Source organism: Pseudomonas sp. BN102, assembly GCF_029871245.1.
Lineage (GTDB): Bacteria > Pseudomonadota > Gammaproteobacteria > Pseudomonadales > Pseudomonadaceae > Metapseudomonas.
Genome location: NZ_SSON01000059.1, coordinates 55,958 through 111,130, shown reverse-complemented (window position 1 = coordinate 111,130; position 55,173 = coordinate 55,958). Strand labels below are relative to the sequence as shown.

Sequence of the window (55,173 nt, the reverse complement as noted above, 5' to 3'; positions counted from 1 at the left end):
ACTACCAGCGCAAGCTCCTGCTCAATCACCTGCCGCAGGAGGAGGAGCCGCTCGGTTATGGCACGCCGCTACGGGCGCTAAGAAAAGGTTGAAGGCAACCAGCCGCGCTGGACGCATTCGCGAAAACACCAGGCTGGCGTGGTTTCGGTCTTGTAGCTCCAGAAGAACCAGCCCAGGTACTTTTCGAAGGTCAGCAACTGGGCAGCGGCATAGCCGCGATAGGCGATGTCCTTCTGGAAGCTGTCCATGCTTTCCAGGGCATGGTTGAACGGCCCTTCGGCCCAGAGCGAGACCACTTTCAGGTCGAGGCCAAGGCTCCATTCGCCGCAATAGGTCGGCAACCCCAGTTGCTCGATGATCCCGTCGGCTTCGGTTTTCCATAGGCCGCTGGCCTTGTGAACGTGGGAATAGATGTCGCTGTCGATGTCGCAGCGCTCGAAGCACTGGTAGCGATGGATATCGAAGACCACGTTGGAGAATTCCGGCGACTGCATGAAACCTAGGTACTGCTCGAACGGGCGGAAGCCGTCATGGAAGACCACGCTGACCTGCTCGGCCTTGCAGTACCGGCGAATGCGCTGGTAGGCATCAAGGTTGTAACTTTTCAGGTAATCGGTCGGCACATCCCAGCGTGGTTCGTTGAGCACCTCGATCGCATGCAGGCTGGGCTCGCCGTTATAACGCTCGGCCAGGCGTTCCAGCACATTCAGCGAGTGCTCGCGATATTGCGCCTGGGTGTGCCATTCGCAGACATCCTTGATCCCGCCGTTATCGAAACCGTTCTGGCAGCCGGGGGCGGCGTGCAGGTCCAGGACTATCCTCAGCTGGAATTCGTCCGCCCAGGCAAACGCCCTGTCGAGTACCTCGATTCCACCCTCGACGAAAGGGTGGGGGTTATCGCCGTAGCTGCGGTGGTAGGGGTAATCCGGGCCGAAGATCCAGTGGCCGAGCGGAATGCGCACGGCATTGATGCCGTGCTCGTGCAGCCAGGCGAAGTCTTCGCGGGTGATGAAGCTGTTCCAGTGCTGCTTGAGCCTTTCCGGGGCACGTGCGCCCATCTCGGCGCACCAGGTCGTTTCATCGGTGGCCTGCAAGCCTTCGAACAGGCTGGGGGTCATCCATTTCTCCAGAACCAGCCAGCCGCCCAGGTTCACCCCGCGCAGTTTCTGGCCGGGGTTGGTGTGTAGGGGAATCTGTTGCTCCATGACTGCACTCCTGTGGTCTGCATGAACTGCATGAACAACGAGGACAGAATCACTCCGGGCTCTGGGAAATGCCGGCACTGTTTCGGCCAATCCCTTGTTGCGCTGCTCCTTTCCCGAGTCTCTGGAACTCTTCCGGATTGCCTGTGCAAGCCTAGGTCATGGGCGGACGGCTGCCAGAGTCGACCGCGACAAACTCACGGTTGGTCAGAGCACGAGGCGCCGGGCTATCTACCCGGAGGGGAGTTGTTTCGTTGGGCTTCGCTGCGCTCAGCCCAACCTACCGTGGTACCCGAGTCCGTTACCCACACTGCAACTCGAGGGACGCAACTTCCCGCGCCAAGGGACGGCCGTAGGTTGCGGCTGAGAGAAACGAAGCCCAACGATCGATGCCGCTGCCCCTGGTCCCGGTTTCCCTGACGGGCTATCGGGAGTGGGGAGCGAGGCCCATGGTGGCCTTCAACCAATCGCCTCATAGGGCAAGCCGACATAGTTCTCCGCAATGGTCTTGCGACCCGCCTCGGAGCCCACGTAGTAGTCCAGTTCGGTCTGCTGCATGCGGCGGCCGAAGGCGTCGGTTTGCGGGAAGCGGTGCAGCAGCGAGGTCATCCACCAGGAGAAGCGCTCGGCCTTCCAGATGCGTCGCAGGCAGATGGCGGAGTACTGCTCGAGCAGCTCGGTGCGGCCCTCGGCGTAGACCTTCAGCAGGATGCGGTACAGGGTGTTGACGTCGCTGGCCGCCAGGTTCAGGCCCTTGGCGCCGGTGGGCGGGACTATGTGGGCGGCGTCGCCCAGCAGGAACAGGCGACCGTACTGCATGGGCTCCACCACGAAGCTGCGCAGCGGGGCGATGCTCTTCTCGATCGAGGGGCCGGTGACCAGCTTCGCCGCGGTCTGCTCCGGCAGGCGGCTTTTCAATTCATTCCAGAAGCGCTCGTCGGACCAGTCCTCGACCTTTTCCTCAGCCGAGACCTGTACGTAATAGCGGGTGCGAGTGGGCGAACGCATGCTGCACAGGGCGAAGCCGCGCTCGTGGTTGGCGTAGATCAGTTCGTCGCTCACCGGCGGGGTGTCGGCCAGCACGCCGAGCCAGCCAAAGGGGTAGACCCGTTCGAACTCCTTGAGCACCCCGACGGGGATGGATTTGCGCGACACGCCATGGAAGCCGTCGCAGCCGGCGATGTAGTCGCAATCCAGGCGGAACTGCTCGCCGTCCTGCTCGAATGTGACGTAGGGCGCATCGCCCTTCAGGTCGTGGGGCTGGACTTGGGCGGCGTTGTAGAAGCTGCGCGCGCCCGAGGCGGCGCGAGCCTCCATCAGGTCGCGGGTGACTTCGGTCTGGCCGTAGATCATTACCGTCTTGCCGCCGGTCAGGCCCTTGAGGTCGATGTGTTCGCGGCGGCCGTCGAAAGCCAGTTCGAAGCCGTCGTGCACCAGGCCTTCATGGTCCATGCGCTCGCTGACGCCGGCTTCGCGCAGCAGGTCGACCATGCCCTGTTCCAGCACTCCGGCGCGAATGCGGCCAAGGACGTAGTCCGGGCTCTGGCGTTCGATGACGACGTTGTCGATTCCAGCCTTGTGCAGCAGCTGGCCGAGGAGAAGGCCGGACGGGCCGGCGCCGATGATGGCGACCTGGGTCCTCATTGTTGTTGTCCTCTCGAAGAGTTCCGGTGGCGGGCTGTAGGCAGTCCCGACTCACCTGGTTTTGTTTTGTCTCCTGTATTTTTGATGGATGCATGAAGGGTTTGAAGGCAATATCCAACGGCATTCATGGACTTTTCGCGGATTAGCATTTTCGGAGGCTTCCATGTCCAAACAGGCCCACACTCCCGTCCCCGTGTTCAAGCTCTATGGCGAGACCGCGGCCTGGCCGACGCCGGACCTGATCCACTGGGAATCTATCGAAGCGCGCAGCCGCTTGCACGAGTGGGAGATCAAGCCCCATCGCCACGGTGACCTGGTACAGCTGCTCTATGTGCGTTCCGGCAGCGCCGAGTTGGAGGTGGAAGGGCGGGTGAACCGCATCGACTCTGCGTCCTTGCAGGTGGTGCCGGCCCTCTGTGTACACGGTTTCCGCTTCTCCGATGATGTCGACGGCCATGTCCTGACGCTGGCCCTGCCGTTGGTGGAGCAGGTGGCCGGCCTGCTGGATAGCCAGGCGCTGTTCACCCCGGCCTGCTTTGCCGCCGGCGACAGCCAGCCCTACCTGGACCCTCTGTTCGAGGCCATCAGCCGCGAGTACGCCCAGCAGGCGCCGGGCCGCGAGCTGATGTTGCAATCGCTGATCAGCGTGTTGCTGGTCTGGATCGGCCGGCGCTCCCTGGCGCTGTCCCAGTCGGATGCGCAGCAGCACGACCGTGGCCGCCTGCACCTGCAGGAGTTCACCCGGCTGCTGGAGCAGCACTTCCGCGAACACCTGCCCATTGAGCAATACGCCCAGCGCCTAGCGATAAGCGCCGCCCATCTCAATGCCCTGTGCCGACGCCTGGCCGGGCAGTCGGCGCTGCAGATGATCAACCAGCGCCTGCTGCTGGAGGCCAAGCGCTGCCTGGTCTACACGGCGATGACGGTGAACCAGGTGTCGGACAGCCTGGGCTTTTCCGAGCCTGCGTATTTCTCGCGCTTCTTCAAGCGCGGGACGGGGCAGTCGCCGAAGGAATTCCGCATTGCGCGCTGAGGTGGTGAAGGGATGTGGAACCTGTAGGGGTGAATTCATTCGCCAAGCAGTCCGAAGGACTGCCCATAGGTCCGTCAAGGGGGCAGCTGCGCCGCCCTTGGCGAATGAATTCGCCCCCACAAGGAGAAATCACGCCTGGTACCGCCGCGCAATCAGGTGATCCAGCGAGAGCACCCCCGGCCCCTGGCTGATCAGCAGCAACAGGCTGGCGGCCCAGATGCCGTGGGTGGGGTAGGCATCGGGGTAGACGAGAGTCTGGATCACCAGGGTCATGCCAAGGAGGGCGAGGGCGGAGAAGCGCGTGGCCAGACCTAACAGGATCAGCAGCGGGAAGAAGTGCTCGCTGAAGGCGGCGGCGTGGGCGGCCAGTTCGGGGGAGAGGAAAGGCAGCTTGTATTCCTCGGCGAACAGCGGAATGGCCGAGGCCGAGAGGTGCGGCATGCCCAGCTGGAAGGTGCCATCCACCAGGTCGATGGCCAGGCCTTCTACCTTGGTCTGTCCGGACTTCCAGAAGATCGCGGCGATGGAAAAGCGGGCGACGAAGGCCACCAGGCTGTAGGGAATACGCTTGCACAACTCGATGGCCTGGAGCAGCAGTTTCACCGGCAGGTGACTGTGCTGGATGCGGATGGTGGCGTTCATTGCGACTGACTCCCGCTATCGAGGGTGAACTGGATGATGGCGCCGCCCGCAAGGAGCTGCGCGAGTGTGGTGCCGAGGTCGAAGCCAGGCTCGATGGCCAGCGCCGCGCCCACGGCCTGGCCGAGGGGGACGCCGGCGCCCAGGCCGCGAATGAAGGCCGTGGCGCCCGCACCTGTCCGGCTGACTTCCACCTCCAGGCCGCGGCGCAGGACCAGTGCGCACTCGGCCTGCGTGGGGTCGACGCTGGCGATGTCCAGCAGTCCCTGGTGGGCGGCCCAGAGCGAGGCGATGGCGTAGCTCGAACTGATGGTCGCCACCGACGGATGCAGTCTCAGGCGCATGCCCGGCAGACTCTCGGGGTCGCCAAGGGCGGCGGCCAGTTCCGCAGTATCCAGGGGTGGCAGGTCGGCGGCGTGGTAGGCACGTACCCGCAGTAGTTCCAGCCGGGCCACGTCGGCCAGGTACGGCAGGGCGGCGGCCGGTGGGAACGCAGCGATGAAGTCGGGGAAGCTTTCTCCATAGACCGCCAGCCGGGGCGAACGTGGTGGCTCGACCTGGGCATAGTGACGGGCCATGGCCTGAAAGAACTCCTCGCCCACGAGTTGCTGCACCACCGGGAAGCTATCGGCCAGCGCGCCGACCAGCGAGGCCAGTACATTGTTGCGGTAGACCGCGAAGCGCCGCGCCGGGTCGGAGCCATTCCAGGCGCGCAGGCCGGGCGGGCAGGGCAGTTGCGGGTCGAGCAGGGCGTCGGCAAAGGCGTGCTGGTTCATGCCGCCGCCTCCCGCCGCAACAACCGTTCGGCGCAAGCGGCTTCCTGCGCGAGCAGGGCGAGGGAGGGGATGTCGTTGTCCCGCTCGATCAGGGTGGGCAGCGGGCCGAGGCGCTCCAGGGTTTCGGCGTAGAGGGCCCAGACGGCGGCGTCCACCGGCGAGCCGTGATGGTCGACAAGCAGACGGTCGCCGGCGGCGTCGCAGTCCTCGGCGAAGCCCGCCAAGTGGATTTCGCCCGCCGCGTGCAGGGGCAGGGCGGCCAGGTAGGCGCGGATGTCGCGACCGTGGTTGATGCAGGACACATAGGCGTTGTTCAGGTCCAGCAACAGGCCGCAGCCGGTGCGCTGGACGACTTCGGCGATGAACTCGGCTTCGTCCAGGCTGGAGCTTGCGAATTCCAGGTAGGTGGCCGGGTTCTCCAGCAGCATCGGCCGCTTCAGGCGCGTATGCACCTCGTCGATATGGCGACAGACCCGCGCCAGGCTGGGTTCGTCGTAGGCGAGCGGCAGCAGGTCATTGAGGAATATCTCGCCGTGGGTGGACCAGGCCAGGTGTTCGGAAAAGGACGCCGGCTGGTAGCGCTCGATCAGCGCGGCCAGGCGGTCCAGGTGGGCCTCATCCAGCGGCTGGTCGGCGCCTATGGAGAGGCCGACGCCGTGGATGGACAGCGGGTAGTCCTGGCGTATCAGGCCCAGGTAATGGTGGAAGGGACCGCCCTCCACCATGTAGTTCTCGGCGTGGATCTCGAAGAAGCCGAGGGCCGGGCGGGTGTCGAGGATGTCCCGGTAGTGCTGGGACTTGAGCCCGATGCCCGCCCGCGCCGGCAGGCGGCCGGCAGGAGCGCGGGGGGTGGGGGAAAGTGTCATGGTCAGCGCTCCTGCCGGGGGCGGTCAGCCTTTCTTCTCTTCCTTGAAGGCCTGGAGCTGGCCGAAGCCGGTGGGCGAGCTGGGGGAGGTGGTCTTCTCGCAGGTGCCGGCGGGCACGTACTTCCAGGAGTTGCCCTGGTAATCCTTCTTCGCAGTGCCCGCGCAGGAGGTGCCGGCACCTGCGGCGCAGTCGTTCTTGCCTTTCATGGCGACGCCGAAACACTTCTCGTTGTCGGCGGCCTGGGCGCTCATCGGCGCCATGACGAGGCCGAGGGCAGTGCTCAGGGCAAGGGCGAGGCCGGTTGCAGAGACGACACTGGCAGTCGGGGTTTTCATGGTTGTTCTCTCCGTTTCTGGTGGGTCGGTGAGGGCTGGTCGCCCCTGGGTGGCGTGGCATACCCAGTCTAGTCAGGGGAGCGGGAATGCCGCCTTCGGAACAGGAGACTGGGCAGGTGGCGGGGTGTTACAGCGCGGCGAAATTTTTCTTCGCACTGCGCTTCGTCGCGTCTCTCGCCCTCCTGTCAATGCTGCCGCCGCATGGTCTTGACTCCTGCCGGACGCCCACGAAACTCAGGCAGCGGCAAACAGAAATAGCACATCCAGCAACCATCAGCCCTGCATCAGCAGTACTGGCAACAATGACAATTGCTTCGGCTAGGGGAGGCAGTCATGTGTCATTCCGTGGAGGTCAGCGGGCTCTATACCGTCGAAGGGAGTCGGCAACTCATCAACTATCCCGATGCCGATGCGGCATTGCCCATCCATGATCCGCTGCGCGGCGTGGTGTGGATTCCCTGGGGGCGCCGCAACGAAGAGCAGGGCGAGCTTCCCGTCACCGGTTGGCTGCTGGATGACGGTGTGCTGCCGGAAGACTGGAGCCGCTACAGCCCAGCCACCGTACTGGCGCGGGTGGTGCGTTTCATGGAGATGACCCTGGAAGGCGAGCCGCGCTGGTTCGAGTTGGAGGACGGCAAGTCGCTGCAGTGCGTGCTGCTTCGTCATGGCTACGAGCAACGGGTCTATGTGGTCATTACCCAGTCACCAAGCGACCAGCACCGCAGCTGGCCAATGACCCGGGGACATTCTTGCCGTCGGCTGGCCTGACCCCGACGCCACCCGCTTTCGTGGCGGCGACTTCAATCGCAAAGCAGGCCTCAGACCTGCCAGTCTCGACATACCATTCTGTTTTCGTGAAGACTTTCTTCTCGATTATTCGTTTTACGTGAATCGGTCGCTGCCTTACTTTCGCCGCAAGACTGATCGCGAGCCCCGACCGGCTCCCACGTACAACGAGGACAGCATGAACCTGCCTGCCGCCATTTCCCGGAACCCCGCCACCGGCGAAGAAATCGCCCGTTATCCCTACCAGGACGCCGCTGCCCTCGACGCCAGTCTGGCGTCTGCCCAGCGTGGGTTCCAGGCCTGGAGTCAGTTCAGCGTCGAGGCCCGTGCCGAGGGCCTGCTGCGCATGGCCAAGGCCCTGCGCGCCAACGCCGAGACCATGGCGCGGATGACCACCAGCGAGATGGGCATGCCCATCAGCCAGTCCCGTGGCGAGATCGAGAAGTGCGCCAAGCTCTGCGAGTGGTACGCAGAGCACGGCCCGGCCATGCTGGCCGACGAGCCGACCCTGGTCGAAGACGACAAGGCCGTGGTGGCTTACCTGCCGCTGGGCCCGGTTCTCGCGGTGATGCCCTGGAACTTCCCCATGTGGCAGGTGATGCGCGGCGCGGTGCCGATCATCTTCGGCGGCAACAGCTACGTGCTCAAGCATGCGCCCAACGTGATGGGCTGCGCCCGCCTGCTGGCCGCCGCCTGGGCCGAGGCCGGCCTGCCGGAAGGTGTGTTCGAACTGATCAACGTCGAGCCCGCGCTGGTCTCGGTGGCCATCGCCGACCCGCGCATCGCCGTGGTCGCGGTGACGGGCAGCGTCGGTGCGGGTGCCGCCATCGCGTCCCAGGCCGGCGCGGCGCTGAAGAAGTGCGTACTGGAGCTGGGTGGCTCCGACCCCTTCATCGTGCTGGCCGACGCGGACCTGGACCAGGCCGTCAAGGCCGCGGTCACCAGCCGCTTCAACAACGCTGGCCAGGTCTGCATCGCCGCCAAGCGCATCATCCTCGAGGCGTCCATTGCCGATGCCTTCACCGAGCGCTTCGTGGCGGCGGTCAAGGCGCTGCAGATCGGCGATCCGCAAGCCGATTCCACCTTTGTCGGCCCCATGGCCCGTTTCGACCTGCGTGACGAACTGGATGGCCAGGTCCAGGCCACTCTGGCCGAGGGCGCGACCCTGCTGCTGGGCGGCCACAAGCTGATCGGTACGGGCAACTACTACGTACCCACCGTGCTGGCGGACGTGACCCCGGAGATGACCTCCTTCCGCAAGGAGATCTTCGGCCCGGTGGCCTCGCTCATCGTCGCCCGCGACGCCGAGCACGCCATCGAACTGGCCAACGACAGCGAGTTCGGCCTGGGGGGAGCGCTCTGGACCGCAGACCAGGCCCAGGCGCAGCAACTCGCCCGGCGCATCGTCAGCGGCGCGGTGTTCATCAACGGCTTCACCGCCTCCGACCCGCGTGTGCCGATTGGCGGTGTGAAGAAGAGCGGCTATGGCCGTGAACTGTCCCACTTCGGCCTGCGCGAATTCCTCAATGTGCAGACCATTTGGCGGGACCGTCGCTGATCCGGTGACTTGAGCGAAGGAAGGGGCTGCGATGCGGCCCTTTTCTTTTCTGTGGGGGCGAATTCATTCGCTAAGGGCAGCGAAGCTGCCCCCCCTGGAACAATCAGGGCAGACCTTCGGCCTGCTTAGCGATTGAAATCGCCCCCACAATGTCTTGTGCCTGCGAGCCTCACCCAATCTGCCCCAGGATATCCCGCACCCGGTCCAGCGCCGGGTCGAGGTCCAGGGTTTCGATGGCGCCATAGCCGAGGAACAGGCCATTGCGCGGAGGGGCCTGGTAGGAAAAGCCGGCGAGGCCATAGAGCCCCACGTCCACCTTGCGCGCCAGGTCCACCAGCAGTGGAATGTCCATCGGCACTTTGGCCAGGGCGGCGATGTGGAAGCCGGCCACCGAGGGCACTAGTTCGAACCAGGGCGCCAGGTCGTCCCGGAAACGCTCGAGGATGCGTTCCCGGCGGCTCGCATAGATGCCGTGGCAGCGGCGTATGTGCTTGAGCAGGAAACCTTCGTCGATGAACTTGGCCAGGGCCCACTGGGTGAGGGTGGAGCAGTGCCAGTCGGAGAGCCGCTTGGCGGCAGTGACGGCCTCGATCAGTGCCGGCGGCAGGATGCAGTAGCCCAGGCGCAATTCCGGCTGCAGGGTCTTGGAAAAAGTACCGACGTAGGCCACTGCGCCCTGGCTGTCGAGGCTCTGCAGGGTGTCGGTGGGGCGGCCTTCGTAGCGGAACTCGCAGTCGTAGTCGTCTTCGATGACCACCGCGCCGATGCGCAGGGCCTTGTCCAGCAAGGCTTCACGCCGCGCCTGGCTCATGGCCATGCCGAGGGGGAACTGGTGCGAGGGAGTCACGTAGATCAGCCGCACATGGTCGGGAATGGCGTCGACGCAGATGCCCTCGGCGTCTACCGGCACGCCAATCACCTCGGCGCCCTGGGCCGCGAACAACTGGCGCGCCGGCGGGTAGCCGGGGTCTTCCACCGCCACGCGGCAGCCTGGCTCGATCAGCACGCGGGCGAGCAGGTCCAGCGCCTGCTGGGCGCCGTGGCAGACCAGCACGTCCTCGGCATTGCAGCGCACGCCGCGGGAGAAGGCCACGTGGCGGGCAATGGCGTCACGCAGGGCGGGCAGGCCGGCGGGCTGGCTGTAGAGGCCGCGTGACCTGGCCGTCTGGCGCAAGGCGTGCTGGACGCAACGGCGCCAGTCGTCCTGGGGGAACTGGTTCCTGGTGGTGGCGCCGCCGATGAAGTCGTAGCGCAGCACTGCGTCCATCGAGGGATGACCCATGGCGATGGAGATATTCCGCCATTTGGCGACGATCGCTGCGCTGGCCAGGGATTCGTGCCCCTGCTTGCGGCCTTGGCCGACGGCCTGGGCGTTGACGAAGGTACCGACACCCACCTTGCCAGTGAGCAGATTGTCGTAGGTGAGCAGGGCGTAGGTGTCGGCCACCGTCTTGCGTGAGATGCCCAGTTGCTCGGCCAGCAGGCGCGTCGGCGGCAGCTGGGTGCCGGCCTTGAGGCGACCCGATTCTATGGCCTCGCGCAACTGGCGATACAGTTGCCCGGACAGGTCCTTGCTGCCCCTGGATGACGACGTGCAGTTCCATGCGTGCCTCCGGCTGGGGATTGGCAAGAAAATACCGCAATTGCCGGCTGTCTTCCGTGGCGCGGCTTGTTTTTCTGCTATTGGACGGGGCCGGCTTTGGGGTTTGAAGGGGACTGCTGCGCAGCCCTTCGCAGACCGCAGGGCTGCCATCAACAGAAAGGGTCGCACAAAGCGACCCTTTCCGGTTTCGCGGGATAACGCTCAGGGAGTCATCGCGAAGCCTACGCCGAAGCGGTTCCAGGCATTGATGGTGGCGATGGCCAGGGTCAGGTTGACGATCTCGGCCTCGCTGAAGTGCTCGCGCAGGGCGTCGAACTGGTGCTGCGGCGCGTGGCGCTCGGCCAGTTGGGTCAGGCTCTCGACCCAGGCCAAGGCGGCGCGCTCGCGTTCGCTGAAGAAATTGGTTTCCTGCCATACGACGAGGGTCTGCAGGCGGGCTTCGCTCTCGCCGGCCTTGCGCGCGTCGTTGGCGTGCATATTGACGCAGTAGGCACAGCCATTGATCTGCGAGGCGCGCAGGCGAATCAGTTCGAGCAGCGAGCTTTCCAGGCCGGATTTGGCCAGGGCCTGCTCCAGGCCGACCATCGCCTTGTAGGCTTCGGGAACTTGCTTGGCCCACTCGATTCTTGCGCTCATCAACCCATCTCCAAGTTGTCCCGCAGGCTGCGGGGGATAGGTTTACGTTAGCCCAGCGCCGGTTCGCACCGAATAGCCAATTCGCCCGAAACCCGGTAGGCCTACGGGCGACCCTTGGTCGGTTGCACTGGCTCGGAAGGTTCGCTGTGCTATATCCGGAAGTGAGCAAGGTACACGCCGACCTTTAGTTGAACTTCCATGCCAAGCCCGCCGGGCCGGCCGACCCCGTGGCCCCGGGCCTTCAACGAGGTAGACCCCATGAGCACCCTGCAATGCGTCCACCGCAACCACACCATAGTCGCCGACGTCGTCGAGCATCCGGGGATTCCCACGCCCTGGGCCGCCGGCTGTCATATCACCGCGCCTGACGGCCAGACCACCGGTCGCATCGCCCTGCCGATGCAGTACGCCTTCCTCGCCGAACTGGACAAGGCCCAGCACGCGTCCATCGCCCACGGCAAGTGGCTGGTCGACCAATGCCTGGACCAGGGGCGCGAACTCTTCAAGAAGACCGCCTAGCCGGCGCGGGGCAGGGAAGCCCATCGCGCTTCCGGTTGCGACGCAGCGTGTGATCAGGCGGCTTCGTCGCGAGGTGCGTGCTCGCGGCAGATCAGTTCGATGGACGAGCGGCCCAGGGGTTCCTGGGTCAGTCCGCAGAAGGGCTCGCCATCCCGTTGCTGGTGAAATCGGCAGCTCTTGCAGAGTCCGAAGCCGGGCACATCGTTCTGGCGCTGGATGCTGCGCAGCAATGCGCCCAGCAACCGCTCCAGCTCCGCCGCTTCCTGGCCCATGGCGGCTGCCGCTTCCACCAGGAAGGCCGGCGGCGTTACCGCAACGAGCAGTTCCCGTGCGCTGGGCGTCAGCTCAAGGTGCACGCTGCGCTTGTCCTTCTGATCCTGGCGCTTGGCGATCAGCCCCTTGCCTTCAAGGGCCTTCAGCGATTGCGAAACGGTCCCCTTGGTCAGCCCGAGGTACTCGGTTACCGCTAGCGGCGTGTCCGAGTAGTGGTTGCAGCGCGCCAGGTATTGCAGGGCGCTGAGCTGCACGGGCTGCAAGTCAGCCAGCAGCGGCTGCTCGCGATGCCAGATGCGCATCAGGCTGCTCAAGCGTTCGAACAGGTCGAATAGGGCCATCATCTTCACCTCCGCCGATAAATAGTATCGAGTAAAAACTATATTGACAAAGGGAGTGCCCAAGGTAACCTGATTACGGTATCGATTCGATACTAAATTAACCAGGAGACTGAAGATGACTACCGCTCGCTACTTTCACGCCGGCTGCCCCGTTTGCGTTTCCGCCGAGCAGACCCTGCTGCAGTTGCTCGCCCCTGAAGTGAAGGTCGAGGTGGTGCACCTGGGTGAAGCGCCCGCTCGTGTCGTCGAGGCCGAAGCCGCCGGTGTGCAGTCGGTTCCCGCCCTGGTGGTGGATGGCCAGGTGCTGCACATCAACTTCGGCGCCGCCATCGCCGACCTGAAGTAAGGGAGCTGACCATGCACGTCAAAATCTTCGACACCCATGTCCGTACCCGCGATGGCCGCTACCTGCACTTCGACGTGCTTACCAACGGCGGTGACCAGGCCCAGGCCCGCCAGTACGCCAACGACTGGCTTGCCAGCCGGGGCGTGCAGGATGCCGACATCGCCGCCAGCGAATGCCTGTTCTGCCACAGCGAGGTCGCCAACCCGCAGGTGGCCGAGGCCATCGGCCGGCAGGGCTATTCCATCATCCCGTTGCAAGGTTGCTGAGGAGGCCGCGATGTATCAGCCCCTGGACTGCGATCTGCACGACCTGCTGGAAATCGCCTGTCTTTACGGTTACCTGCTGCGGGTGGAGTTGGTGGACGGCGGTGGCTTCGAGGCCAGGGCGTTGACCACCCATACCAGCGCGGAGAAGGAGGAATTCTTCGTGCTGGAGGTGGAGGATGGCCCCTGTGCCGTGCGCCTCGATCGCCTGCTGGCGATCACGCCGCTGGAGCAGGGCGCGCGTTTCGGCCGGGTGGAGCTGGCGGGGAAGGTTTGCGCCCTGTAGTGGCGACGCGCCCTACCGGGGATCAGCCACGCGGGATTGGCCCCGAGGCCCGTCCTTGGGCTAGCCTTCGCAGGCCAGCCGACACCAGGAACCCTGCGTTGAACATCGATACCCGCATCAAATTCCGCCACCTGCTGTGCTTCCTCGAAGTCGCCCGCCAGGGCAGCCTGGCCCGCGCGGCGGACCAGTTGGCGGTGAGCCAGCCGGCCATTTCCAAGACCCTCAAGGAGCTGGAGGAGATCCTCGATGCCAGCCTTTTCGATCGCGGCAAGGGAGGCGCCAGCCTGACCGAGGCCGGGCTGGCCTTCATGCGCTACGCCGGCCCTTGCGTACAGGCCCTGCGCGATGGGGTGAACAGCCTGCGCGAGGGCGAATACGCCGCCGGCGCCGTGCGCCTGGGCGTGCTGTCCACGGTGGAAGGCCTGTTGCTGCCGGAAGTGGTGAAGCGCTTGCACCAGCGGCACCCCTCGCTGGTGGTCAGCGTGCTCACCGGGCCGGGCGCCTACCTGCTGTCGCAGTTGCGCGTGGGCGAGCTGGACCTGGTGGTGGGGCGCATGACCGACAGCCCGGAAATCCACGGTCTGACCTTCGAGCACCTGTACAGCGAATCCATGACCCTGGTGGTCCGTGCCGGCCATCCCTTGCTGGAGGAGGGCGCCGACCGTCGCTCCCTGGACGGTTTTCCCCTGGTACTGCCGCTGGCCGGCACCACCATCCGCAAGCATGCCGACGGCTTCTTCGTGCAGAGCGGCATCAGCCCGCCGCGCCAGCGCCTGGAGACCCTGTCCCTGGCCCTCAGCCGGCGCTACGTGCTGAACGGCGATGCCGTGTGGATCGCGCCCCTGGACGCGGTGCGCCTGGACCTGGGCAAGGGCGAGCTGGTCGAGCTGGACCTCGGCTTCAAGGAGCCCGGCGGCTCGGTGGGCATCTGCAGCAATGCTTCCCTGCCGCTGTCGCTGGCGGCCCAGTGGGCGGTGGAGACCCTGCGGGAGGCGGGCCTGGACTATCGCGAGGGGCGCCTCACATAACCAATCGGTTATGGATCGCAGGCAGGATTTCAATTTTCGATCCGCCCCCATTGGACGACACTGCGACCCACGGCCCGCTGCCCTGGCATTGACGGGCCGCCCGACAACTCCAAGAAGAGGAAACCGTGATGTCCGATGCGGAAAACAGCCGCTTCGTCATTCGTGACCGAAACTGGCACCCGAAAGCCTTCACCCCCGACTACAAGACGTCCGTCGCCCGCTCCCCGCGCCAGGCGCTGGTGAGCATCCCGCAGTCCATCTCCGAGACCAGCGGCCCGGACTTCTCCCACCTGAAGATGGGCCAGCACGACAACGACCTGCTGCTCAACTTCAACAACGGCGGGCTGCCGATCGGCGAGCGCATCATCGTTTCCGGCCGGGTCTTCGACCAGTACGGCAAGCCGGTGCCCCACACCCTGGTGGAGATGTGGCAGGCCAATGCCGGCGGCCGCTACCGTCACAAGAACGACCGCTACCTGGCCCCGCTGGACCCGAACTTCGGTGGCGTCGGCCGCGCCCTGACCGACAGCGAAGGCAACTACAGCTTCCGCACCATCAAGCCGGGCCCGTACCCCTGGCGCAACGGCCCGAACGATTGGCGCCCGGCGCATATCCACTTCTCCATCAGCGGGCCGTCCATCTCCACCCGCCTGATCACCCAACTGTACTTCGAAGGCGACCCGCTGATCCCGATGTGCCCCATCGTCAAGTCGATCGCCAACCCCGAAGCGGTGCAGACCCTGATCGCCAGGCTCGACATGAGCATGGCCAATCCCATGGATTGCCTGGCGTATCGCTTCGACATCGTCCTGCGCGGCCAGCGCAAGACCCATTTCGAAAACCGCTGAGGAGCCACGCGCATGCCTATCGAACTGCTGCCGGAAACCCCCTCGCAGACCGCCGGCCCCTACGTCCATATCGGCCTGGCCCTGGAAGCGGCCGGCAACCCGACCCGTGACCAGGAAATCTGGAACCGGATGGCCAAGGCCGACGCGCCCGGCCAGCAAATCCTGCTGATCGGCCGCGTCTACGACGGCAACGGCCACCTGGTGCGCGACTCCTTCCTGGAGTTCTGGCAGGCCAACCACGAGGGCGAATACGACGCCGCCTTCGACCTGGAAAAGCCGTTCAACTGCTTCGGCCGTACAGCGACCACCTTCGACGCCGGCGAATGGGCCTTGCACACGGTCAAGCCAGGCGTGGTGAAGAACGCCGCCGGCGTGCCCATGGCGCCGCATATCAACGTCTCGCTGTTTGCCCGTGGCATCAATATCCACCTGCAGACGCGCCTTTACTTCGACGACGAAGCCCAGGCCAACGCCGCCGACCCGGTGCTCAACCTGATCGAGCAGCCGCAGCGCCGCGAGACCCTGGTGGCTCAGCGCTGCGAGGTGGATGGCAAGCTGGCCTACCGCTTCGACATCCGCATCCAGGGAGAAGGGGAAACGGTTTTCTTTGACTTCTAGGAAGCGGGAATCCGCATTCGATGCGCTGGACGAAGCCGTCGGCCAGCGCATCGAATGGCACTTCGAGACCCTGCTGGAGGGCCGGGGCTACCGGGCCGACGCAGCGCAACGCACCGCCATTGCCCGGCTCGGGCAATGGCTGGAGTCGCTACTGGCGGGGAGAAAAGGCTGGCTGCGGAGTCCGCCCGCAGGCATCTACCTGTGGGGCGGAGTGGGGCGCGGCAAGAGCTTCCTGATGGATGCCTTTTTCGCCGCCGCGCCGCTCAAGGCCAAGCGCCGCGTGCACTTCCATGCCTTCCTCCAGGAGCTGCAGACGCGGATGCCGGCCCACAACGGCCAGCCGGACCCGCTGGCCCTGGCCGCGCGGGCGCTGGCGGCGGAAACGAGGCTGCTTTGCTTCGACGAATTCCACGTGCATGACATAGGTGATGCCGTGCTCCTCGGACGCCTGCTCAAGGTGCTGGTGGAGGAGGGCGTGGGGCTGGTCTGCACGTCCAACTACCATCCTGACGGCCTCTGCCCCAATCCGCTCTACCGCGAACGCTTCAAGCCGGCCATCGCGCTGATCGAGAAGCGCTTCGAGGTGTTCGAGGTGGATGGCGGCGAGGACTACCGCCAGCACCGTGGCGAGCTGGAATCCTGGGGTCGCTACTGCTGGCCGCTGTCGGGATTCGCCGCGAGCTGGATCGAGCGCCAGCTGGGCCTGACCGTTGCCGCCGACCGGGATGTGGAGGTGGCGGTCAACCACCATCCCCTGAATGTGCGGGCCATGGAGGGTGAGAGCGCCTGGCTGGACTTCGACGAACTGTGCCGCAGGCCGCATTCCAGTGCCGACTTCCTCTGGCTCTGCCAGCGCTTCCGCCACCTGGCCATCAGCGATGTGCCCTGCCTGGGGGAAGAGCCCATCGACGTGCAGCAACGCTTCGTCAACCTGATCGACATCGCCTACGACGCCGGCACCCGGCTGCTGCTCGGCAGCGAAGCCAGCCTGGACGACCTGTGCCGCGGCAAGCCCCATATGGATTTCTCCCGTACCCGCAGCCGGCTGCAGCAGTTGAAACCGCTGCAGCCGGGCAATGGACACTGAACACTGAAGAACCCCGAATGCTCCAGATACTTGGCATTACCGCGCCGATCTTCATCCTGATCGGCATCGGCTTCTTGTCCGCCCGCGGGCGGTTGGTGGGCCCGGAACAGGTCCTCGGCCTCGGCAAGTTCGTCATCACCTTCGCCCTGCCGGCCCTGGTGATACGTGCGCTGCTGGAAAAGCCCCTGGACGAGGTGTTCGACGCCACCTACCTGCTGGCCTACGGCATCGGCTCCCAGGCGGTGTTCTGGGGTGGCTTCCTGTTTTCCCGCCTGGTGCGCAAAGACGGCCTCAGCGGCAGCGCCCTGAGTGGCATGGGCATGTCGGTGTCCAACAGCGGCTTCATCGGCTACCCGATAGTGGTCATGGTGCTCGGTTCGCCCGCGGCAGTGGCCCTGGCCCTGGGGATGCTGGTGGAGAACCTGCTTATGATCCCCCTGGCGCTGGGCATCGCCGAACTGGGCCGGCAGAACGGAGGAAGCCTGCGCGCGGCTTTGCTGGATACCTTCATGCGCCTGCTGCGCAACCCGATCATCATCGCCATCAGCATCGGCCTGGCGCTGGCTTTGCTCGGGGTTCGCCTGCCGGCCGTACCGGCCAGGGTGGTGGAGATGCTGGCCGCGGCTTCGGCGCCCGTGGCGCTCTTTGTCATAGGGGCCAGCCTTTATGGCCTCAAGGCCGGCGGGCTGGTGAAGGACGTGGCGCAGCTCAGTATCGGCAAGCTGTTGCTGCATCCGCTGGCCGTATGGCTGAGCTTTCAACTGTTGCCGCCGGTGGAGCCGGCACTGCGGGTGGCCGGCGTGCTCTTCGCCTGCGCGCCGATGATGAGCATCTACCCCATCCTCGGCCAGCGCTTCGGCCTCGAAGGCCGCTGCGCCGCAGCCCTGGTGGTCACCACGGTGCTGGCCTTCGTCAGCATCAGCGGCTTCATTGGCGCCCTGACCTAAGGCCGGGCGCGGGCGTTGGCGCTGGCTATCCTCAAAGGGTCATCCGCACGGCCGTGCGGTCCACCCTGACTGGAGGAAGCGGTGATGAGCAAGCGATTGAGCGACGAAGGACTGGACCAGCTGTTCCGCAAGGCGCGTACCCATAGCGCCTGGTTGGAAAGGCCGGTGAGCGACGACACGCTGCGGGAACTCTACGACCTGATGAAATGGGGGCCGACCAGCGCCAACTGCTGTCCGGCGCGCATCCTCTTCCTGCGCACCCCGGAGGCCAAGCGCCGGCTGCTGCCGGCACTGGCGCCGGGCAACGTGGACAAAACCATGGCGGCGCCGGTCACGGCCATCATCGCCTACGACACGAAATTCTATGAGCAGCTGCCCAAGCTCTACCCGCATACCGACGCCCGCGCCTGGTTCGCCGATACCCCGGAGCTCGCGGGCATCACGGCACGGCGCAACAGCTCGCTGCAGGGTGCCTATTTCATGATCGCGGCACGAGCGCTGGGACTGGACTGCGGCCCCATGTCCGGCTTCGACAACGCGCTGGTCGACCATGAGTTCTTCCCGGCCGACGGCCAGGGGAATGCCTTCCAGCTGGAGCACTTCCCAGACAGCCATGTGAAGACCAACTTCATCTGTAACCTCGGCTATGGCGATCCGGCCAAGCTGCATCCGCGTTCTCCGCGCCTGGAGTTCGACGAGGCCTGCAAGTTGCTGTAGGGGCAGGAGCCGGAAAAGTGAAATTGTGGGGGCGATTTCAATCGCTAAGCAGACCGCAGGTCTGCCCTGAGGCATACCGGGGGGCAGCTGCGCTGCCCTTGGCGAATGAATTCGCCCCCACAGGGCGCGCCGGGGTATTGGCTTCTGCCGAGGGGAGGGGATTGCGGCTTCGCCTCATGAGCGAAGCCGTTGCCGGGCGCCGAGGTACCTGATCAAACCGGGGCGCCGGAAGGCCGCGCAAAAGTACGAGCCGAGGCCGGCAGGGTCAATTGCGATAATCGAACTTTGGTTCGATAATCGGCCGCAGTTGCCGTGACCGCGACCCTGCAAGGACAACAAGAATGACCGAAGAACAGCGTGCCACCCTGCCACCCCTGGCCCCGCCCATCATCGCTTCGCCGGCCAAGCGCATCGAAGCCTTCACCGGCGACCCCAACTTCATGACCTCCCTGGCCCGGGGCCTGGCGGTGATCCACGCCTTCCAGGAGCGCAAGCGCCACCTCACCATCGCGCAGATCAGCCACCGCACCGAGATTCCCCGCGCCGCCGTGCGCCGCTGCCTGCACACCCTGATGAAGCTGGGCTATGTCACCACCGACGGGCGTACCTATTCGCTGCTGCCCAAGGTGCTGACGCTGGGCCATGCCTACCTGTCGTCGACCCCGCTGGCGGTCACTGCGCAGCCAATCCTCGACCGCCTCAGCATCCAGCTTCACGAAGCCTGTTCCATGGCCACCCTGGAAGGCGACGAGATCCTCTACATCGCCCGCTCGGCAACGCCCAACCGGCTGATTTCGGTGGACCTCAGCGTCGGCAGCCGTCTACCGGCCTACTGCACTTCCATGGGTCGCATCCTCCTGGCGGCGCTGGATGATGCGGCGCTGGACGACTACCTGGAACACGCCGACCTGCAGGTGAAGACCAGCCGCACCGTACATACGCAGGAAGGCCTGCGCGCCAGCATCGAGGAGATCCGCCGCCAAGGCTGGGTGATCATCGACCAGGAATTGGAAATGGGCCTGCGTTCGGTGGCCGTGCCGGTGCGCGATTCCGCCGGCCAGGTGCTGGCCGCCCTCAACGTCGGCACCCATGTCGGCCGGGTCAGCCGGCAGGAGCTGGAAACCCGCTTCCTGCCGGCGCTGCTGGAGGCGAGCAAGGACCTGAGCACGAGGTTGTTTCACTAGGTCGGGGGCGAGTCCATCTGCAGAGCCGCGCCACTGCAGGAGCAATTGCTGGCCCCGGAAGCTGCCGCTTCTTTGTGGGGGCGAATTCATTCGCTAAGGGCAGCGCAGCTGCCCCCTGATATGTCTCAGGGCAGCCCTTCGGGCTGCTCAGCGATTGAAATCGCCCCCACTAGGAGCAGTGCCCGACAGGCATTCCGGACAAACATCGTTCGGCTATCGAACGCTTTGCCGATTATCGAATTGAACCACCCGGCGACTCTTCGTAACGTCTGCACAGCCGCGCCACCAGCCAGCGCAGCCAATAACAACAATGAGAGTCAGCCCCGGCAGCAGCCTGTCGCTTCCGGGCAAGCCCTCATTCCTGTCCAGTCCGAGTTCTCCCCGTCAGAGGCCGCATAGAACGGCCCGCATGCGGAGGAGGGCCCATAACAGGAATTCTTGCATGACCAGCCCAGCCCACGTGCCTGCTTCCGGCACCCTCGATGTCCAATCCTTCATCAATGCCCAGCCACTCTCCGCCTACCAATGGCGCATCGTGTTGCTGTGCTTCCTCATCGTTTTCCTCGACGGCCTGGATACCGCCGCCATGGGCTTCATCGCCCCGGCGCTGACCCAGGACTGGGGCATCGACCGTGCCAGCCTCGGCCCGGTGATGAGCGCCGCTTTGATCGGCATGGTCTTCGGCGCCCTGGGCTCCGGCCCCATGGCCGACCGTTTCGGGCGCAAGGGGGTGCTGGTGACGGCGGTGCTCCTGTTCGGGCTGTTCAGCCTGATCTCCGCTTTCAGCGCCAACCTCGAACAACTGCTGGTATTGCGCTTCCTCACGGGCCTGGGCCTGGGCGCCGCCATGCCCAACGCCACCACCTTGCTCTCCGAGTACACCCCGGAACGCCTCAAGTCGCTGCTGGTAACCAGCATGTTCTGCGGCTTCAACCTCGGCATGGCCTCCGGCGGCTTCGTTTCAGCAAAGATGATTCCGGCCTTCGGCTGGCACAGCCTGTTGCTGGTCGGTGGCCTGCTGCCGCTGCTGCTGGCCGTGGTGCTGCTGCTCTGGTTGCCGGAGTCGGCGCGTTTCCTGGTGGTGCGCAACAAGGGGGCGGACAAGGTGCGCCAGGTGCTTGCGCCCATCGCCCCTGGCGAGGTCGCCGTGGCCAGCGGCTTCAGCGTGCCGGAGCAGAAGACCGTGCAGAGCCGCAACGTGTTCCAGGTGATCTTCTCCGGCACTTACAGCGCCGGCACCCTGTTGCTCTGGCTGACCTATTTCATGGGCCTGGTGATCGTCTACCTGCTCACCAGCTGGCTGCCCACCCTGATGCGCGACAGCGGCGCGAGCATGGAACAGGCCGCCTTCATCGGCGCACTGTTCCAGTTCGGCGGCGTGCTCAGCGCCGTAGGTGTGGGCTGGGCCATGGACCGTTTCAACCCGCACAAGGTAATCGGCGTCTTCTACCTGCTGGCGGGTGGCTTCGCTTACTGCGTGGGCCAGAGTCTGGGTGAGGTGACCCTGCTCGCCACCTTGGTGCTGCTGGCCGGCATGTGCGTCAACGGCGCGCAATCGGCCATGCCGTCCCTGGCGGCGCGTTTCTACCCGACCCAGGGCCGCGCCACTGGGGTGTCCTGGATGCTCGGCATCGGCCGCTTCGGCGCCATTCTCGGCGCCTGGATCGGCGCGACCCTGCTGGGCCTGGGCTGGAACTTCGAGCAGGTGCTGACGGCCCTGGTGGTGCCGGCTGCCATCGCCACCACGGCGGTAGTGATCAAGGGGCTGGTCAGCCACGCGGACGCCACGTAGCGGCCGGTAGGTGATTCATAACCGTTTATCTCTACCCGGCGCACGCAGGAGAAGGGTCACATAGAATCGCGGTATCGGTCCGCCGGCGCTTGCCAGAATTGGCATGACGCCCGCGGCATACAACAACTGGAAGAGTGCCTGTTGATGGATAGTCGCCTGCTGAGTGAGCGCAGTAGGGTGTTCGAGCGTGCGGACCCCTATGCCGTGTCCGGATATGTGAACCAGCATGTCGGCTCGCATTGCATCCGGCTGCCCGCCGCCGGCCATCCCCAGGCCAGCCTCAACCACCGCAAGTTCGCCAATCTCGACCTCTGCCGCATCAGCTACGGCGGCAGCGTGCGGGTCACCTCGCCGGCGCTGGAAACCATCTACCACCTGCAGATTCTCTTAAGTGGCCATTGCCTGTGGCGTGGTCACAAGGAAGAGCACTACCTGGCACCAGGCGAGCTGTTGCTGATCAACCCCGACGACCCGGTGGACCTGACCTACTCGGACGACTGCGAGAAGTTCATCCTGAAGATGCCGACCACGCTGCTCGATTCCATCTGCGACGAGCAGCGCTGGCACCGGCCGAGCGCCGGCGTGCGCTTCCTGCAGAACAACTACCGCCTCGATGAGCTGGAGGGCTTCGTCAACCTGCTGGCCATGGTCTGCCAGGAAGCCGAGGCCAGCGAGCCGTTGTTGCGCGTGCAGGAGCATTACGCGCAGATAGTCGCGAGCAAGATGCTGACCCTGATGAAGACCAACATCAGCCGCGAAGGCCTGGGCTGCCAGGCGGCCTCGTTCGATCGCATCCTTGCTTACATCGAGCACAACCTGAAGCAGGACATCAGCAGCGAATTCCTGGCCCGCCAGGCGAGCATGAGCCTGCGCTCCCTCTACGCGCTGTTCGAGCGCCACCTGGGCACCACGCCCAAGCATTACATCCGCCAGAAGAAGCTGGAGCGCATCCGCGCCTGTCTGGCTGACCCCAGCTGCAACGTGCGCAGTGTCACCGAGCTGGCCCTGGACTACGGCTTCCTGCACCTGGGACGCTTCTCCGAGAGCTACAAGGCCCAGTTCGGCGAGTTGCCGTCGGATACGTTGAAGCGGCGGGGGCAGTAGCTCTCCGTTTTCTGTGGGGGCGAATTCATTCGCTAAGGGCAGCGCAGCTGCCCCGTTGAGGTTTCAGGGCAGACCTGCGGTCTGCTTAGCGAATGAATTCGCCCCCACAAGGAACGCCCAGGACCTCCGTGCCCTTACAGGCTTCTCCTGACAACCACCACCGCCCTGCACAAAACGGATAGCGATCTGCACAAAGCGGATATTGCCGATTCCCCCACATCCCTAACCTGACTTGGCCTGAACAAAAACAACGGAGGCCCTGGCCATGTCCCTGGGATTCGACTTTCTGCATTCCCTGCTTGATGAAGACAAGGAGAAGGGCATCTACCGCTGCAAGCGGGAGATGTTCACCGACCCGCGTCTGTTCGATCTGGAGATGAAACACATCTTCGAAGGCAACTGGCTGTATCTCGCCCACGAGAGCCAGATCCCCGAGAAGAACGACTACCTGACCCTGACCATGGGGCGCCAGCCGATTTTCATCGCGCGCAACAAGGACGGAGTGCTGAATGCCTTCCTCAACGCCTGCAGCCACCGTGGCGCGCAACTCTGCCGGCACAAGAGCGGCAACCGTTCCTCCTATACCTGCCCCTTCCACGGCTGGACCTTCAACAACTCCGGCAAGCTGCTGAAAGTCAAGGACCCGGCCGAGGCCGGCTACCCGTCCAGCTTCAACTGCGAAGGCTCCCACGACCTCACCAAGGTCGCCCGTTTCGAGTCCTATCGCGGCTTCCTCTTCGGCAGCCTGAACCCCGACGTCAAGCCGCTGGTCGAGCACCTCGGCGAGTCGGCGAAGATCATCGACATGATCGTCGACCAGTCCCCCGAGGGCCTGGAAGTGCTGCGCGGTTCCTCCAGCTACATCTACGAAGGCAACTGGAAGCTGACCGCCGAGAACGGTGCCGACGGCTATCACGTGAGCTCCGTGCACTGGAACTACGCCGCCACCCAGAACCAGCGCAAGCAGCGCGAGGCGGGTGAAGAGATCAAGACCATGAGCGCCGGCGCCTGGGCCAAGAATGGCGGCGGTTTCTACTCCTTCGACCACGGCCACCTGCTGCTCTGGACCCGCTGGGCCAACCCGGAGGATCGCCCGCTCTACGAGCGCCGCGACGAGCTGGCCCAGGACTTCGGTCGGGCCCGCGCCGACTGGATGATCGAGAATTCGCGCAACCTCTGCCTGTACCCGAACGTCTACCTGATGGACCAGTTCAGCTCGCAGATCCGCATCGCCCGGCCGATCTCGGTCAACCAGACCGAAATCACCATCTACTGCATCGCGCCCAAGGGCGAGAGTGCGGAAGCCCGTGCCAAGCGCATCCGCCAGTACGAGGATTTCTTCAACGTCAGCGGCATGGCCACGCCGGACGACCTGGAGGAGTTCCGCTCCTGCCAGCTGGGCTACCAGGGCAGCCGTGGCTGGAACGACATGTCCCGCGGTGCCGAGCACTGGGTGGAAGGTGCTGATGCCGCGGCCCAGGAGATCGACCTGCACCCGCTGCTTTCCGGCGTGCGCACCGAGGACGAAGGCCTGTTCGTGCTGCAACACAAGTACTGGCAGGAAACCATGCTCAAGGCCGCCGCGGCCGAGCAGCAGCTGATTCCCGTGGAGGCCGTGCAATGAGCATCACTTACGACGCCGTGCGCGACTTCCTCTTCCGCGAAGCGCGCTACCTGGATGACAAGGACTGGGACAACTGGCTGGAGCTGTATGCCGCCGACGCCAGCTTCTGGATGCCGTCCTGGGACGACCGCGACGAGTTGACCGAAGATCCGCAGACCGAAATCTCGCTGATCTGGTACGGCAACCGCGGTGGCCTGGAAGACCGTGTCTTCCGCATCAAGACCGACCGTTCCAGCGCGACCATGCCGGACACCCGCACCTCCCACAACATCAGCAACATCGAGCTCCTCGAAGTCGCCGATGACCTGTGCAAGGTCCGCTTCAACTGGCACACCCTGAGCTTCCGCTACAAGACCGTGGACAGCTACTTCGGCACCAGCTTCTACACCCTCGACGTGCGCGGCGAGAGCCCGCTGATCAAGGCGAAGAAGGTGGTATTGAAAAACGATTACGTGCGTCAGGTCATCGACGTCTATCACATCTAGGGTGCCCGCCATGTCCCATAAAATCGCACTGAACTTCGAAGATGGCGTCACCCGTTTCATCGACGCCAACCCCAGCGAAACCGTGGCCGATGCGGCCTATCGCCAGGGCATCAACATCCCGCTGGATTGCCGCGACGGCGCCTGCGGCACCTGCAAGTGCTTCGCCGAAGCGGGCCGCTACGACATGGGTCAGGACTACATCGAGGACGCACTGAGCGAAGAGGAAGCCGCCCAGGGCTACGTGCTCACCTGCCAGATGCGCGCCGAGAGCGACTGCGTGGTGCGGGTGCCGGCGTCCTCCGAGGTTTGCAAGACCCAGCAGGCCAGCTTCGAGGCCAGCATCAGCGCCGTGCGCCAGCTGTCTGACAGCACCATCTCGCTGTCGATCAAGGGCGAGTCCCTGAGCAAGCTGGCCTTCCTTCCGGGCCAGTATGTCAACCTCCAGGTGCCGGGCAGCGCGCAGACCCGCGCCTACTCGTTCAGCTCCCTGCAGAAGGACGGCGAGGTCAGCTTCCTGATCCGCAACGTGCCGGGTGGCCTGATGAGCAGCTTCCTCACCGGTCTCGCCAAGGCCGGCGACAGCATGACCCTGGCGGGCCCCCTGGGCAGCTTCTACCTGCGCGATATCCGCCGGCCCTTGCTGCTGCTGGCCGGCGGCACCGGCCTCGCGCCATTCACCGCGATGCTGGAGAAGATCGCCCATGAGGGCAGCGAACACCCGCTGCACCTGATCTACGGCGTGACCCACGACCATGACCTGGTGGAGATGGACAAGCTGGAAGCCTTCGCCGCGCGCATCCCCAACTTCACCTACAGCGCTTGCGTGTCCAACCCCGAGAGCAGCTACCCGCAGAAGGGCTACGTGACCCACCACATCGAGCCGAAGCACCTGAACGAGGGCGATGTGGATGTCTACCTGTGCGGCCCGCCGCCCATGGTGGAGTCGGTGAACCAGTTCATCCGTGACCAGGGCATCGCGCCGGCGAACTTCTACTACGAGAAGTTCGCCGCCAGCGCCGCCTGACGCTCCCCTCTCCCGCTTCCGGGAGAGGGGCCGGGGGAGAGGGGAGTGCTGCCACACGGAGGTCACCCTCTCCCCAACCGTCTCCCTGAAGGGAGAGGGGGCTAACCATGTGGGGTGCATTGCCATGTACAAGAGATTCCAGGACAAGGTCGCGCTGGTCACCGGCGCGGCCCAGGGTATTGGCCGCCGCGTCGCCGAGCGGCTGGTGGAGGAGGGGGCACGGGTGGTTGCCGTGGACCGCTCCGAGCTGGTCTTCGAGCTGCAGGACGAGCTGGGCGCCGGCGTTGAATTGCTGGCCCTGACCGCCGACCTCGAAAGCTTCGCCGAGTGCCATCGCGTGGCCGCCGCCGCGGTGGAGCGCTTCGGCCGGCTGGACATTCTGATCAACAACGTGGGCGGCACCATCTGGGCCAAGCCCTACGAGCACTACCAGGAACATGAGATCGAGGCCGAAGTGCGTCGCTCGCTGTTCCCCACACTCTGGTGCTGCCACGCTGCGCTGCCCTACATGCTGGAGCAGGGCGCGGGCGCCATTGTCAACGTTTCTTCCATCGCCACCCGCGGCGTGAACCGCGTGCCCTACGGCGCCGCCAAGGGTGGGGTGAACGCGCTGACCGCTTGCCTGGCCTTCGAGAACGCCGGCCGTGGCATCCGCGTCAACGCCACCGCACCGGGCGGCACCGAGGCACCGCCGCGGCGCATCCCACGCAACGCGGCTGAGCAGAGCGAGCAGGAAAAGCTCTGGTACCAGCAGATCGTCGACCAGACGGTCGACAGCAGCCTGATGAAACGCTACGGCACCATCGACGAACAGGCCGGCGCCATCCTCTTCCTCGCCTCCGACGACGCTTCCTACATCACCGGGGTAACCCTGCCTGTAGGCGGAGGTGACCTGGGTTGAATGCTCCTTGTGGGAGCGAATTCATTCGCGAATGAATTCGCTCCCACCCTTTACCTGATGGGCACCGTCACGCGCCCATCCAAGCGGTTTCTCGACAATTACAACAAGAGACAGATGCCATGCGAAAACTCGACGTACACGAGATCATCGACAATGCGCGCTTCACGCCCTTCCACTGGATGGTGATGTGCTGGTGCGCGCTCCTGCTCATCTTCGACGGTTACGACCTGTTCATCTACGGCGTGGTCCTGCCCGTACTGATGAAGGAATGGGGCCTGACACCGCTGCAAGCTGGTGCCCTGGGCAGCTACGCGCTGTTCGGCATGATGTTCGGCGCCCTGGTATTCGGTTCCCTGGCTGACAAGATCGGCCGCAAGAAGGGCATCGCCGTCTGCTTCGTGCTCTTCTCCGGTTTCACCGTCCTCAACGGCTTCGCCAGCACCCCGACCGAGTTCGGGATTTGCCGTTTCATGGCGGGCCTGGGCATAGGCGGGCTGATGCCCAACGTGGTGGCGCTGATGAACGAATACGCGCCGAAGAAACTGCGCAGCACCCTGGTGGCGATCATGTTCAGCGGCTATTCCCTGGGCGGCATGCTGTCCGCTGGCGTGGGCATCTACATGCTGCCGCGCTTTGGCTGGGAAGCCATGTTCTTCGCCGCGCTCCTTCCGCTCCTGCTGCTGCCGCTGATCCTCTGGTACCTGCCGGAGTCCGTCGGCTTCCTGCTGCGCCAGGGCCGCACCGAACAGGCCCGCGCCATCCTCAAGCGTGTGGCGCCCGAGCGCGACCTGCGGGACGACGACCACCTGGAGCTGGTCGAAACCAAGGTCCAGGGCGCCCCGGTGCTGGAACTGTTCCGCGAAGGCCGTGCGTTGCGCACCCTGATGATCTGGGTGGCGTTCTTCTGCTGCCTGCTGATGGTCTACGCGCTGAGCTCCTGGCTGCCGAAGCTGATGGCCAACGCCGGCTACAGCCTGGGATCGAGCCTGTCCTTCCTGCTGGCCCTCAACTTCGGCGGCATGTTCGGCGCCATCGCCGGTGGTTTCCTCGGCGATCGCTTCAACCTGCCGAAGGTGGTCGCGGTGTTCTTCATCGTCGCTGCGCTGTCCATCAGCCTGCTGGGCTTCAAGAGCCCGACACCGGTGCTCTACCTGCTGATCGGCATCGCCGGCGCCACCACCATCGGCACGCAGATCCTGCTGTATGCCACCGCCGCGCAGTTCTATGGGCTGGCGTTCCGCTCCACCGGCCTCGGCTGGGCATCGGGCATCGGCCGCAACGGCGCCATCGTCGGCCCGCTGTTGGGTGGCGCGCTGCTCGGCATCAACCTGCCGCTGCAGCTGAACTTCATGGCCTTCGCCATCCCGGGCGCCATCGCCGCCCTGGCCATGTGCTTCGTCCACCAGGGCCAACCCAAGGCGGCGCCGCTGGCGACCGCCGCACAGGGCTGATCCCGTTCGCGACACTGGCCTGGAGGCAGCATGCGCACATTGTTCAAGGACTGTTCATTGTCCGCCGTGGTGGCGGGCTTCATCGCCACCATGATTTCCTACGCCGGTCCCCTGGTGATCGTGTTCCAGGCGGCGGAGAGCGGCGGCATGCCGGCCGAACTGCTGTCCTCCTGGGTCTGGGCGATTTCCATCGGCAGCGGCGTGCTGGGCATCGTCCTCAGCCTGCGCTACCGGGTGCCGGTGATCATCGCCTGGTCGGCGCCGGGCTCGGCGCTGCTGGTGTCCATGCTGCCGGGCATCAGCGCCGGCGAGGCGGTGGGGGCCTATGTCATGGCCAACGCCATCATCCTGCTGGTGGGTCTGTCCGGCGCCTTCGACCGCATCGTCGGCAAGCTGCCGGCGGCCATCTCGGCGGCCATGCTGGCGGGCATCCTGTTCAGCTTCGGCACCCGCCTGTTCACCTCCCTCAAGGACCAGCCGCTGATGGTGCTGGCCATGTTCCTCAGCTACCTGCTGGTGCGGCGCCTGGCGCCGCGCTATGCGGTGATGGCGGTGCTGCTGGTGGGCTGCGCCATCGCCGCCGGCAGCGGCCAGCTCAATGCCTCGGCCCTGGTGATCGGCTTTGCCACTCCGGAATGGGTGACGCCGGCATTCACCTGGCATGGCCTGTTCAACATCGCCTTGCCGCTGGTGATGGTGGCCCTGACCGGGCAGTTCGTGCCGGGTGTGGCGGTGCTGCGCAATGCCGGCTACCCGACCCCGGCCAGCCCGATCATCTCGGCCAGCGGCCTGGGCAGCCTGCTGCTGGCGCCCTTCGGTTGCCATGGCCTGACCCTGGCGGCCATCACCGCGGCCATCTGCACCGGCCGCGAAGCCCATGAGGACCCGGCCAAGCGTTATGTCTCCGGCGTAGTGGGCGGGGTGTTCTATCTGCTGCTGGGCATCTTCGGCGCCACCCTGGTGTCGATCTTCACCGCGTTGCCCAAAGAGTTGATCGCCGCGCTGGCGGGGCTGGCGCTGTTCGGCGCCATCGCTGGCGCCCTGGCCGGTTCCATGGCGGTGCCGGAGGACCGCGAGGCGGCGCTGATCACCTTCCTGGTCACCGCGTCGGGCATGTCCTTCCTCGGGCTGTCGGCGGCGTTCTGGGGGCTGATCTTCGGCATCGTTGCCCATCTGCTGCTGACTGCGCGCAGCGCGCCCAAGGCAACCCCGGAACAGGAGGAGGTACTGGAACCCAATCCCTGACCGAACCCGGCGCCGGAGGTACTGCGGGAGCTGTCCGCAGCCGGCGCCAGGTTCTGTACGGAAACTGCCTGCGCTCGGTGATGCGTCGTTAAAAATCGGTTCGGAATGCTCATTAACAGTCGTTAACTCCGCTTCCTCACCGATTTTTGCCTCGCCTGACCTTCGCTCCGCGACTTTCCATTCAGAACCTGAGCCTCCCCCCACTTGCGTGAAGAGCCCCGACAGAGGGCCAGGGGGGAGTTTTGTCCCAATAAAAACAAGAGTGACGTCATGACCAATAACACGAGCAAGCTGTGTGTACTGCTTTCCGCCGGCGTGGGCGCTGGCTTGGCCCAGGCCGCCGAGTCGGGTTTCATCGCCGACTCCACCGCCACCCTGCAGGCACGCAATTACTACTTCAGCCGCGACTTCTCCGACATCGTCGGCCCGAACAAGCAGTCCAAGGCCGAAGAGTGGGCCCAGGGCTTCATCCTCAACTTCAAGTCCGGCTACACCCCGGGGCCCGTGGGCTTCGGCCTGGACGCCATCGGTACCCTGGGCATCAAGCTGGACAGCAGCCCCGACCGGGTCAACACCGGCCTGCTGCCGGTGCAGGATGACGGCGAGGCCGCTGACGAGTACAGCCGCCTGGGGGTGGCCGGGAAGATGCGCGTGTCGAAGACCGAGCTGAAAGTGGGTGAGCTGCAGCCCAACCTGCCGGTACTGGTGTTCAGCGACATCCGCCTGCTGCCGCCCAGCTACCAGGGCGCCAGTATCACCTCCAGCGAAATCGCCGACCTCACGCTGCAGGCCGGCCACCTGAACAGCACCAGCCTGCGCAACGAGGCCGGCGACGACAGGATCCAGGCCATGCTCGGCCACCTGCCGCAGCGCCAGGCCTCCAGCGACGCCTTCAACTACGCCGGCGGCGACTATGCCTTCAACGCCAACCGCACCACCCTGAGTGCCTGGTACGCCCAGCTGGAGGACATCTACGACCAGCGCTTCTTCGGCCTCAAGCACAGCGAACCCGTCGGCAACTGGGTGCTGGGTGCCAATATCGGTTACTTCGACTCCAGCGAAGACGGCAAGAAGCTGATCGGCGAGATCGACAACCAGGCCTTCTACTCGCTGCTCTCGGCCAAGCGCGGCGGCCACACCTTCTTCGTCGGCTACCAGGCCCTCTACGGCGACAGTTCCTTCCCGCGGGTGTTCGCCAACGTCAGCCCGCTGGGCAACGAGGTACCCACCTACGAGTTCGCCTTCGCCGACGAGCGTTCCTGGCAGGTCCGCTACGACTACGACTTCGCCGCCCTCGGCGTCCCTGGCCTGGTGGCCAGCACCCGCTACATCACCGGCGACAACGTGGATACCGGCCAGGGCTTCGAGGGCAAGGACTGGGAGCGCGACCTGGATATCGGCTACGTGGTCCAGAGCGGCTCCTTGAAGGGCCTGGGCATGCGCGTGCGCAATGTCACCGCGCGCTCCAACTACCGCTCCGACATCGACGAGAACCGGCTGATCCTCAGTTACACCTGGACACTGTTCTAGTTTCGAGCGCCGTTGCCTTGCATTGGCACGGCCTGCTCTACCTGTGGGGGCGATTTTAATCGCCAAGGGCAGCTCAGCTGCCCCATGGCGGTATGGTAGGGCAGGCCTTCGGCCTGCTTGGCGAATGAATTCGCCCCCACAAAAGCGCTCGCGGTTTCCGGGAAGAACAGTCGTTAGCTTCGTACACATCCGTTCGATAATCGCACCAATAGTCGATTATCGGATTGTTTGAGGGGCAGGGCACGGGTACTTTTTCCTCACCCGGCGCCAAAACGCCCTGGATAACAACACGAGATCTACCATGGCTGAAATCCTGTCTCTCCGCGAAGCCGTCGAACGCTTCATCAACGATGGCGACACCGTAGCCCTCGAGGGCTTCACCCACCTGATTCCCACTGCCGCTTCCCACGAAATCATTCGCCAGGGCAAGAAAGACCTGACCCTAGTGCGCATGACCCCCGACCTGGTCTATGACCTGCTGATCGGTGCCGGTTGCGCGAAGAAGCTGGTGTTCTCCTGGGGTGGCAACCCCGGCGTGGGTTCGCTGCACCGCCTGCGTGACGCGGTGGAGAAACAGTGGCCGCATGCCCTGGAGATCGAGGAGCACAGCCATGCCGACCTGGCCAACTCCTACGTGGCCGGCGCCTCGGGCCTGCCGTTCGCCGTGCTGCGTGCCTATGCCGGTTCCGACCTGCCCAAGGTCAACCCGCTGATCAAGTCAGTCACTTGCCCGTTTACCGGTGAAGTGCTGGCCGCCGTGCCTTCGGTGCGTCCGGACGTCACCGTGATCCACGCGCAGAAGGCCGACCGCAAGGGTAACGTGCTGCTCTGGGGCATCCTCGGCGTGCAGAAGGAAGCGGCCCTGGCGGCCAAGCGCTGCATCGTCACCGTGGAAGAGATCGTCGACGACCTGAACGCGCCGATGAACGCCTGCGTCCTGCCGACCTGGGCCCTGACCGCCGTTTGTCACGTACCCGGTGGCGCCCACCCGTCCTACGCCCACGGCTACTACGAGCGCGACAACCGCTTCTACCAGGCCTGGGACCCGATCGCCCGCGACCGCGAAACCTTCACTGCCTGGATCGACCAGTACATCCGTGGCACCAAGGATTTCAGCGAGTTCCAGACCAAGATTGCGGAGGCCAAGTGATGAGCGCCTACACCACCAATGAAATGATGACCGTGGCGGCCGCTCGCCGCCTGAAGAATGGCGCCGTCTGCTTCGTCGGTATCGGCCTGCCGTCCAAGGCCGCCAACCTGGCGCGCCTGACCTCGTCCCCCGACGTGGTGCTGATCTACGAATCCGGCCCCATCGGCGCCAAGCCGACCGTACTGCCGCTGTCCATCGGTGACGGCGAGCTGGCCGAGACCGCCGACACCGTGGTCCCCACCGGCGAGATCTTCCGCTACTGGCTGCAGGGTGGCCGCATCGACGTCGGCTTCCTCGGCGCCGCCCAGGTCGACCGCTTCGGCAACATCAACACCACCGTGATCGGCGACTACCACCAGCCTAAAGTGCGCCTGCCCGGCGCCGGCGGTGCCCCGGAGATCGCCGGTTCGGCCAAGGAAGTGCTGATCATCCTCAAGCAGTCCCACCGCACCTTCGTCGACAAGCTGGCCTTCATCACCTCGGTCGGCCATGGCGAAGGCGGCGACCACCGCAAGCAGCTGGGCCTTCCTGGCAAGGGCCCGGTCGGCATCATCACCGACCTCTGCATCATGGAGCCGGAGGCCGGCACCAACGAATTCGTCGTCACCTCGCTGCACCCGGGCGTGACCCGTGAGCAGGTAATCGCAGCCACAGGCTGGCCGATCCGCTTTGCCGCCGAGCTCAAGGAGACCGTCGCGCCAAACGACGAGGAACTGACCGCGCTGCGCGCCCTGGAAGCGCGCACCGCCGCCGCCCACGGCCAGCAAGGGGGTGAGGAATGAGCCGCGAGGTCTACATCTGCGACGCCATCCGCACGCCCATCGGCCGCTTCGGTGGCGCCCTGGCGCCGGTACGCGCCGACGACCTGGCCGCTGTGCCGATCAAGGCCCTGGTGGAGCGCAATCCCCAGGTCAAATGGGATCAAGTGGATGAAGTCTTCCTCGGCTGCGCCAACCAGGCTGGTGAAGACAACCGTAACGTAGCGCGCATGGCGCTGCTGCTGGCTGGCCTGCCGGACAGCATCCCCGGCGTGACCTTGAACCGTCTCTGCGCTTCCGGCATGGATGCGGTGGGCACGGCCTTCCGCGCCATCGCCTCAGGCGAGATGGAACTGGCGATTGCCGGCGGCGTGGAGTCCATGTCCCGTGCCCCCTACGTGATGGGCAAGGCCGACAGCGCCTTCGGCCGCAGCCAGAAGATCGAGGACACCACCATCGGCTGGCGCTTCATCAACCCGCTAATGAAGGCCCAGTACGGCGTCGATGCCATGCCGCAGACCGCCGACAACGTCGCCGACGACTACCAGGTTTCCCGCGCGGACCAGGACCTGTTCGCCCTGCGCAGCCAGCAGCGAGCAGGCGTTGCCCAGGCCGCCGGCTTCTTCGCTGAAGAAATCGTGCCGGTGGTGATCAAGGGCAAGAAGGGCGAGACCGTGGTCGACCAGGACGAGCACCTGCGTCCCGACACTACCCTCGAAGCCCTGGCCAAGCTGAAGCCGGTCAACGGCCCGGACAAGACCGTCACCGCTGGCAACGCTTCGGGCGTCAACGACGGTGCCGTGGCGCTGATCCTGGCGTCCGCCGAAGCGGTCAAGAAGCACGGCCTGACCCCGCGTGCGAAGGTACTCGGCATGGCCAGCGCCGGCGTTGCCCCTCGCGTGATGGGCATCGGCCCGGTCCCAGCAGTGCGCAAGCTCATGGAGCGCCTGAACCTCGCCATTGGCGACTTCGACGTGATCGAGCTGAACGAAGCCTTCGCTGCCCAGGGCCTGGCCGTGATGCGTGAACTCGGCATCGCCGATGACAGCGAGAAGGTCAATCCAAACGGCGGCGCCATCGCCCTCGGCCACCCGCTGGGCATGAGTGGCGCTCGCCTGGTGCAAACCGCATTGCACCAGCTGGAGAAATCCGGCGGCAAGATCGGCCTGGCGACCATGTGCGTTGGCGTGGGCCAAGGCCTGGCCCTGGCCATCGAGCGGGTCTGACGCCATTGGTGCGCACGGCACACCCTACCGTAGGGTGCGCTGCGCGCACCGGCCGTTCCGCGCCACAAAGGCTGGCCCCGAACGGCTGGCTGCGATAAAACGAATCACCACCCCGCATTCCGGAGCACTGGCTTGAACAGCCCGAGCAACCAACTCTTCGATGCCTACTTCACCCAACCGACCATGCGCGCGATCTTCTGCGACCAGGGCCGGGTGCAGGGCATGCTGGACTTCGAGGCCGCACTGGCTCGCGCCGAGGCGAAGGTGGGGCTGATTCCCGCCGACGCCGTCACGCCCATCGAGTCCGCCTGCAAGGCCGATTTCTACGACTATTCCGCTCTGGCCCAGGCAATCACCGCGGCGGGCAATTCCGCCATTCCGCTGGTCAAGGCGCTGGGCAAGCGGGTCGCCGCCCAAAGCGTCGAAGCCGAACGCTACGTGCATCTGGGCGCAACTAGCCAGGACGCCATGGATAGCGGCCTGGTGCTGCAACTTCGTGCCGCCACTGAACTGCTCGAACAGGACCTCACAGGTCTTGCCGAAGCCCTGGCGGTACAAGCCGAGCGCTTCGCCGATACGCCGCTCGCCGGCCGCACCTGGCTGCAGCAGGCCACGCCCGTCACCCTCGGCATGAAGCTGGCCGGGGTACTGGGCGCCGTCACCCGACATCGCCAACGCCTGGGCGAGCTGAAGCCGCGTCTGTTCTGCCTGCAGTTCGGCGGCGCCTCCGGCAGCCTGGCCGCCCTCGGCGAGCAGGCCTGGCCGGTGGCCGAGGCCCTGGCCCGCGAGCTGGACCTGGACCTGCCCGACCAGCCCTGGCACACCCAGCGCGACCGCCTGGTGGAGTTCGCCAGCCTGCTCGGCCTGATCGCCGGCAGCCTGGGCAAACTCGGCCGCGACCTCAGCCTGCTGATGCAGACCGAGGCCGGGGAAGTCTTCGAACCGTCCGCTCCCGGAAAGGGCGGTTCTTCCACCATGCCGCACAAGCGCAATCCGGTGAGCGCCGCGGTGCTGATCGGCGCCGCCACCCGCGCGCCGGGCCTGGTCTCCACCATGTTCGCCGCCATGCCCCAGGAGCACGAGCGCAGCCTCGGTCTCTGGCATGCGGAATGGGAAACCCTGCCCGAACTCTGCTGCCTGGTTTCCGGCGCGCTGCAACAGGCGCTGCTGGTCGTCCCCGGACTGGAAGTGGATGCCGCGCGTATGTGCCGCAACCTCGACCTGACCCAGGGCCTGGTGCTGGCCGAGGCGGTGAGCATCGCGCTCGCCCAGCGCATCGGCCGCGACGCCGCTCATCACCTGGTGGAGCAGTGCTGCCGCCAGGCGGTGAAGGAGGGCGCCCATCTGCGCCAGGTACTGGGCGCCAATCCGGAAGTCACTGCGCAACTTTCCGCCGCCGAGCTGGATCGCCTGCTCGACCCGGCCCATTACCTCGGACAGGCGCTTCGCTGGGTCGAACGCGCCGTTGCCGACCACAAGAATTTCTCGCGCTAGGAGCTTTACATGCCTGCCGTAACCCTCGCCGATGGCGACCTGAACTACCGACTCGAAGGCCCGGCCGGCGCGCCGGTGCTGGTACTGTCCAACTCCCTGGGCACCGACCTGCATATGTGGGACGCACAGATCCCGGCTTTCACCCAGCACTTCCAGGTGCTGCGCTATGACACCCGCGGCCATGGCCAGTCCGTGGTCAGCGAAGGCCCCTACAGCATCGAGCAGCTGGGCCGTGACGTGCTGGCCCTGCTGGACACGCTGGACATCGCCAAGGCCAGCTTCTGCGGCCTGTCCATGGGCGGCCTGATCGGCCAGTGGCTGGCCATCAACGCCCCCGAGCGCCTCCAGCGCCTGGTGCTGTGCAACACCGCTGCCAAGATCGGCAGCCCCGAAGTCTGGAACCCACGCATCGACACCGTGCTCGCCGGTGGCGCCCAGGCCATGCGCGACCTGCGCGATGCCTCCATCTCCCGCTGGTTCACCGCGGAATTCGCCGAGGCTGAGCCGGCCAAGGTCGAGCCCATCGTCGGCATGCTGGCGCAGACGTCGCCCGAGGGATACGCCGCCAACTGCGCCGCCGTGCGCGATGCGGACTATCGCGAGCAGCTTGGCAGCATCAGCGTGCCGACCCTGGTCGTCTGCGGCAGCGGCGATCCGGTGACCACCACAGAACACGGGCGCTTCATGCAGGAACGCATCCGTGGCGCCGAGCTGGTGGAGTTCCACGCCGCGCACCTGTCCAACGTCCAGGCCGGCGATGACTTCAGCCAGCGGGTTCTGGCGTTCCTGACCCAATGACCCCGCTGGTGCGCACGGCGCACCCTACATCGCCGTAGGGTGCGCTGCGCGCACCGCACATCCCGATTCGGAGTCGAAGATGGACGAAAAAGAACGCTACGAAGCCGGCATGCAGGTGCGCCGCGCAGTATTGGGCGACGCCCATGTGGACCGCAGCCTGCAGAACCTGACGCCCTTCAATGAAGAATTCCAGGAAATGATCACTCGCCATGCCTGGGGTGATATCTGGACCCGCCCGGGCCTGCCGCGCCATACCCGCAGCCTGATCACCATCGCCATGCTCATCGGCATGAACCGAGAGGGCGAACTGAAGCTGCACCTGCGCGCCGCGAAGAACAATGGCGTGACCCGCGACGAGATCAAGGAAGTGATCATGCAGAGCGCCATCTACTGCGGCATACCGGCGGCCAACGCCACCTTCCACCTGGCCGAGGCCGTGTGGGACGAGTTGGGGGTGGAATCCCTGTAGGGGCGAATTCAATCGCCAGGCAGGCCGAAGGCCTGCGCATCGACCTCGAATGGGGCCGCGCGGCGGCCCTTGGCGAATGCATTCGCCCCTACAAGGCGCCCAGCAACAACGCCGCCCGGACCACGCATCCGGGCGGCGTTTTTTTGGCTCGGGAGAAGCTTGTAGGGTGCTTATCCCTGTGGGGGCGAATTCATTCGCCAAGGGCAGCACAGCTGCCCCATTGGGACGTGTAAGGCAGACCTGCGGCCTGCTTAGCGAATGAATTCGCCCCCACAAGAAAAGCGAGATTCCGGGCGGCGATACATGCAGGGTACTTGTCCGTGTAGGGGCGAATTCATTCGCCAAGGGCAGCGCAGCTGCCCCCGGGCCAATCAGACCCCGGCCACATGCTTCCCGGCGATATAGCCGAAGGTCATCGCCGGCCCCAGGTTGATCCCGCCGGAGGGGTAGTGCCCGCCCAGCACGCTGGCCATATCCGTGCCGGCTGCATAGAGGCCGGGGATGGGCTTGCCGGCGATGTCGAGTACCCGCGCATTACCGTCGGTACGCAGGCCGGCGAAGGTACCGAAGCAGCCTGGCTGCACTTTCACCGCGTAAAAGGGGCCCTGCTCGATTGGCGCCACGCAGGGGTTGGGGCCGGTATGCAGCGCGTCGCCGTTCCTGCGGTTGAACGGCGTGCTGCCCCGGCGGAAGGCCGGGTCCTCGCCCTGGCGGGCATGCTGGTTGAACTCGGCAACGGTCCTGGCCAGGCCCACCGGATCGATGCTGCATTCGCGGGCCAGCTGCTCGATGCTGTTGCCACGCTTGAGGTAGCCATTACGCAGTTGCGGCCAGAGCGGCACGGGCGCCGGGCGGGCAAAGCCCAGCCCGTAGCGGCGCTGGAAGCGGTGGTCGCAAATCAGCCAGGAGCAGGGCTCTTCGCCCTCCGGCACCGTCTCGAGCATGGCGGCGACATAGTCGTAATAACCGCCGGCCTCGTTGACGAAGCGCCTACCATTGGCGAGCACGCCGATGATCCCCGGCTTGCCGCGGTCGATGATGTGCGGGAAGTGGCCGACCGTGCCGTCGGGGTAGGGCACCCTGGATACCGGCGCCCAGGCCACCGGGGACTTGAGATCGTCGGCCACCACGCCACCCGCCGATTCTCCCAGACGCAAGCCGTCGCCGGCGCAGGCGAGCGGGGGCAGGGCGAGGTTGTCGTGGCCGCTGGCATCGCGGGGGAACATGGCCCGCCGCCGTGCCGGGTCATTGGGGAAGCCACCAGCGGCGAGCACCACGGCGCTGGCGCGGATGGCCAGTTCGGCTCCATTGTGCTCCACCACCGCGCCGCGCACCTGGCCGTCGACGATGATCAGCCGCCGCGCCGGCGCTGACTCCAGCAGCCGCACGCCCAGGTCGTCGGCGGACTTGGCCAGGCGCGCGACCAGCGCCACGCCGTTGACCAGGTGCATGGCACGGCCATGACGGGCCAAGTGGTAGAGGTGGGCAGTGAAGCGCCGGGTGACATGGATGAAGGCGCGAAGCGAGCGGGTCATGCCGAGGAATGCAGCAAGGTCGGAGCCAGCCATGATCGGCATGCCCATGAAAGAGGTTGCGCGCATTGTCTTGCGCAAGCGTGGCAGCAGGGCGCCGACTTCGCGGGCGTCATAGGGGGCGGCAATCACCTGGTGACCACCGGTGGCGGCGCCGGGCGTGTCGCCATGCATATCCGGGATGCCGTTGCCGTCGACGAACTGCAGCGCGGTGTGCTGCTCGAAGAAGCCGACCATTTCCGGACAGGCTTCGAGGAAGGCATCCACCATTTCCGGCCGGTACTGCTCACCCAGCTCATGACGCAGGTAGGTGCGTGGCTGTTCGATGTCTTCTTCGATGCCGGCGCGGCGGGCCAGGGGATTGCGCGGCACCCACATCCAGCCGCCGGACCATGCGGTGGCGCCGCCGAATACCGGATCCTTCTCCACCAGCACCACCCGCTGCCCGTGATGGGCGGCGGTGACCGCGGCGGCGAGGCCTGCCGCGCCTGAGCCTATGACCAGCAGGTCGCAATCGAGGTTGTGTTGAGTGGGACTTTCGGCAGGCATCGGGCAATTCCTTAATTAATGGAACGTGGTTCCATATTCTATGGTCGACTTGTTGATCGACCAAGGCGACAACCCAGCTAATGGCCGATTAGCGAACACCTATCTCTCGTAGGGTCGAGGTCAGCACAATAAAAAAGCCCGCCAGAAGGCGGGCCAAGATAGTCAAAGCACACTTACCAAAGGTTCAGAGCAACGAGAGCGGGTAGGAGATGATCAGCCGGTTCTCGTCGAAACTGGTGTTGCTACCCCAGTCGCGGCGCATGCTGGAGTTGCGCCACTTGAAGCTGAGAGCCTTGAAGGCGCCGGACTGCACCACGTAGGCCAGTTCGCTTTCGCGGCCCCATTCCTCGCCATCAGTGACCGTCCCGACATGCGCATTGTCGCCACTGATATAGCGGTTCATCAGCGTCAGGCCGGGCACGCCCAGGGCGGCGAAGTTGTAGTCGTGGCGCAGCTGCCAGGAGCGCTCGCCGGCGTTGTCGTAGCTGGAGTTGTAGCTGTCGTTGGCCAGGGTGCCGCCGCTGGTGCCATTGACCCGCATCCAGGCATCGTCGCCACTGACTTTCTGCAGGCCGACATAGAAGGTGTTGGCGCCGTACCTGGCGGAGAACAGGCCGGACCAGGTGTCGTTGTCCAGGTCGCCGGCCTGGGCACTGCCATCTTCCTTGCCGGTGAAGTAGCCGAGGGTGGCGCCCAGCGTCCAGTCGCCGATCGGCTGGCTGTGCACCAGTTGGACGAACTGCTGCTCGTAGATGTCCTTCAGCTGGGCGTTCCACAGGCCCACCAGGGTGCGGTCGTCATTGAAGCTGTACTCGCCACCGACGAAATTGAAACGATCGGAAGTGAAGGCGGCTCGGCCGTTCATGAACATGTCTTCCATGCTCGCGTCATTGCGTGGGCTGTTGCCGCGAAACTGGCCGCCGTAGAGGGTCAGGCCGTCGATTTCCTTGGAGGTGACCTGACCGCCCTGGAAGGTCTGCGGCAGGGAGCGGCCGTCGTCGGCGCGCAGGATCGGAAGTACCGGCATCCATTCGCCCACCTTCAGCTCGGTGTTGGAGATGCGCATCTTGCCGGCCACAGCCAGTCGGCCGAAGTCGTCGGCGGGGCGGCCGTCGTCATGCACCGGCAACAGCTGCGTGCCCTTGGTGCCACGGCCGCCATCGAGCTTGACCGAAAGCAGGCCGAGCATGTCGACGCCTAAACCCACCGTGCCTTGGGTGAATCCGGAGCGGGCGTCGAGGATGAAGCTTTGGGTCCATTCCTCGGCCTTGCCCTGGGTAGCGGAGTCGCCTACGAAATTGCGATTGATATAGAAGTTGCGCAGATTCAGGGTCGCCGTGGCGTCTTCGACGAAACCGGCCTCCTCGGTAGCCTGGGCGGGCATGGTGCCCAGCGCGACTGCGGCGGCGAGGAGGCTGGGGGCATAGCGGAGTGCCTGGCTGCTGCTGGTGGATTTCATGCTCGATCTTGCCTCTGTGATTGTTGTTTTCAGGTGCGCACAAGGCCCTTCGCGGCGTTTTGCGCGAATGTGGGTCGGTCGGGATTTCGGCGGCGCTAGCGGGCTTTGCGCAAGGCGCTCAGGCGCTGCAGGCTGCGTTGCAGGCGGTCGCAGAGGAACTCGTCGCTGGCCAGTTGGACCAGTCCGATGGAGGCGAACGGCGAGCAGCGGTCGAAGGCATACCCGGAGGCGGGTGGCGAGGCATGGGATGGTTGGGGCTGAAGCATCGCTATGGACCTTTCTTGTATTTATGGCGAAAGGCGCGAAGCGTTGCTGGGGTCGCAGGCTGGTTGCGGCAACGCTTCGAACCTGGGACCGATAGTGAAAGCTGCCGCCGCGGTGTTCAATTCATCCAGAGCGCTTCTGTTCGATAATCGAACAACAACTAACTATTCCGTACATTTTCGTGACTGAGCCGGCTAAACAGGCTGCTGGAGTTCCAGGTTTCTAAGGGGAGTGCTTGTCTTCTAGAATCGGCGAACACTCCTCAGGATCATTGCCCATGGCCGGTAGCCAGATCGAACGCGCCTTCAACCTTCTCGAACGCCTCACCAGCGACCCCCGCGGGCTGCCCATGCAGAGCCTGGCGGATGAGCTGGATATCCCCAAGAGCGCCACCCACCGCATGCTCGCTGAACTGATCCGCCTCGGTTACGTGCGGCAGAACGAGGAGAACAGCCGTTACCAGCTGTCCACTAGGCTGGTGGCCATGGCCTTCCGCTACCTCGCCAGCAGCGGCGCGGACATCGTCCAGCCGATCCTCGACCGCCTGGCCCAGGAGACCGGCGAACTGGTGCGCCTGGGGGTGATCGACGGCGACCGCCTGACCTGGATAGTCAAATCCCAGGGCGCGCGCTCCGGCCTGCGTTATGACCCCGATATGGGCCGCGATGCGCCGCTGTTCTACACGGCGTCCGGCCACGCCTGGCTGGCCAGCCTGAGCGATGCGGAAGCCCTGGTGCTGGTGGAGCGTCAGGGCGTGGCCGACCCGGCCGACTTCGGTCCCAACGCACCGCGTTCCAATATCGAACTGCTGGAGCGCCTGCGCCTGGCCCGCGAGCATGGCTATGCCTGGGTAGTCGAGAGTTCGGCGGTTGGCACGTCGGCCCTGGCCGCCGTGGTCCGCGACCCGCGCAGTGGCAAGACCATTGGCGTGCTCAGCGTCGCTGGCCCCAGCGCGCGCCTGCCGGAAGCGCGCCTGCATGACGTGGCGCCGCACCTGCTGGAGGCCGCAGCCGAGCTTTCGGCGGCGAGCCAGGCTTCCGAGTTCTTCTGAGAGTCCGTCTGTTTGTGGGGGCGAATTCATTCGCTATGGGCAGCGCAGCTGCCCCTGGCGATCGGCAGGCCTGTGGCCTGCTTAGCGGTTGATATCGCCACCACGAAATACGTCGTTTTCCTGCAAATCCTCACCACAGGGCGCGTGATCGCCCCTTGATCATTTTCTTCTTGCGATAAACTGGAACCAGGTTCTAAATATCGCAATTCCAATTATGGAACTGGATTCCGAGAAGAACATGACTGACCGCATCTTTTCCCTCGCCGCCCTGACCGTACTCGAACTCTCCCCGCCAGACATGGTGGAAGTGGCCGCTCGCACCGGCTACAGCCATGTGGGCCTGCGCCTGGTGCCGGCCACGCCCGAGGAGTACCACTTCCCGCTGGTAGCCGACGCCGGGTTGCGGCGCCAGACCCTGGAGCGCCTGAGGGATACCGGTGTGCGCGTGATGGACATCGAGATACTGCGACTGAAGCCGGAAACCCGCGTGGCGGACTTCGAGGCCGTACTGGCGGCCGGAGCCGAGTTCGGCGCCACGGACGTGCTGGTGGCCGGCAACGATGGTGACGAGACGCGCCTGACCGATAACTTCGCCGCCTTCTGCGACCTGGCCGGCCAGTACGGCATGCATCCCAGCCTGGAGTTCATGCCCTGGACCGACGCCCGCGACCTGACCCAGGCGGTACGCATCGTCGAAAATGCCCGCCGCGCCAACGGGGGCGTGCTGGTGGATGCCTTTCACTTCAATCGTTCGGCCTCGCGCCTGGAAGACCTGGCGGCGGTGGCCCCGGCGCGCCTGCGCTACGCCCAGCTCTGCGATGTGGCTGGGCCGCGCCCGGACGACATGGATGAAATCCTCCGCCAGGCACGCAACGAGCGGCGCTTCCCCGGCGATGGCGACAGCGATCTTCTCGGCCTGCTGCGCACCTTGCCGGCGGACATCCCGCTGAGCCTGGAAATCCCCACACGCCAGTTGATGGAGCAGGGCGTCAGCGCCCTCGACCGCGCCCGGATGGCAATGGACAAGGCCCGGGTCTTGCTCGGCCAACTCTGAGATTCACCCTTGCGCGGCCGGCTGGGCCGCGTTTTTTTCGAGAAGCCGATGAGCCTCAGTACCCCGCTATCCGGAGCCAACCAACCGCTGCGGGGCATCCTGCTGGTGGTCCTGGCCACCTTCCTCTTCGCCGGGCATGACGCCCTGTCCAAATACCTTGGCGGCCTGTATCCGGTGATCATGGTGATCTGGGCGCGCTACCTGGTGCACACGCTGCTGATGACCGCGATCTTCGTGCCCCAGGCGGGCTTTCGCGTTCTGCGCACCCGCCGGCCGCTGCTGCAGGTGCTGCGGGCGCTGAGCCTGCTCAGTACCAGCCTGCTGTTCACTGCCGGCCTGCAGCACATCCCGCTGGCGGAGGCCACGGCGGTCAACTTCCTCGCCCCGGTGCTGGTGACTGCACTGTCGGCACCCTTGCTGAAGGAACAGGTCAGTCTTGGCCAATGGGCCGCAGTGGTCCTGGGGTTCGTCGGCGTGCTGGTCGTCGTCCATCCTGGCGGCGCGCTGTTCACCCCGGCCATCCTGCTTCCGTTCGGTTCGGCGCTGGGCTTCTGCTTCTATCAGTTGCTCACCCGCAAGCTGGCCGCATACGACAGCCCCACCACCAGCAACTTCTTCGCCGGCCTGTGCAACACCCTGGTGATGAGCGCCCTGGTGCCGTTCTTCTGGAAGCTGCCGAGCCTGGGCCATGGCCTGCTGATGCTGGCCCTCGGCGGCGCCGGCATGGCCGCCCACCTGTTCCTCACCCAGGCCTTCCGTCTGGCCGCTCCGGCCCTGCTGGCGCCATTCGGCTACTGCCAGATCGTCTTCGCCGGGTTGCTCGGCTTCCTCCTGTTCTCCCACACCCCGGATGCGACCACGCTCGTGGGTATCGCCATCATCTGCCTCAGTGGCCTGGCGGCCGCCTGGATGCAGAAGCGGGCCTGAGATACGGCGGGATTTCTTTGTGGGGGCGAATGAATTCGCCCCCACATGGGAAGGCTGCCCATCCCGCTCCCTCCACGGGTGCTTGAGGCAAATCCAGGATCCTCAGACGTGGATGTTTACTGGCTCAGACCTGCCAAAAAGGCCTGCGAGGCAGAGCTTTCTCGTATGAATTCGCACCCACAGATGCGTGTTCTGGAGAGACCGGGGGTTAAGCGAGGGTGACGCGGAGGAGGGGGGCGGAGGCCCGGACGGGCCTCCGCGAGGGTGAATCAGCCTTCGGCCTGCTCGATCTTGCGCGGGGCCATGAAGTACAGCCAGGTGAGGGCGATGAAGTACATGGCCGGGATCATGGTGAAGAGCACGGCGTAGTTGTTATTGGTGGCCGTCAGCACGCCGCCGACTATCTGGGTCATGAACATGCCGCCGATCGCGGCGCACATGCCGCCGAAGCCGAACACGGTGCTCATCAGGTGCTTGGGCGTGTAGTCCATCACCAGGCTCCAGATGTTGGCGGTCCAGGCCTGGTGGGCACCCACTGCCAGGGCGATGGCCAGTACGGCGACCCACAGGCCGCTGGCGTTGGCGGCGAAGACCACGCCGACTATGGTGCAGGCGAAGATCAGCATTGAGGACAGGCGTGCGGTGGTGGATTTGACGCCACGGCCGATCAGCCAGGAGCTGAGGATGCCGCCCCCCACACTGCCGAAGTCGGCGGTCAGCCAGATCAGCATCAGCGGGATGCCCATCTGGGTCACGCTGATGCCCAGGTTGTACTGCTGGTTGAGGAAGGGCGGCAGCCAGTAGAGGTAGAACCAGAACACCGGCGCGGTGATCGAGTAGGCCAGGGCGAAGGCCCAGGTGCCGCGCATGCGCAGGATGCGGGAGAAGGGCACCTTGACCGGCTCGGGCTCGACGGCCTGGTTGATGTAGTCCAGTTCGGACTGCTTCACCTTCGGATGCTCGTCCGGGTTGAAGTAGTTGAGCGACCAGAACACCAGCCAGATCACGCCCAGGCAGCCCATGCCGATGAAAGCGGCCTGCCAGCCCCAGACGCTGAGGATCAGCGGCAGCAGGGCGGGGGTGACCATGGCGCCGACGTTGGTGCCGGCGTTGAAGATGCCGGCGGCCAGGGCGCGTTCGCCGGCCGGGAACCAGAGGCGGGTGGTCTTCACGCAGGCCGGGTAGTTGGCGGCTTCGGTCAGGCCGAGGATGAAGCGGCAGACCATGAAACCGGCAGCCGAGGTGGCCAGGCCGTGGGCGCCGGTGGCGAAGCTCCAGAGGAGCACGGCGAGGAAGAAGGCGCGCTTGACGCCGACCTTGTCGATAAAGCGGCCCTGCAGCACGAAGCCAATGGCGTAGCCGACCTGGAACCAGAAGTTGATGTTGGCGTAGTCCATCGCCGTCCAGCTCATCTTCTCGGCAAGGATGGGCTGCATCACGCCGAGGGCGGCACGGTCGATGTAGTTCAGGGTGGTGGCGAAGAACACCAGGGCGAGCATGCCCCAGCGCATCTTGCCGACGGCCATGGCGCTGCGGACCTTGCCGAACATGCCGCCCTGGTGGAGGGCGGGATCAGGAGCGATGCGGGCGGTTTGAGACTGGATCATTGTTGTTTTGCCTTCCGTTCTGTGACTGGTTCGCCAGTCGGTCTTCGACTCGTCTCGGGTGCCATTTCCTTCTCGCTACGCCGTTGTGGCGGTGTGCGAAGGGGCGATCTGCGCCAGGGCTGGCGGATCGTCCTTGAAGGTGGCTGGCGGCCGGTTGACCGGGTTGCTGCGCCGGAGCGCCGAGGAAGCCCGGGTTATTCGGAGTGCGGCGCGGCGGCACGCGGACTGCGCACCTGGGTCGAAATGACCGGCGACGCTGCAGAAGGAGAGCGGGAAGGGGGAGTGCAGGCTGGTAGAACGTTGAGTGCGAGCATGAGCAGGTACCCGTTTCTTGAAATTGTTATGTGTCGTGACGCTTGGCGTGCTAGCGCAGGGCCTTCCAGATGACTGGGCTGGCAGTGATGCCGTCCGGTCGGTTGCCTGCAACCTGGGGTTCATGTTGCGCAGTGATCGAAAAAGCGTCAATTCGATAACCGGCCTTTTGTTCGTTAATCGAACACAAAACTAACTGGTTCGTACATTGTGAATTGCTGCGCTGACTTTACGCGCGAATAATCAATCCAGCCACGGAAACAAGACTTTCGGGCTTCTTTTGTGGGGGCGAATTCATTCGCTGACCGGACCGAAGGTTCGGCAATCGATGTTCGTGGGGGCAGCTGCGCTGCCCTTAGCGAATGAATTCGCCCCCACAGGTTATCCGCCGCACCAACCTGTTCTTGCCGCTGACCGCAGAGCCGGCGCCCACCCACAAGGAGCTGAAGCATGCAGCGTTCCATTGCCACCGTCTCCCTGAGCGGTACCCTGCCGGAAAAACTCGAGGCCATCGCCGCCGCCGGTTTCGACGGTGTCGAGATCTTCGAGAACGACCTGCTGTACTACGACGGCAGCCCCCGCGAAATCCGCCAGATGTGCGCCGACCTCGGTATCGCCATCACACTGTTCCAGCCCTTTCGCGACTTCGAAGGCTGCCGCCGTGATCGCCTGCAGAAGAATCTCGACCGCGCCGAGCGCAAGTTCGACCTGATGCAGGAACTGGGCACCGACCTGGTGCTGGTGTGCAGCAACGTCCAGCCCGACGCCCTGGCGGATGAGGAAATCCTCGTCGATGACCTGCGCCTGCTGGCCGAGCGCGCCGGCGCGCGCAACCTGCGCATCGGCTACGAGGCCCTGGCCTGGGGCCGTCACGTGAACAGCTGGCAGCAGGTATGGAACCTGGTGCGCCAAGCCGACCATCCGGCCCTGGGCGTGCTGCTGGACAGCTTCCACACCCTGTCGATCAAGGGCGATCCGAGCGGCATCGCCGAGATTCCCGGCGACAAGATCTTCTTCGTGCAAATGGCCGACGCGCCGCTGCTGGCCATGGACGTGCTGGAGTGGAGCCGGCATTTCCGCTGCTTCCCCGGCCAGGGTGAGTTCGACCTGCCGGGCTTCCTCGCGCCCATCATCCGCAGCGGCTACAGCGGTCCACTGTCGCTGGAGATCTTCAACGACGGCTTCCGCGCCGCGCCACCGCGGGGCAATGCCGCCGACGGTCTGCGCTCGCTGCTGTACCTGGAAGAGAAGACTCGCAAGCTGCTGGCCAAGGACCCAACGCCTCCGGCCAACCTCGACATCCTCTTCTCGCCGCCGCCGGCCAGCCGCTACGACGGCGTGGAGTTCCTCGAGTTCGCCGTGGACGAGGCCCAGGGCGCCAAGCTCGCCGGCTGGCTGGAGTGTCTGGGCTTCGCCCGCGCCGGCCAGCACCGTTCCAAGGCAGTGAGCCTGCTGTGCCAGGGCGACATCAATATCGTCCTTAACGCCGAACCCTATTCCTTCGCCCATGGCTACTTCGAAGCCCATGGCCCGTCGCTCTGCGCCACGGCGCTGCGGGTGAAGGACAGCGCCAGTGCCCTGGAGCGCGCCCGCGAGTTCAAGGGCCAGCCCTATCGCGGCCTGGTGGGGCCCAACGAGCGGGAAATCCCGGCTGTGCGCGCGCCGGACGGCAGCCTGATCTACCTGGTGGAGCAGGCGCCCGCGGGCCAGACCATCTATGACAGCGACTTCATCCTCGACCCCAAGGCCAGCCAGGGCGGCAAGCTGCAGCGCATCGACCATATGGCCATGGCCCTGCCGGCCGACGGCCTGGATAACTGGGTGCTGTTCTACAAGAGCGTGCTGGACTTCGAAGCCGATGACGAAGTGGTGTTGCCCGACCCCTACGGCCTGGTGAAGAGCCGTGCCATCCGCAGCCGCTGCAGCAGCATCCGCCTGCCGCTTAACGTCTCGGAGAACCGCAACACCGCCATCTCCCACGCGCTGTCCAGCTATCGCGGCTCGGGCGCCCACCATATCGCCTTCGCCTGCGAGGACATCTTCGCCGAGGTGAGCCGCGCCAAGGATGCCGGCGTGCCACTGCTGGACATCCCGCTGAACTATTACGACGACCTGGCGGCGCGCTTCGACTTCGACGACGAGTTCCTCAGCGAACTGGCCTACTACAACGTGCTTTACGACCGCGATACCCAGGGCGGCGAACTGTTCCACGTCTATACCGAGCCGTTCGAGGGTCGCTTCTTCTTCGAGATCCTGCAGCGCAAGAACGGCTATGCCGGCTACGGCGCGGCCAACGTCGCGGTGCGCCTGGCGGCCATGGCCAAGGCGCGCAGCGGTGCCGCCGCCAAGGCCAGGCTGTAGACCGCGGGGAAGCCTGGTGCGGTGCCCGCGCCAGGCTTCCTAACGGCCGCCGCCCAGCCCATAATCGATCCAGTTTCCGCTGGCCGTGAGCCCAAGATGACCATTACCGCCGAACTCCAAGACCTGCCCGCAGAGGCTCCCCGCAAAGGGCGCAAGAACAATCCGGAGAAAACCCGCGAGAACATCCTCCAGGCGGCCGTCGCCGAGTTCGTCCAGCAGGGCCTTTCCGGCGCCCGGGTGGACGCCATCGCCGAGCGCATGCAGACCTCCAAGCGAATGATCTACTACTACTTCGGCAGCAAGGAGCAGCTCTACGTCGAAGTGCTGGAGAAGCTCTACGGCGACATCCGCAGCACCGAAGGCAAGCTGCACCTGGCCGAGCTGGAACCCCGCGAAGCCATCCGCCGCCTGGTGGAGTTCACTTTCGACCACCACGACCGCAACGTGGATTTCGTGCGCATCGTCAGCATCGAGAACATCCACCATGGCGAATACGTCAAGCAGTCCACCGCCATCCGCTCCATGAGCACCACCGTCCTCGACGCCCTCGGCGAGATCCTCCGCCGCGGCGAGGCCGAGGGGGTGTTCCGCCCCGGCCTGAACGCCCTGGACCTGCACCTGCTGATCAGCTCGTTCTGCTTCTACCGTGTCTCCAACCGCAATACCTTCGGCGAGATCTTCCAGATCGACCTCACCGACGAGCAGGTCAAGGCGCGGCACAAGGAGATGATCTGCGAGTCGGTGCTGCGTTACCTGCAGGCCTGAGGTCACCGGCGGCGAGCGCAAGGCCCACCAGGTAGCCGAAGGTCATTCCCGGCCCCAGGGTGATCCCGCCGCTGGGGTAGTGCCCACCCATGACGCTGGCCATGTCGTTGCCCACCACATACAGGCCGGGGATCACCTCGCCCTGGCTATCCAGCGCTCGCGCCGAGGCGTCGGTGCGCAGCCCGGCGAAGGTGCCGAGGCTGCCGGGCACCAGTTTCACCGCATGGAAAGGCCCTTTGCGCAGCGGCCCAAGCGACGGATTGGGGCCGTGCCGTGCTTCGCCCTGGGCGCGGTTGTAGGCCGAGGCGCCACGGCCGAACTCGGGGTCCATGCCGCGCTCGGCGTTGGCGTTGAAGGCCGCCACCGTCGCCTCCAGTTGCCGCCCATCCAGGCCGCATTGCCGGGCCAGTTCGTCCAGGTTCTCAGCTTTGTGCAGGTAGCCTTTGCGCACATAGGGCCGGTTGGGGAAGGGAAAGGGCCGGGCCCAGCCGATGCCGTAGCGGCGTTGCGCGCGGTGGTCGCAGATCAGCCAGGCAGCCGGTTCTTCCCCGGCTGGTGTCGCGTTGAACAGTGCATTCATGAAGTCATGGTAGGAATCGGCCTCGTTGGTGAAGCGTCGGCCGTTGCGGAGCACGGCGATGAATCCCGGCTTGGCGCGTTCCATCAGGTGCGGGAAGCCGCTGATGCTGCCGTCTGCCCGCGGCACCCGCGAGACCGGCGCCCAGGCGGCGGGGCTGGCGAGATCGGCGGCGACCCGGGCGCCGACCGCTTCACCCAGGCGTAGGCCGTCGCCCGTGTTGGTCGGCGGCGCGGCGGAAAGATGCCTGTGGCCGAACAGCTCGCCGATGCGTTGCGGGTCATGGGAAAAGCCGCCGCAAGCCAGCACCACGCCACGGCTCGCCCTGACCTTTGCCCGCTTGCCAGCCAGTTCCAGTTCCGCGCCCACCACCCGTTCGCCTTCGCGCAGCAGCGCCAGGGCCGGTGCATTGGCTTCCAGGCCCACGCCCAGGTCCAGGGCGCTGCGCAGCAGACGCGCCACCAGGGCATTGCCGTTGACCAGGTGCAGGCCACGGCCATGCAGCAGACGGTCGCGCCAGTGCCGCAGTAGGCGGCCGGCGACGTATAGGGCCGCGCGCGGCGAGCGGCTGGCATCGAGGAAATGTGCCAGGTCGGCGCCGCCGGCTATGCCCATGCCGCCCAGGCTGATCAGGTCCAGCGGCGGGCGCAGGGTATCGAGCCAGGCCCCGAGCTGGCGACCGTCGAAGGGCAAGGCGCAGAGGGAGCGCCCGCCATTCACAGCCCCGGGCGAGTCATGCATGTCCGGCATGCGGCTGCCCGAATAGAACTGCACATGGGTGTGGTTCTGGAAGAACTCCACCATTTCCGGGCCGCGGCGAAGGAAGGCTCGCAGGCGCTCGTCCAGTTGCTCCACGCCCAGTTCGGTACGCAGATAGCTTTCCACCGCCTGCTCCGAATCTTCCAGGCCCTCGGCCCGGGCCAGCGGGTTGCGCGGTATCCACAGCCAGCCGCCGGACCAGGCGCTGGTCCCGCCGAACTGGCCGGACTTCTCCGCCACCAGAACCTTCAGGCCCTGGTGGGCAGCGGTGACCGCCGCCGCCAGGCCGGAGGCGCCGGAGCCGATCACCAGCACGTCGCAGTGGTGTTCGGTCATGGCGCTCACTGCAGCGGCGAGAAGGCGGTGGGGCGCATCAGGCGCGACTCGAGATGCACCACGGCATCCAACTCCTTGTTCAGGCGGCCGAACTCGGCCCAGCGCGGGTCCGCCGCCATCTTCGCGCGCCGCTCGGCGCGATCGTCGAGGCTCTCGTAGGCCCAGATGTGCACCACCTGGTTGGCCTCGCCGAACTCGGTGGTGAAGAAACCTACCAGCTTGCCCAGGTGCTCAGTCTGCAGTTCCAGGCAGTGGCTGCGGTACAGCGCCAGCCAGTCGGCCAGCCTGGTGGGCTTGATGGTGTAGGTGCGCAGTTCGTAATACATGGGGATTCCTCAGCATTGGGATTGCAGGTGTTTGGCGGCATGGCAGGCGGCCAGGTAGCCGAAGGTCAGGCCCGGGCCGATGGTGATGCCGGGGCCGGGATAGGTGCCGTCCATGATCGAGTTCATGTCGTTACCGGCGGCATAGAGGCCGGCGATGGGGGCGCCCCGGCGGTCGAGCACGTTGGCGTTGGCGTCGGTCAGCAGGCCGCGCGCCGAGCCCAGGTCGCCGGTATGCAGGCGGATGGCGTACCAGGGGGCCGTGATGAGCGGCGCCAGGCAGGGGTTGGGTTGGTGATGCGGATCGCCCAGGGACTGGTTGTAGCTGGTGGCGCCCTTGCCGAACTGGCGGTCCTGGCCAGCGCGGGCATCCTCGTTGTGGCGCGCCAGGGTGGCGGCAAGGCCTTGCGGGTCGACGCCAAGGGCGCGGGCCAGCTGCTCCGGGGTATCGGCGCGGAACAGGTAGCCGGCGTCGATCAGGGCGCTGTTGTCCACCGGGCTCGGTCGCGCCAGGCCCATGCCGTAACGGCCCATGGCCTCGGCATCGCAGATCAGCCAGCAGGGCGAATTGCCTTCCCGCTGCATGGCCTGGACGAAGCTATGGTAGGAGTTCGCCTCGTTGGTGAAGCGCCGGCCCGCGCGGTTCACCGCGATGATCCCCGGCTTGGCGCGGTCGGTGACCAGGTGGGGGAAGCGCTCCAGCTCCCCGCCGGGCCGACGCAACTGCGAAACCGGCGCCCAGAAGAAGTTGGCCGCCATGCCTTGGCCGGTGGCCGCGTCGACTTCGGCGCCCAGAGCCAGGGCGGCGCCATCGTTGGTCGCCGGCGACATGGTCAGGTGGTCGCTGCCGGTGTCCGGGCGGAACTGCGCGGCCTGCTCGCCGGCGGCGAAGCCGCCCATGGCGCAGACCACGCCGGCGCGAGCGTGCAGGTGGAGCAACCGGCCTTCCTTGCGTACCCGCACGCCGCAGACGCAGCCCTGGTCGAGGATCAGCGAATCGGCGCCACAATTCAGCCACAGCTCGACGCCCTTGGCGAAGGCGGTGGTGGCCAGGCGGGCGATCAAGGCATTGCCCACGGTGAGGCGCGTGCCGCGGTCGTAGCCAAGGCGGTCCCGGCCGTAGCGGGCCAGCAGCTTCAGGCAATGCCAGAGCGACCTGGGCGAGCGACGGACGCTGAGGAAGTGCTGGATATCGACGCGGTTCACCATCATGCCGCCAAACAGCAGCATGCCTTCCGGCGGCCGGCGAAGGTCCTTGAAGCGCTCACCCAAGCGTCGGCCGTCGTACTCCACCATCTCCAGCGCGCGGCCACGGTCGGTAGCGCCTTCCTCCAGCGGGTAGTAGTCCGGCGAGAAGGGACGCAGGGCGTAGGCCAGGTCCGTGTGGGTTTCGAGAAAGTGCAGCGCCTCGCGGCCATGCTCGATGAAGGCGTCCACCAGTTCGGCGTTGTAGCCGGGACCTATGGTCTTGCGCAGGTAGGTGCGGATGGCCTTCGGACTGTCCTGGATGCCGGCGGCGCGGGCCTGGTCACTGTCGTGGATCCAGACGGCGCCACCGGATATGGCCGAGGTGCCGCCGAAGCTGGCGGCCTTCTCCACCATCAGCACCTTGAGGCTCTTGCAGGCAGCGGTGGTGGCCGCGGCGAAACCGGCGGCGCCGCTGCCGAGCACGATCAGGTCATAAGTACCCGCCACGTTCTCGGTGCGGGGTGGCTGGACGGCTGTGTTCATGGGGCTCTCCTCAGGCATCCAGGGGCATCACGCCCATATGGGCGCCGAGATTGCCCATCTGCGCGCGGGCCATCTCCGGGCCGGTCTGGATGCGGCAACCAAGGTCGCGGGCGAATTCGAGGAAGGGCGTGACGACCGGATTGGTCACCACATCGGCCACCAGGGCGCCTGGAGAAAGCGTTTCCAGCAGCAGGCCGGGCAGGGGCATCTCGCCAGTGCCACCCATGCCCACCGGCGTGGCGTTCACCACCAGGTCGAAGTTTTCAAGGCTTGGGTACCGGTTGCCGATTTCCAACTGCGGGAAGGCGCTACGCAGGAGGTCTGCGAGGGCTTCGGCGCGGGGTTTGTCGAGGTCGGCGATCACCAGCTGGCGCACGCCGCCTTCGCAGAGCGCATAGGCGATGGCCGCGCCGACGCCACCCGAACCCACCACCAGCGCCCGCTGACCGGCAGGCTGGAAGCCATGGGCGCGGGTGGCCTTGAGAAAGCCTTCGCCATCGACGTTGTCGCCCAGCAGGCGGCCATCTGCCCCGCGGCGGATCACGTTCACCGAGCACAATGCGGCGGCGCGCGGGCTGAGCGCGTCGAGTTGCCCGGCCAGCACCTGTTTGTAGGGCACAGTCACCACGCAGCCGCGCAAGTTGTTCCAGCCGCGCAGGGCGTCGATGAAGGCGGGCAGGTTCTTTTCGGCCATGTCCACGGCGATCATCGCCAGGTCCTGATCGTTGCTTGCGAACCAGGCGTTGAAGTTTTCCGGCGATTTCACCTGGGCGATGGGGCGGCCGATGATGGCCACCAGTTGGGTCGAACCACGGATCATGCTGATCTCCTGGGCTTGTTGTTGTGCCGGCAGTATTGCCAGCGGCCCAGGGCCAGCCAATGAACCAGAATGGCGTTTTGGTTGTTAATCGTAATGAGGTTGCGATAATCGCACCAGTCGGCGAAATCAGCTGGCTGGGTTCCTTGTAGGGTGCGCTGCGCGCACCGCATCTTCTGCGCGGGCTTCCGGTGCGCACGGCGCACCCTACGGAAAGGCAAATTAACCGGACAGGGGAGTAGGGAATGAAGACGCCGGTCATCCACCAGCGCGACCTGATTGCGGGGCTGCAGAAGGGCCTGGCATTGATGCAGCTGTTCAGCGAGGACCACCCGCGCCTGTCGGTGCCGCAGGCAGCCGCCATGTCGGGACTGACCCAGAGCGCTGCGCGGCGCTTCCTGCTGACCTTGGTGCACGAAGGCTTCGCCGAGACCGACGGGCGCCACTATTGGCTGACCGCCAAGGCGCTGCGCATCGGTCAGGCTTATGTGGATTCGGCGCAGCTGCCGCGCATGCTGCGGCCGATAGTCGAGCAGGTGGCGCGGACCACCCAGGAGCATGTGTCGGTGGGCCTGCGCGACGGCGACGACATCGTTCATATCGTGCGCAGCCGCTACAGCCATATCGCCTCGCTGTCCATCCGCCCCGGCTCGCGCATGCCCATGTACTGCACCGCCAGCGGGCGCATCTGGCTGGCGGCGTTTTCAGAGGAGGAGCTGGATGCCTACTTCGCGCGGGTGGAGCCGCGCCAGCGGACGCCCTTTACCCGTACCGGCATCGAGGAGTTGAAGGAAGAACTGCGCAAGGTGGGCGCCCAGGGCTATTCGGTAGTCGACCAGGAATACGAGGCGGGCATGTGTGTGCTCGGCGTGCCGCTGACCAACCGCAAGGGCGAACTCAAGGCCACCCTCACCATCACCACCCATGCTTCGCGCATGAGCGGCGACGAGATGCGCCAGCGCTACCTGACGCCCCTGTACGAGGCGCAGGCGCTCCTCAAGCCGGTGCTGGATGCCGGCGTGTAGGTTGGGCTGAGCCAAGCGAAGCCCAACGCGGAGCCGAAGCTGGAAATGTTGGGCTTCGCTGCGCTCAGCCCAACCTACGAGGTGCGGATGTGGTCAGCCATTCAGGCTGGCGAAGTGGGCCATCATCCGTGGCGCGTTCGCGGCCATACCGCTGAAGAGTTCAAAGGCCTTCACCGCCTGGAACACCGCCATGGTGCCGCCGTCCAGGGTGCGGCAGCCGAGGGCGCGGGCGTCGCGCAGCAGTTCGGTTTCCAGCGGGAAGTAGATGATTTCCGCCACCCACAGTTCAGGCCGCAGCAGTTCTGCCGGCACCGGGGTGCCTGGCAGCTTGGCCATGCCGATGGGGGTGGTGTTGACCAGGCCGTCGGCTTCCAGCATGGCGCTGGACAGGTCAGTGCCGAGTGCGGCACGGCCGGCGCCGAAGTGCTGGTTGAGGCTGTCCACCAGGGCCTGGCCACGGACGGCGTCCACTTCGAACAGGGTCAGGCGTTCGACGCCTTCGGCCAGCAGGGCGTGGGCCACGGCGGAACCTGCGCCACCGGCGCCCATCTGCACCACCTGGCGGCGTTGCACGTCGGGCAGGCCACGGCGGAAGCCCTCGCCGAATCCGAGGCAATCGGTGTTGTGGCCGACGCGTTTGCCATCCTTCAGCACCACGGTATTGACCGCGCCGATGCCAGCGGCTTCGGGAGAGAGTTCGTCCAGCAGCGGAATGATCGCCTGCTTGCAGGGAAAGGTGATGTTCAGACCGGTGTAGCCCATGCGCTCGGCGGCACTGAGCAGGTCGGGGAGGGCGGCGCTGTCCAGTTTCAGCTGGTCCAGATCGATCAGCCGGTAGAGGTAGCGCAGGCCCTGGGCGTCACCTTCATGTTCGTGCATGGCCGGGGTGCGGGAAGCCTGGATACCGGCGCCGATCAGGCCGGCGAGGACGGAGGTCTTGTTCTGGGACATGGCGCTCACCCCTTGTTGAACAGTTGGCCGAAGTGCTGCAACGCCAGGCTGTAGCCCTGGCTGCCGAGACCGCAGATCACGCCGATGGCGATGGCGGAAACGAAGGAGTGGTGCCGGAATTCCTCGCGCTTGTGCACGTTGGACAGGTGCACCTCGATCACCGGCAACTCGCTGGCCACCAGGGCG

At 65.5% G+C, this 55,173-nt stretch carries 54 protein-coding genes and 1 pseudogene (2 of these 55 only partly in view); 36 read left to right on the top strand and 19 right to left on the bottom strand.

The annotated features are described in order from the left end of the window. Window positions 1–92 carry the end of an SbmA/BacA-like family transporter gene (locus E8F12_RS11940; protein WP_280325440.1) on the top strand. 1,678 nt of this gene lie to the left of the window's left edge, so only the last 92 of its 1,770 coding nucleotides appear in the window; its start codon lies beyond the left edge, outside the window; the stop codon is at window positions 90–92. Here the strand turns inward: E8F12_RS11940 and E8F12_RS11935 are convergent. Further along, window positions 78–1,205 (bottom strand): glycoside hydrolase family 5 protein, encoded by a 1,128-nt coding sequence (locus E8F12_RS11935; protein WP_280325439.1) that lies wholly within the window; start codon window positions 1,203–1,205, stop codon window positions 78–80. The two genes, E8F12_RS11940 and E8F12_RS11935, sit on opposite strands and share 15 nt — an antisense overlap. 456 nt (window positions 1,206–1,661) lie before the next feature. Next, on the bottom strand, window positions 1,662–2,846 hold the full coding sequence (gene pobA / locus E8F12_RS11930) for a 4-hydroxybenzoate 3-monooxygenase (protein ID WP_280325438.1): 1,185 nt from the start codon (window positions 2,844–2,846) through the stop codon (window positions 1,662–1,664). Window positions 2,847–3,009: 163 nt separating this feature from the next. Here pobA and E8F12_RS11925 point away from each other — a divergent pair, with 163 nt between their 5' ends. Then, window positions 3,010–3,879, top strand: a complete 870-nt coding sequence (locus E8F12_RS11925) for a helix-turn-helix domain-containing protein (RefSeq protein WP_280325437.1) — start codon at window positions 3,010–3,012, stop codon at window positions 3,877–3,879. A gap of 129 nt (window positions 3,880–4,008) precedes the next feature. Here E8F12_RS11925 and E8F12_RS11920 read toward each other — a convergent pair whose 3' ends face one another. The 4 genes from E8F12_RS11920 to E8F12_RS11905 are packed head-to-tail and all read right to left on the bottom strand — an operon-like array spanning window position 4,009 to window position 6,496. Next, window positions 4,009–4,521 (bottom strand): DoxX family protein, encoded by a 513-nt coding sequence (locus tag E8F12_RS11920; RefSeq protein WP_280291511.1) that lies wholly within the window; start codon window positions 4,519–4,521, stop codon window positions 4,009–4,011. Next, a complete protein-coding gene (locus tag E8F12_RS11915) occupies window positions 4,518–5,294 on the bottom strand; it encodes a DNA-binding domain-containing protein (protein WP_280325436.1) in 777 nt (258 codons plus the stop codon). The genes E8F12_RS11920 and E8F12_RS11915 overlap by 4 nt, the downstream gene beginning before the upstream one ends. Then, window positions 5,291–6,160 (bottom strand): DUF692 domain-containing protein, encoded by an 870-nt coding sequence (locus E8F12_RS11910; RefSeq protein WP_280325435.1) that lies wholly within the window; start codon window positions 6,158–6,160, stop codon window positions 5,291–5,293. Before E8F12_RS11910 ends, E8F12_RS11915 begins: the two co-directional genes overlap by 4 nt. A gap of 24 nt (window positions 6,161–6,184) precedes the next feature. Beyond that, window positions 6,185–6,496, bottom strand: coding sequence for a DUF2282 domain-containing protein (locus E8F12_RS11905; RefSeq protein ID WP_280325434.1), 312 nt, complete (start codon window positions 6,494–6,496; stop codon window positions 6,185–6,187). A 333-nt stretch (window positions 6,497–6,829) separates the two neighbouring features. Between E8F12_RS11905 and E8F12_RS11900 the strand changes: the two genes are divergently transcribed. Then, on the top strand, window positions 6,830–7,264 hold the full coding sequence (locus E8F12_RS11900) for a hypothetical protein (protein WP_280325433.1): 435 nt from the start codon (window positions 6,830–6,832) through the stop codon (window positions 7,262–7,264). Window positions 7,265–7,460: 196 nt separating this feature from the next. Further along, window positions 7,461–8,840, top strand: a complete 1,380-nt coding sequence (locus E8F12_RS11895; RefSeq protein ID WP_280325432.1) for an aldehyde dehydrogenase family protein — start codon at window positions 7,461–7,463, stop codon at window positions 8,838–8,840. Window positions 8,841–9,009: 169 nt separating this feature from the next. Here E8F12_RS11895 and E8F12_RS11890 read toward each other — a convergent pair. Together E8F12_RS11890 and E8F12_RS11885 are read right to left on the bottom strand one after the other, a co-directional pair. Then, window positions 9,010–10,444: pseudogene (locus E8F12_RS11890) on the bottom strand (PLP-dependent aminotransferase family protein). A gap of 200 nt (window positions 10,445–10,644) precedes the next feature. Next, entirely contained in the window at window positions 10,645–11,079 is a 435-nt protein-coding gene (locus E8F12_RS11885) for a carboxymuconolactone decarboxylase family protein (protein WP_280325431.1), read from the bottom strand. Window positions 11,080–11,337: 258 nt separating this feature from the next. On the opposite strand from E8F12_RS11885, the gene E8F12_RS11880 reads away from it, so the two are divergent. Next, a complete protein-coding gene (locus E8F12_RS11880) occupies window positions 11,338–11,598 on the top strand; it encodes a hypothetical protein (protein WP_280325430.1) in 261 nt (86 codons plus the stop codon). Between the two features lie 53 nt (window positions 11,599–11,651). On the opposite strand, the gene E8F12_RS11875 is transcribed toward E8F12_RS11880, so the two are convergent. Then, window positions 11,652–12,221 carry a MarR family winged helix-turn-helix transcriptional regulator gene (locus E8F12_RS11875; RefSeq protein ID WP_280325429.1) on the bottom strand — a complete coding sequence of 190 codons (570 nt, stop codon included), beginning with the start codon at window positions 12,219–12,221 and terminating at the stop codon, window positions 11,652–11,654. Window positions 12,222–12,327: 106 nt separating this feature from the next. Between E8F12_RS11875 and E8F12_RS11870 the strand changes: the two genes are divergently transcribed. The 25 genes from E8F12_RS11870 (at window position 12,328) to pcaC (ending at window position 36,587) form a co-directional block, all read left to right on the top strand. Beyond that, window positions 12,328–12,558, top strand: a complete 231-nt coding sequence (locus E8F12_RS11870) for a thioredoxin family protein (protein WP_280325428.1) — start codon at window positions 12,328–12,330, stop codon at window positions 12,556–12,558. A gap of 11 nt (window positions 12,559–12,569) precedes the next feature. Next, window positions 12,570–12,824, top strand: a complete 255-nt coding sequence (locus E8F12_RS11865; protein ID WP_280325427.1) for a DUF2024 family protein — start codon at window positions 12,570–12,572, stop codon at window positions 12,822–12,824. Window positions 12,825–12,834: 10 nt separating this feature from the next. Beyond that, window positions 12,835–13,107: a Rho-binding antiterminator gene (locus E8F12_RS11860; RefSeq protein ID WP_280325426.1), complete on the top strand. Its 273-nt coding sequence runs from the start codon at window positions 12,835–12,837 to the stop codon at window positions 13,105–13,107. A 98-nt stretch (window positions 13,108–13,205) separates the two neighbouring features. After that, window positions 13,206–14,135, top strand: coding sequence for a pca operon transcription factor PcaQ (gene pcaQ, locus E8F12_RS11855; protein ID WP_280325425.1), 930 nt, complete (start codon window positions 13,206–13,208; stop codon window positions 14,133–14,135). Window positions 14,136–14,263: 128 nt separating this feature from the next. Continuing rightward, window positions 14,264–14,983, top strand: coding sequence for a protocatechuate 3,4-dioxygenase subunit beta (gene pcaH / locus E8F12_RS11850; RefSeq protein ID WP_280325424.1), 720 nt, complete (start codon window positions 14,264–14,266; stop codon window positions 14,981–14,983). A 12-nt stretch (window positions 14,984–14,995) separates the two neighbouring features. Then, window positions 14,996–15,601, top strand: coding sequence for a protocatechuate 3,4-dioxygenase subunit alpha (pcaG, locus tag E8F12_RS11845; RefSeq protein ID WP_280325423.1), 606 nt, complete (start codon window positions 14,996–14,998; stop codon window positions 15,599–15,601). A 25-nt stretch (window positions 15,602–15,626) separates the two neighbouring features. After that, window positions 15,627–16,688: a cell division protein ZapE gene (gene zapE, locus E8F12_RS11840; RefSeq protein WP_280325452.1), complete on the top strand. Its 1,062-nt coding sequence runs from the start codon at window positions 15,627–15,629 to the stop codon at window positions 16,686–16,688. Window positions 16,689–16,705: 17 nt separating this feature from the next. Beyond that, window positions 16,706–17,635 (top strand): AEC family transporter, encoded by a 930-nt coding sequence (locus E8F12_RS11835; RefSeq protein WP_280325422.1) that lies wholly within the window; start codon window positions 16,706–16,708, stop codon window positions 17,633–17,635. Between the two features lie 84 nt (window positions 17,636–17,719). Beyond that, the gene (locus E8F12_RS11830; RefSeq protein WP_280325421.1) at window positions 17,720–18,352 is read left to right on the top strand and encodes a malonic semialdehyde reductase; all 633 of its coding nucleotides are present in this window, start codon (window positions 17,720–17,722) and stop codon (window positions 18,350–18,352) included. Between the two features lie 341 nt (window positions 18,353–18,693). Continuing rightward, window positions 18,694–19,536, top strand: a complete 843-nt coding sequence (locus tag E8F12_RS11825; protein ID WP_280292325.1) for an IclR family transcriptional regulator C-terminal domain-containing protein — start codon at window positions 18,694–18,696, stop codon at window positions 19,534–19,536. Window positions 19,537–19,978: 442 nt separating this feature from the next. After that, window positions 19,979–21,328, top strand: coding sequence for an MFS transporter (locus E8F12_RS11820; RefSeq protein WP_280325419.1), 1,350 nt, complete (start codon window positions 19,979–19,981; stop codon window positions 21,326–21,328). A gap of 144 nt (window positions 21,329–21,472) precedes the next feature. Then, window positions 21,473–22,432, top strand: a complete 960-nt coding sequence (locus tag E8F12_RS11815) for an AraC family transcriptional regulator (protein WP_280325418.1) — start codon at window positions 21,473–21,475, stop codon at window positions 22,430–22,432. A 265-nt stretch (window positions 22,433–22,697) separates the two neighbouring features. Further along, the gene (benA, locus tag E8F12_RS11810) at window positions 22,698–24,056 is read left to right on the top strand and encodes a benzoate 1,2-dioxygenase large subunit (RefSeq protein WP_280325417.1); all 1,359 of its coding nucleotides are present in this window, start codon (window positions 22,698–22,700) and stop codon (window positions 24,054–24,056) included. After that, a complete protein-coding gene (benB, locus tag E8F12_RS11805; protein WP_280325416.1) occupies window positions 24,053–24,541 on the top strand; it encodes a benzoate 1,2-dioxygenase small subunit in 489 nt (162 codons plus the stop codon). Before benA ends, benB begins: the two co-directional genes overlap by 4 nt. A gap of 10 nt (window positions 24,542–24,551) precedes the next feature. Further along, window positions 24,552–25,565 carry a benzoate 1,2-dioxygenase electron transfer component BenC gene (benC, locus tag E8F12_RS11800; protein WP_280325415.1) on the top strand — a complete coding sequence of 338 codons (1,014 nt, stop codon included), beginning with the start codon at window positions 24,552–24,554 and terminating at the stop codon, window positions 25,563–25,565. A gap of 124 nt (window positions 25,566–25,689) precedes the next feature. Then, window positions 25,690–26,466: a 1,6-dihydroxycyclohexa-2,4-diene-1-carboxylate dehydrogenase gene (locus E8F12_RS11795; protein WP_280325414.1), complete on the top strand. Its 777-nt coding sequence runs from the start codon at window positions 25,690–25,692 to the stop codon at window positions 26,464–26,466. Between the two features lie 119 nt (window positions 26,467–26,585). Next, window positions 26,586–27,917, top strand: coding sequence for an MFS transporter (locus tag E8F12_RS11790; protein WP_280325413.1), 1,332 nt, complete (start codon window positions 26,586–26,588; stop codon window positions 27,915–27,917). A gap of 30 nt (window positions 27,918–27,947) precedes the next feature. After that, window positions 27,948–29,162, top strand: coding sequence for a benzoate/H(+) symporter BenE family transporter (locus E8F12_RS11785; protein ID WP_280325412.1), 1,215 nt, complete (start codon window positions 27,948–27,950; stop codon window positions 29,160–29,162). A 270-nt stretch (window positions 29,163–29,432) separates the two neighbouring features. Next, window positions 29,433–30,692, top strand: coding sequence for an OprD family porin (locus E8F12_RS11780; protein ID WP_280325411.1), 1,260 nt, complete (start codon window positions 29,433–29,435; stop codon window positions 30,690–30,692). Between the two features lie 301 nt (window positions 30,693–30,993). Continuing rightward, complete coding sequence (locus E8F12_RS11775) at window positions 30,994–31,842, top strand: CoA transferase subunit A (RefSeq protein WP_280325410.1); 849 nt, start codon at window positions 30,994–30,996, stop codon at window positions 31,840–31,842. After that, on the top strand, window positions 31,842–32,624 hold the full coding sequence (locus tag E8F12_RS11770; RefSeq protein WP_280325409.1) for a CoA-transferase subunit beta: 783 nt from the start codon (window positions 31,842–31,844) through the stop codon (window positions 32,622–32,624). Before E8F12_RS11775 ends, E8F12_RS11770 begins: the two co-directional genes overlap by 1 nt. Beyond that, the gene (gene pcaF, locus E8F12_RS11765; protein ID WP_280325408.1) at window positions 32,621–33,826 is read left to right on the top strand and encodes a 3-oxoadipyl-CoA thiolase; all 1,206 of its coding nucleotides are present in this window, start codon (window positions 32,621–32,623) and stop codon (window positions 33,824–33,826) included. Before E8F12_RS11770 ends, pcaF begins: the two co-directional genes overlap by 4 nt. Window positions 33,827–33,958: 132 nt before the next feature. Further along, on the top strand, window positions 33,959–35,320 hold the full coding sequence (locus E8F12_RS11760) for a 3-carboxy-cis,cis-muconate cycloisomerase (protein WP_280325407.1): 1,362 nt from the start codon (window positions 33,959–33,961) through the stop codon (window positions 35,318–35,320). A gap of 9 nt (window positions 35,321–35,329) precedes the next feature. Further along, window positions 35,330–36,118, top strand: a complete 789-nt coding sequence (gene pcaD, locus E8F12_RS11755) for a 3-oxoadipate enol-lactonase (RefSeq protein WP_280325406.1) — start codon at window positions 35,330–35,332, stop codon at window positions 36,116–36,118. Window positions 36,119–36,197: 79 nt separating this feature from the next. Continuing rightward, window positions 36,198–36,587, top strand: a complete 390-nt coding sequence (gene pcaC / locus E8F12_RS11750; protein ID WP_280325405.1) for a 4-carboxymuconolactone decarboxylase — start codon at window positions 36,198–36,200, stop codon at window positions 36,585–36,587. Between the two features lie 371 nt (window positions 36,588–36,958). Here pcaC and E8F12_RS11745 read toward each other — a convergent pair whose 3' ends face one another. From E8F12_RS11745 to E8F12_RS11735, 3 genes are all read right to left on the bottom strand, one after another. Beyond that, a complete protein-coding gene (locus tag E8F12_RS11745; RefSeq protein WP_280325404.1) occupies window positions 36,959–38,668 on the bottom strand; it encodes an FAD-dependent oxidoreductase in 1,710 nt (569 codons plus the stop codon). Window positions 38,669–38,852: 184 nt separating this feature from the next. Next, complete coding sequence (locus tag E8F12_RS11740; protein ID WP_280325403.1) at window positions 38,853–40,127, bottom strand: OprD family porin; 1,275 nt, start codon at window positions 40,125–40,127, stop codon at window positions 38,853–38,855. Window positions 40,128–40,222: 95 nt separating this feature from the next. Next, window positions 40,223–40,393, bottom strand: coding sequence for a hypothetical protein (locus E8F12_RS11735; RefSeq protein ID WP_280325402.1), 171 nt, complete (start codon window positions 40,391–40,393; stop codon window positions 40,223–40,225). Between the two features lie 275 nt (window positions 40,394–40,668). Here E8F12_RS11735 and E8F12_RS11730 point away from each other — a divergent pair, with 275 nt between their 5' ends. The 3 genes from E8F12_RS11730 (at window position 40,669) to E8F12_RS11720 (ending at window position 43,423) form a co-directional block, all read left to right on the top strand. Beyond that, window positions 40,669–41,442, top strand: a complete 774-nt coding sequence (locus tag E8F12_RS11730; RefSeq protein ID WP_280325401.1) for an IclR family transcriptional regulator — start codon at window positions 40,669–40,671, stop codon at window positions 41,440–41,442. Between the two features lie 238 nt (window positions 41,443–41,680). Next, entirely contained in the window at window positions 41,681–42,496 is an 816-nt protein-coding gene (locus E8F12_RS11725; RefSeq protein ID WP_280325400.1) for a sugar phosphate isomerase/epimerase, read from the top strand. A gap of 48 nt (window positions 42,497–42,544) precedes the next feature. Beyond that, window positions 42,545–43,423, top strand: a complete 879-nt coding sequence (locus E8F12_RS11720) for a DMT family transporter (protein ID WP_280325399.1) — start codon at window positions 42,545–42,547, stop codon at window positions 43,421–43,423. Between the two features lie 269 nt (window positions 43,424–43,692). Here E8F12_RS11720 and E8F12_RS11715 read toward each other — a convergent pair whose 3' ends face one another. Further along, window positions 43,693–45,030 carry an MFS transporter gene (locus E8F12_RS11715; protein WP_280325398.1) on the bottom strand — a complete coding sequence of 446 codons (1,338 nt, stop codon included), beginning with the start codon at window positions 45,028–45,030 and terminating at the stop codon, window positions 43,693–43,695. Window positions 45,031–45,792: 762 nt separating this feature from the next. Here E8F12_RS11715 and quiC point away from each other — a divergent pair. After that, on the top strand, window positions 45,793–47,703 hold the full coding sequence (quiC, locus tag E8F12_RS11710) for a 3-dehydroshikimate dehydratase QuiC (RefSeq protein WP_280325397.1): 1,911 nt from the start codon (window positions 45,793–45,795) through the stop codon (window positions 47,701–47,703). Window positions 47,704–47,799: 96 nt separating this feature from the next. Further along, on the top strand, window positions 47,800–48,468 hold the full coding sequence (locus E8F12_RS11705; protein WP_280325396.1) for a TetR family transcriptional regulator: 669 nt from the start codon (window positions 47,800–47,802) through the stop codon (window positions 48,466–48,468). Here the strand turns inward: E8F12_RS11705 and E8F12_RS11700 are convergent. From E8F12_RS11700 to E8F12_RS11685, 4 genes are read right to left on the bottom strand one after another with little or no spacing between them, the layout of a single operon-like run. Further along, window positions 48,410–50,140 (bottom strand): FAD-dependent oxidoreductase, encoded by a 1,731-nt coding sequence (locus E8F12_RS11700; protein WP_280325395.1) that lies wholly within the window; start codon window positions 50,138–50,140, stop codon window positions 48,410–48,412. The genes E8F12_RS11705 and E8F12_RS11700 overlap by 59 nt on opposite strands. A gap of 5 nt (window positions 50,141–50,145) precedes the next feature. Next, a complete protein-coding gene (locus E8F12_RS11695; protein ID WP_280325394.1) occupies window positions 50,146–50,466 on the bottom strand; it encodes an NIPSNAP family protein in 321 nt (106 codons plus the stop codon). A gap of 9 nt (window positions 50,467–50,475) precedes the next feature. Next, window positions 50,476–52,194, bottom strand: coding sequence for an FAD-dependent oxidoreductase (locus E8F12_RS11690; protein WP_280325393.1), 1,719 nt, complete (start codon window positions 52,192–52,194; stop codon window positions 50,476–50,478). Between the two features lie 10 nt (window positions 52,195–52,204). Next, the gene (locus tag E8F12_RS11685; protein WP_280325392.1) at window positions 52,205–53,014 is read right to left on the bottom strand and encodes a shikimate dehydrogenase; all 810 of its coding nucleotides are present in this window, start codon (window positions 53,012–53,014) and stop codon (window positions 52,205–52,207) included. 242 nt (window positions 53,015–53,256) lie between these two features. Between E8F12_RS11685 and E8F12_RS11680 the strand changes: the two genes are divergently transcribed. Continuing rightward, entirely contained in the window at window positions 53,257–54,036 is a 780-nt protein-coding gene (locus tag E8F12_RS11680) for an IclR family transcriptional regulator C-terminal domain-containing protein (protein WP_280325391.1), read from the top strand. Between the two features lie 93 nt (window positions 54,037–54,129). Here the strand turns inward: E8F12_RS11680 and E8F12_RS11675 are convergent, their stop codons facing one another. Together E8F12_RS11675 and aroQ are read right to left on the bottom strand one after the other, a co-directional pair. After that, window positions 54,130–54,987, bottom strand: coding sequence for a shikimate dehydrogenase (locus E8F12_RS11675; protein ID WP_280325390.1), 858 nt, complete (start codon window positions 54,985–54,987; stop codon window positions 54,130–54,132). A 5-nt stretch (window positions 54,988–54,992) separates the two neighbouring features. Next, on the bottom strand, window positions 54,993–55,173 hold the final stretch of the coding sequence (aroQ, locus tag E8F12_RS11670; RefSeq protein WP_280325389.1) for a type II 3-dehydroquinate dehydratase. 263 nt of this gene lie beyond the right edge of the window; the window shows 181 of its 444 coding nt (coding positions 264–444); the start codon falls outside the window, past its right edge — the gene reads right to left on this strand; the stop codon is at window positions 54,993–54,995.

What these genes read in the sequence shown, in the direction of transcription:
- E8F12_RS11700 (WP_280325395.1), bottom strand. Translation starts at nt 50,140, where the DNA reads ATGACCGAACACCACTGCGACGTGCTGGTGATCGGCTCCGGCGCCTCC.
- E8F12_RS11735 (WP_280325402.1), bottom strand. Translation starts at nt 40,393, where the DNA reads ATGCTTCAGCCCCAACCATCCCATGCCTCGCCACCCGCCTCCGGGTAT.
- E8F12_RS11720 (WP_280325399.1), top strand. Translation starts at nt 42,545, where the DNA reads ATGAGCCTCAGTACCCCGCTATCCGGAGCCAACCAACCGCTGCGGGGC.
- E8F12_RS11835 (WP_280325422.1), top strand. Translation starts at nt 16,706, where the DNA reads ATGCTCCAGATACTTGGCATTACCGCGCCGATCTTCATCCTGATCGGC.
- E8F12_RS11730 (WP_280325401.1), top strand. Translation starts at nt 40,669, where the DNA reads ATGGCCGGTAGCCAGATCGAACGCGCCTTCAACCTTCTCGAACGCCTC.
- E8F12_RS11775 (WP_280325410.1), top strand. Translation starts at nt 30,994, where the DNA reads ATGGCTGAAATCCTGTCTCTCCGCGAAGCCGTCGAACGCTTCATCAAC.
- E8F12_RS11715 (WP_280325398.1), bottom strand. Translation starts at nt 45,030, where the DNA reads ATGATCCAGTCTCAAACCGCCCGCATCGCTCCTGATCCCGCCCTCCAC.
- benC (WP_280325415.1), top strand. Translation starts at nt 24,552, where the DNA reads ATGTCCCATAAAATCGCACTGAACTTCGAAGATGGCGTCACCCGTTTC.
- E8F12_RS11910 (WP_280325435.1), bottom strand. Translation starts at nt 6,160, where the DNA reads ATGACACTTTCCCCCACCCCCCGCGCTCCTGCCGGCCGCCTGCCGGCG.
- E8F12_RS11895 (WP_280325432.1), top strand. Translation starts at nt 7,461, where the DNA reads ATGAACCTGCCTGCCGCCATTTCCCGGAACCCCGCCACCGGCGAAGAA.
- E8F12_RS11830 (WP_280325421.1), top strand. Translation starts at nt 17,720, where the DNA reads ATGAGCAAGCGATTGAGCGACGAAGGACTGGACCAGCTGTTCCGCAAG.
- pcaD (WP_280325406.1), top strand. Translation starts at nt 35,330, where the DNA reads ATGCCTGCCGTAACCCTCGCCGATGGCGACCTGAACTACCGACTCGAA.
- pcaC (WP_280325405.1), top strand. Translation starts at nt 36,198, where the DNA reads ATGGACGAAAAAGAACGCTACGAAGCCGGCATGCAGGTGCGCCGCGCA.
- E8F12_RS11925 (WP_280325437.1), top strand. Translation starts at nt 3,010, where the DNA reads ATGTCCAAACAGGCCCACACTCCCGTCCCCGTGTTCAAGCTCTATGGC.
- pcaF (WP_280325408.1), top strand. Translation starts at nt 32,621, where the DNA reads ATGAGCCGCGAGGTCTACATCTGCGACGCCATCCGCACGCCCATCGGC.
- E8F12_RS11820 (WP_280325419.1), top strand. Translation starts at nt 19,979, where the DNA reads ATGACCAGCCCAGCCCACGTGCCTGCTTCCGGCACCCTCGATGTCCAA.
- pcaH (WP_280325424.1), top strand. Translation starts at nt 14,264, where the DNA reads ATGTCCGATGCGGAAAACAGCCGCTTCGTCATTCGTGACCGAAACTGG.
- E8F12_RS11785 (WP_280325412.1), top strand. Translation starts at nt 27,948, where the DNA reads ATGCGCACATTGTTCAAGGACTGTTCATTGTCCGCCGTGGTGGCGGGC.
- E8F12_RS11815 (WP_280325418.1), top strand. Translation starts at nt 21,473, where the DNA reads ATGGATAGTCGCCTGCTGAGTGAGCGCAGTAGGGTGTTCGAGCGTGCG.
- pcaG (WP_280325423.1), top strand. Translation starts at nt 14,996, where the DNA reads ATGCCTATCGAACTGCTGCCGGAAACCCCCTCGCAGACCGCCGGCCCC.
- E8F12_RS11740 (WP_280325403.1), bottom strand. Translation starts at nt 40,127, where the DNA reads ATGAAATCCACCAGCAGCAGCCAGGCACTCCGCTATGCCCCCAGCCTC.
- E8F12_RS11680 (WP_280325391.1), top strand. Translation starts at nt 53,257, where the DNA reads ATGAAGACGCCGGTCATCCACCAGCGCGACCTGATTGCGGGGCTGCAG.
- E8F12_RS11770 (WP_280325409.1), top strand. Translation starts at nt 31,842, where the DNA reads ATGAGCGCCTACACCACCAATGAAATGATGACCGTGGCGGCCGCTCGC.
- benA (WP_280325417.1), top strand. Translation starts at nt 22,698, where the DNA reads ATGTCCCTGGGATTCGACTTTCTGCATTCCCTGCTTGATGAAGACAAG.
- E8F12_RS11900 (WP_280325433.1), top strand. Translation starts at nt 6,830, where the DNA reads ATGTGTCATTCCGTGGAGGTCAGCGGGCTCTATACCGTCGAAGGGAGT.
- E8F12_RS11935 (WP_280325439.1), bottom strand. Translation starts at nt 1,205, where the DNA reads ATGGAGCAACAGATTCCCCTACACACCAACCCCGGCCAGAAACTGCGC.
- E8F12_RS11725 (WP_280325400.1), top strand. Translation starts at nt 41,681, where the DNA reads ATGACTGACCGCATCTTTTCCCTCGCCGCCCTGACCGTACTCGAACTC.
- E8F12_RS11705 (WP_280325396.1), top strand. Translation starts at nt 47,800, where the DNA reads ATGACCATTACCGCCGAACTCCAAGACCTGCCCGCAGAGGCTCCCCGC.
- E8F12_RS11905 (WP_280325434.1), bottom strand. Translation starts at nt 6,496, where the DNA reads ATGAAAACCCCGACTGCCAGTGTCGTCTCTGCAACCGGCCTCGCCCTT.
- E8F12_RS11790 (WP_280325413.1), top strand. Translation starts at nt 26,586, where the DNA reads ATGCGAAAACTCGACGTACACGAGATCATCGACAATGCGCGCTTCACG.
- E8F12_RS11860 (WP_280325426.1), top strand. Translation starts at nt 12,835, where the DNA reads ATGTATCAGCCCCTGGACTGCGATCTGCACGACCTGCTGGAAATCGCC.
- E8F12_RS11795 (WP_280325414.1), top strand. Translation starts at nt 25,690, where the DNA reads ATGTACAAGAGATTCCAGGACAAGGTCGCGCTGGTCACCGGCGCGGCC.
- quiC (WP_280325397.1), top strand. Translation starts at nt 45,793, where the DNA reads ATGCAGCGTTCCATTGCCACCGTCTCCCTGAGCGGTACCCTGCCGGAA.
- E8F12_RS11690 (WP_280325393.1), bottom strand. Translation starts at nt 52,194, where the DNA reads ATGAACACAGCCGTCCAGCCACCCCGCACCGAGAACGTGGCGGGTACT.
- pobA (WP_280325438.1), bottom strand. Translation starts at nt 2,846, where the DNA reads ATGAGGACCCAGGTCGCCATCATCGGCGCCGGCCCGTCCGGCCTTCTC.
- E8F12_RS11685 (WP_280325392.1), bottom strand. Translation starts at nt 53,014, where the DNA reads ATGATCCGTGGTTCGACCCAACTGGTGGCCATCATCGGCCGCCCCATC.
- E8F12_RS11885 (WP_280325431.1), bottom strand. Translation starts at nt 11,079, where the DNA reads ATGAGCGCAAGAATCGAGTGGGCCAAGCAAGTTCCCGAAGCCTACAAG.
- benB (WP_280325416.1), top strand. Translation starts at nt 24,053, where the DNA reads ATGAGCATCACTTACGACGCCGTGCGCGACTTCCTCTTCCGCGAAGCG.
- E8F12_RS11915 (WP_280325436.1), bottom strand. Translation starts at nt 5,294, where the DNA reads ATGAACCAGCACGCCTTTGCCGACGCCCTGCTCGACCCGCAACTGCCC.
- E8F12_RS11865 (WP_280325427.1), top strand. Translation starts at nt 12,570, where the DNA reads ATGCACGTCAAAATCTTCGACACCCATGTCCGTACCCGCGATGGCCGC.
- E8F12_RS11920 (WP_280291511.1), bottom strand. Translation starts at nt 4,521, where the DNA reads ATGAACGCCACCATCCGCATCCAGCACAGTCACCTGCCGGTGAAACTG.
- E8F12_RS11880 (WP_280325430.1), top strand. Translation starts at nt 11,338, where the DNA reads ATGAGCACCCTGCAATGCGTCCACCGCAACCACACCATAGTCGCCGAC.
- E8F12_RS11825 (WP_280292325.1), top strand. Translation starts at nt 18,694, where the DNA reads ATGACCGAAGAACAGCGTGCCACCCTGCCACCCCTGGCCCCGCCCATC.
- E8F12_RS11870 (WP_280325428.1), top strand. Translation starts at nt 12,328, where the DNA reads ATGACTACCGCTCGCTACTTTCACGCCGGCTGCCCCGTTTGCGTTTCC.
- E8F12_RS11695 (WP_280325394.1), bottom strand. Translation starts at nt 50,466, where the DNA reads ATGTATTACGAACTGCGCACCTACACCATCAAGCCCACCAGGCTGGCC.
- E8F12_RS11675 (WP_280325390.1), bottom strand. Translation starts at nt 54,987, where the DNA reads ATGTCCCAGAACAAGACCTCCGTCCTCGCCGGCCTGATCGGCGCCGGT.
- E8F12_RS11780 (WP_280325411.1), top strand. Translation starts at nt 29,433, where the DNA reads ATGACCAATAACACGAGCAAGCTGTGTGTACTGCTTTCCGCCGGCGTG.
- E8F12_RS11745 (WP_280325404.1), bottom strand. Translation starts at nt 38,668, where the DNA reads ATGCCTGCCGAAAGTCCCACTCAACACAACCTCGATTGCGACCTGCTG.